Raw genomic sequence first — 57,671 nt, 5'->3', positions numbered from 1 at the left:
CCGTGCTCGACCTTGAAGGCGACCTCGATGTTGCGGGCGTCGATGATGGGCTGGTCCTGGCGCCCGTCATGGTCATGACGAACGATGGGTGCGAAGGACTCGGCGAGTACGACGGTCATCCCAGCCACCTCAGTACGGATCGACGGCATCGCGCAGGCCGTCGCCCAGCGCGTTGAAAGCAAAGACGGTGGCGAGCACGAAACCGACCGGCGACAGGATCCAGGGATAGGTGCCGATGACGGAATAGGTCGCGGTGTCCTGCAGCATCAGGCCCCAGGAGATCAGCGGCGGCTTGACCGCGAAGCCGAGGAAGCCGAGGAAGCATTCGAGCAGCACCACCGTCGGGATCGCCAGGGTGACGGCGACGATCACGTGGCTCATCACATTGGGCAAGATGTGCTGCAGGATGATGCGCCGGTCGGTGGCGCCGACCGCCATGGCGGCGCGCACATATTCGATGCGCGCCAGCGCCAACGTCTTGCCGCGCACCTCGCGCGACATCTGCGCCCAGCCCAGCGCCGACATGACGATGATGACGAAGGCGAGGAAGACATTGGTCGGCGCGGTGACGGGGATCAGCGTCGTCAGCGCCAGATAGAGCGGCAGCTGCGGGAAGGCGAGCACCAGTTCGACGAAGCGCTGCGTCCAGATATCGAACCGGCCGCCGAAATAGCCGGAAACCATGCCGACGGTGGTGCCGATGACGGTGATGATGAAGACGACCGTCAGCGCGATCATCAGCGAGACCCGTGAGCCATGTATGGCGCGCGACAGCACATCACGGCCGAATTTGTCGGTGCCCAGGAAATGCACCGGCTGGCCGTCCATCGAGGCGAAGAAATGCCGGTTCGCCGGGATCAGCCCGAAGAGCTTGTAGGGCGCGCCCTCGGTAAAGAAGCCGAGCAGCCTTGGATGGTCGTAGTCGGGCCCGACAATGGGCTGGAAGGTGACCGGATCGAGGTCGGCCGAATCGGCCAGCGCATAGACCCGCGGCCGCGCGACGAAATTGCCGTCCCTATCATGGAAGGAGGGCAGTTGCGGCGGCGCGAAGCCGACATCGGTCGCCTTCGGGTCCATCGGCGCCAGGAATTCGGCGAACACGGCCATCACCAGCAGCAGCACGACGAGCCAAAGCCCGGCCATGCCGGTCCAGGAGCGCTTCAGCCGGCGCCAGACGAGCGCGATGTAGCTTTCATTGCCGCGGGCCGGTTTGGCGACGATGGGCCCTTCGGCGGGCAGCGGCGGCGGTGATGGATCGCGGGCCAGCATCTAGCTCTCTCCGTATTGGCGGATGCGCGGGTCGAGCAGGACGAGCAGCATGTCGGCGATGATGTTGCCAACAATCAGCGTCGCCGCCAGCACCATCATGAAGGTGGCGGTGACATAAACATCGCCGACCGCCATCGAACCGACAACCGCCGGGCCGACGGTCGGCAGCGCGAAGATGATTGCCGTCTCGATCTCGCCGGTGAGCATATAGGGCAACACCACGCCCTGGTACATGACGAGCGGATGCAGCGCATTGGGCACCGCGTGGCGCATGACGACGGCGCTGCCGGTCAGACCCTTTGCCCTCGCCGTCTCGACATATTGGGCGTTGAGCGTATCGAGCAGATTGCCGCGCATGACACGCATATTGTAGGCGAGGCCGCCGAAAGTGGCGATCGCGACCACCGGCCAGACATGCTTGACCAGGTCGACGAACTTCGCCCACGACCATGGCGCACCGCCAAATTGTGGCGAGAAGAACGACCCGATCTCCGACACGTTGAACTGAAAGACCAGCAGATAGACGATGATCAGCGCCATCAGGAAGCGCGGCACCGTCATGCCGAGGAAGGCGATGGCCGAAAGCGTCGAGTCGATCCAGGTGTATTGCCTTGTCGCCGCCCATATGCCGAAGGTGATGCCCAGCACCGAGGCGAGCAGATGGCAGACCAGCGCCAGGAGCAGCGTGCGCGGCAGGCGCTCGCCCACCACATCGGCGACCGGCTTGTTGTAGTAGAGGCTGTAGCCGAAATCGCCGCGAGTAATGATGCCGCCGATCCAGTTGAGGTACTGAACGGGCAGCGGCTTATCGAGGCCGTGTTCGACGCGGTAGGCCTGGGCCTGCGCATCGGCCTCGGCGAAGGAGGCCCCGCCCTGGTTGATCAGCTGCGAACGGATGTAGTCGGCATAGTCACCAGGTGGCGCCTGGATGATGGCGAAGGTGACGAGGCTCAGGATTGCGAGGACCGGTATTGCCGACGCTATGCGCATAGCCAGAAATCGCAGCATGGACGGTCGGTTTCCTCATTTCGCCGGACGCTCCCGTTGAGGGTCGTTCGGAGGGTTGGTTTGCCCCGGCCGCGCCAGCGGCGCGGCCGGGTCTCTTTTGGTCAGGGGAGGTAAATTTACATCGGACCCTTGTCTCCGGGCTTGCCGGGGAGCTCCTGCGGGAACAATTCGTATTTCGCCTGCTTGTCGGCCGCGACGAAGACGCGTTCGCGGACGATCGAATCCTCGGCCCAGTTGAACATGAAGATCGGCGTGCCCTGCGGAATGTTCGAGAAGCGCTTGTTGACGATCAGCGCGCCGGGATATTCCGTCAGGCCGACATTGTAGACGTGTTCGGTCGAGATCTTCTGGAACTCTTTCATCAGGCTGGCGCGTTTGTCATTGTCTTCCGACGCGACAAACTTGTTGACGATGTCGACCAGGTCTTTTTCGAAAGGCATCAGGTCGACCTCGCCGCTTTCCGGCGCGCGGTGGTTCCAACTGGTCTTCGGACCGACAGGCGCGAGCTGCTCGGTGTTCTGCACGACCGAGGTCAGTTCCTGGTCGTTGCGCCGGATCAGCCAGTCGAAGCGGCCGGAGTATTGCGAGGCATCGCGCTGGGTGCCGTTGAGACCGTTGAGCACGACCCTCAAGCCCAGCTTTTCCATCTGGGCGACAACACCTTCGGCGAGGCTTTTGTCGGTGCCGTAGTCGTTGTTGACCAGCATCACGATCTCGACGTTCTTGCCGCCGGCGGTGCCGGCCGGGAAGTTCACGAAACCGTCGCCGTCGGTATCCTTGAGGCCGGCCTTGGCGAGTTCGGCCTTGGCGCCAGCAAGGTCGAACGGATAGTAGACGGTCGACTTGCGGTCATAGAAGCTGGTGCCCGAGGAGAAGCCGCCGGGATAGATGGCGGTGAACGGCCCCTTGACCAGGGAGTCGCCCAGCGCCTTGCGGTCGAGCGCCATGGTGACGGCCTTGCGGAAATCCTCGTTGCGGTTCAGCTCGCGAACCGCCTGGCTGCGTTCGTCAGGATTGCCCCAGCCATTGGCCGAAAAATTCATGCGCAGATTGTAGCCAATGAGGCGTGGACCGAAGGCGAGCCGCGCCGGCGCGTTCGCTTCAGCGGCGCGCTTCAACGAGGCGACAAAGTTCTCCGGCTGCTCGAGGTTGGAGAAGTCGCCCGAACCGGCGACCGCCTGGACGTCGCGGTCGGCCCAGGTCGACAGCTTGTACTGCAGCTCGTTGAGGTAGGGCAGCTGGTTGCCTTTCTCGTCGACCTTCCAATAATAGGGGTTGCGGCGCATGACGATGATGTCGTCCGGCCGGTATTCGACCGGAACCCACGCGCCCATCACCGGCATGTTCATATATTCCGGCGGAAAGGCGTTCTTGAACTGGTCGTAGGTGTTCTTCGAATATTTCGGATGCTGCGGTTTCAATATGTGCGCCGGGCCGGGGCAGAACGTGCCGTAGGCCATGGCGTAGAGATACTGTTTCGGGAAAGCGTCCTTGAAGGTCCACTCGACGGTGTAGTCGTCGATCTTCTTCAGCGTCGTGCCGACGCCGAAGGTTTCCGGCGTCGCGCCATTGAGCGGCGAGACGTTCGGGTCGACCACCTCGTCATCCCAATAGAACATGACGTCGTCGGCGTTGAAGGCAACGCCATCGGACCATTTGGCGCCCTCGATCAGATGCATGGTCAGCTTGTGGCCGTCCTTCGACCAGTCCCAGCTTTTGGCGAGGTTCGGCAGCGGCTCGGTGTCCTTGGCTTCGACCTGGAACAGCGGCGCCGTGCGCGTCAGGCATTCGGAAAGACCGATATCGATACCGCCCCAGCCTTGCGTCTGGCCGGCGCCGTAGTTCCAGCCTTCCGGCCGGCCGCCGATGACATGGCGCATGGTGTCACCATAGACGCCGATTCCGTTGGGCATGTTGGCCGTCTTGAAGACCAGCGGCTCCTTCGGCAGCCTGTCCTTCACCGGCGGCAGTTTGCCGGTCTTGACGTATTTTTCGGTCACCCAATCCGGCTCGTGATATTCCGGCAGGGCCTTGAACTCCAGGATGGAGTCGCGCGCGACGTATTTGATCTTGCCCTCGGCCGGAAAGGTCGCCGGCACCGGTGGGACTGTTGGCTCTGAAGCGTATGCGTTGAGTGCCGGAACCGAGACGCTCAGCGCCAGTCCGGCGGCAATGCCAATGCTGCGTAGGTTTCTCATAGTCTCCTCCCTCATGTTCAGACGTTTTCTGCTGCTCATCTCAGCCTGGGCGGCTCAATGCGATGGACCTGCCTCCCAAGGTCCGTCGCAGCGCCCGGGGTTTCAGCCGGCCTGTTTGAGCGCGGCTTTCTCCGCGCGCAATTCCTCGATCGAGCGCACGTTTCGCCGCGCAGCACCCGCCCATTCGCGGGTCTTGACCGCGGATTTCGACAGCCGCTCCTTGGCGGCCGGCACCGCATGCGCATATTGCGGCAGCCATTGAGCCTGGGCGACGACCATTTCGTCCACCATCTGCCAGACTTCCTCCGGCGTCGATACCGCGCCGACCAGCGGGTCGTGCAGCACGGCGAGCTTCAGGAGATCGATGTCGCCTGATATCGCGGCGTGGACCGACATGCGCTGGACGTTGATCGAGGACATGCAGGTGGCCGCACAGGCTTCCGGCAATGTGATGCCGGCGGCCATGTTGATGCCGAAACGGTCGACGAAGCCGGGCGACTCGACGATGGCATCCTGCGGCAGATTGGTGATCACGCCATTGTTCTTGACATTGAAATGGCCGCGATAGACGCGATTGGTCTCCAGCGCCTCCAATATGTGGCTGGCGTGTTCGTTGGAGCGCTTGGCCGGATCGATCGGCTTCGACGCCGCTTCGAGGAATTGCGGATACTCCGTCTCGAACCAGTTGCGGGTTTCGGTGGAGTAGCGGAGATAGCCGCCGGTCTCGCCATGGATCCAGTCCGACATATCGATCCAGCGGGTGATCTCGTCGGGCCGCTTGCGGTACCAGGGCAGATATTCGGAGAGATGGCCATTGCTCTCGGTCGAATACACGCCGAAGCGCTTCAGGACATCGATGCGCAGCTTTTCCTGCTGCGAATAGACCGGATGCGCCTCGAAGGCGGCAACCAGCTCATCCTTGCCGATCTTGCGACCGTTCAGCCGCAGATCGATGAACCAGGTCTGGTGATTGATGCCGGAACAGACATAGTCGAGCTCGTGCCTGGACTTCGCGCCCAGCACCTCGGCGATCTGCTCGGCGCCGTGCTGGACGCCGTGGCAGAGGCCGACCGTGTCGACCTTGCCGTACTCGATCGCCGCCCAGGTGTTCATGGCCATTGGATTGGCATAGTTGAGGAATTTGGCGCCTGTCGCGGCGACCTCACGTATGTCCTTGCAGAAGTCGAGGATCACCGGAATGTTGCGCTGGCCATAGAGGATGCCGCCGGCGCAGATGGTGTCGCCGACGCATTGGTCGATGCCATATTTTAACGGAATGCGGATGTCGTCGGCGTAGGCCTCCAGACCACCGACCCGCACGCAGCTGATGATATAGCGCGCGGCTTCGAGCGCCTTGCGGCGATCGGTTGTCGCCGTCACCCTGGTTGGCAACCCGTTCGCCTCGACGACCTTGTCGAGAATAGCCTTGATCATCCCGAGATTGTGTTCGCTGAGGTCGGTCAGCGCGAATTCGATATCCCTGAATTCGGGCACGCACAGGATGTCGGTGAACAGTTTCTTGGTGAATCCGACGCTGCCTGCACCGATGATAGCGATTTTGAAACTCATCAGCCGTACCTTATCCTATTCCAGTGACAGGCCGGGAATGACAGGGGTGGGTCGCAGCCGCATGCCCTGGCATGTGTGCGGGACAAGCCGGATTCCGGCCTGCCAACCTCCCTGTCCGCTCCTCGCCTGCGGATCTCTCTCGCTTTTCGAGGGGGATTATGCCCTTATTCACGAGCGCGACCAGAGAAGGATTATGCTTTCAAGGGTAATTTTGTGCTACGAGATTTGATCGCCAACGGACAGTCGATGCGCACCATCTCGCTGCCGCGCGGCCGGCAGCGCCTGCATGCCATGCCGACAAGCACCGGCTATGAGGTGCGCGAAGACGAGATCTATGACTGGGACGGACGCAAACGCGGCCAGACGCCGTTCACCGTGCTCCAGCACACGATCAGCGGCACCGGCCGGCTGCGCTACGAAAATCGCAACTACCGCCTGCAAGAGAACGACACGCTGCTGGTCCTGGTGCCGCACAACCACCGCTACTGGCTGGCGAGCGACGAGCGCTGGGAATATTTCTGGATCTCGATGAACGGCGAGGAGGCGCTGCGCATCCACAAGTCGATCCTCAGTATCTCCGGTCCAGTGTTCCGCCTTAAGCCAGCGACAATCGATCACCTTGCCGATTGCAGCCTGCGCCTCATCAAGGGGGCTGCGTCAGCGGGTGCCGCGTCCGCTGTCGCCTACGAGGCGGCGATGGCGCTCTATGACGATGTCTTCGGCTCGCATGCCTTCGCCGAAAAACTGAGCGCCATGCAGCCGGTCATCGATCATATCAACGCCCATCTCGACAAACCGCTGCCGGTGGCGGAGCTCGTCCAGATCAGTGGCCTCAGCCGGGCCCATTTCTCACGCTGCTTCGCCGAGAGCGAAGGCCTGCCGCCCGCCGAATTCGTGCTGCAGCAGCGCCTGCAGCGGGCGGCGAAGCTGCTGACCAAGGCCGACTTCCTGCCGGTGAAGGAAGTTGCCATCCTGTGCGGCTTCGAGGATGCGAACTATTTTTCGAAGGTCTTCCGCCGCCTCTACGGCACAACGCCCAGCCAATTCCGCACCACCGGCATGTATGCCAATCTGCGGACGCCGGCCAGGCGCGGCGTCAGGGTGTCGGACGACGAGACCTGACGCCGCTTGAGGCCTGTTCCATCAAGCCGCGTGCAGGCTGCCGCCATCCAGCCACTCGAGATCGGCAGGCGAAAGCGCGATGTCCAGCGCCCGCAGGCTGTCTTCCAGCTCACCCAGCGTGCGCGGCCCGATCAGCGGAACCGACGGGAAAGGCTGGTTGAGCACATAGGCCAGAGCAACATGGATAGGGCTCTTGCGCAGCCGCGCGGCGAGCTCGATGGCGCGGTCGCGGCGGCCGAAATTGCGCTCCGAATACCAGACCCGCACCAGTTCCTCGCTGTCGCGCCTGTCGCGCCCGGCGCGCTCTGTGAAGAAGCCGCGGCCCTGGCTCGACCAGGCGAAATTCGGCATCTGGCTGGATGTCAGCCAGGCCTTCCAGTCGTCGGTGGACGAGGCGACGCAACCCGCCCAGATCGGCTCCAGCATTTCGGCCAGCGAAAAATTGTTGGAGAGCGCGCCGGGCTTCTGCTTGCCGGTGCGCTCGGCATAGGCAATCGCCTCATCCATGCGCTGCATCGTCCAGTTCGAGCCACCGAACGGGCCACGGATGCGACCGGCCTTCACCTCACGGTCCATGGCGTCGACGAACTCGCCGACCGGCACATCCGGATTGTCGCGGTGCATGAAGTAGACATCGACATGATCGGTCTGCAGGCGGTCGAGCGATTGGGCAAGCTGCTTGCCAATCACGTCGGGATAGCAGAGCGGCGAATGCGCCCCCTTGGCGATGATCACCGACTGCTCGCGCACGCCGCGGTTCTGCAACCACTGGCCAAGCAGCGTCTCGGTGTAGCCGCCGCCGTAGACAAAACCGGTGTCGAAGAGATTGCCGCCGGCCTCGAAGAAGGCATCGAGCAGGATCGAGCCCGAGGAGAACGTTCGGAAATCCTCGAAGCCGAGCGCCACCACCGATGCCGGCTTCGCCAGGCCCGGAATGGCGCGCTTGCCGATCGCCGTGCCGCCGGACCGCAAAGGCCTGCCGGAGATGGTGTTGGTGCGCAGCGGGGGCTTTTCGATCTCGTACTCCAGTCCGACCGCAGCGCGCCATCTGTCGAGCACGCGCAAGGTGCCGAGACTGTCGGCCCAATCCATGCCCGGCCAGGCGAACTCCTGCCGCCCGGCAAGGATGGCCCCGCCGGCGCCGTCGACCTCGAAGGAATAGACATGGCGCTTTTCATCGACGCTGATCGTCTCTCGCGAGCCGTCGGCGCCGATCACGTCGATCCGGCCGAGGCCGACATCGCGATTTCCCCCGGCGAACCAGAAGTCCGGCACTTCGATGCGGCCCTTGGTGCCGAGGATACGCAGCACATTGTCCTGGTTCAGCGAAATGCTGCAGGAAACCTCGGCGACGATGCCGCCGGGAAAATGCAGCAGCGCCGAGGCCCATTCGTCGACGCCGGACTGGCCAAGATGGGCGGTGCCAACCACCTTGTCGGGCTCGGCAAAGGGGAGACCGCTCGCAGCCCCGGCAATCAGCCGGGCCATCGAGACGGTATAGCCGCCGACGTCCAGTATGCCGCCGCCGGCGGAATCATTGGCGTAGAGCCGATGCTGCGGCATGAAGCCCGGCATGGCGAAGCCGAAGCTCGACTTGATCATCCTGATCTCACCGATGACGCCCGACTTGATCAATTCCACCAGTCTCAGCGTCTGCGGGTGCAGCCGGTACATGAAGGCTTCGCCGAGAAAGGTGCCGGCCTTGCGCGCGGCATGGAACATGGCGTCGGCCTCGAAGGCGGTCAGCGCCAGCGGCTTTTCGCACAGCACATGCTTGCCCGCTTCCGCCGCCCGGATCGCCCATTGCGCATGGCCAGGATGCGGAACCGCGATGTAGATGGCATCGATGTCGGGATCGGCAAGCAACGGTTCGTAGCCGTCGACGATGCGGGCGCCGGGAAAATTCCCAGCAAGGCCCGGCTTGCCCGGATTACGCGCGCCGATGGCGACCAGTTTTCCGGTGCGCGAAGCGGCCACGCCGCCGGCGAAGGCCTGCGCGATGCTGCCCGGGCCGAGAATGCCCCAGCGAATGGGCGTGGTTACGGTCATTGTCATTCTCCTTGAAGGCTGGAAGGGGGCGGCCGGTCAGCGCAACCGCAGCCCATTTTCGTCGAACAGGTAGGATTTGCGGATGGAAACGGTGACCTCGGAGATGGTGGGAACTTTCGCGGCGTCGCGCTGGATCACCACGTCTTCGCCATGGGCCGTTCGGGCGTAGAGAAAGCTCGTGCCGCCGAGATGCTCGACCACGTCGATGGCGACGACAAGGTCGGTGTCGCCCTCGCCGGCGCTGCCGAAATGTTCGGGCCGCACGCCGACGATGACCTTGCTGCCCACTTCTGGCGCGGCGCCGGCCAGTGGCTGGGTGATACGGGTTTTCTCCTGGCCCGCCAGCTCGACCACGACCCCACGCGCATCCTGCCCGACGATTTGCGCCTTGATGAAGTTCATCTTCGGCGAGCCGACAAAACCGGCCACGAACAGATTGTCGGGATCGTCATAGAGATCGAGCGGCCGGCCGATCTGTTCGATATGGCCGGCGCGCAGCACGACGATCCGGTCGGCGAGCGTCATCGCCTCGGTCTGGTCGTGTGTGACGTAGATCATCGTGGCGCCGAGTTCCTTGTGCAGGCGCGAGATCTCGACCCGCATCTGGACGCGCAGTTCGGCGTCGAGATTGGAGAGCGGCTCGTCAAACAGGAACACTTGCGGCTCGCGCACGATGGCGCGGCCGATGGCGACGCGCTGGCGCTGGCCGCCGGAGAGTTTCCTCGGGCGCCGGTCCATCAATTCGCTGATGCGCAGGATCTCGGCCGCGCGCTTCACCCGCCGGTCGGTGTCGGCCTTGGGGTTGCCGGTCATGCGCAGCCCGAAGGAGAGGTTTTGCTCGACGCTCATATGCGGATAGAGAGCATAGGACTGGAAGACCATGGCGATGCCACGATCGGCCGGCTCGACATCGTTGACCCGTTTGCCGCCGATGGCAATCTCACCGCCGCTGATGTCCTCGAGCCCTGCGATCATCCTGAGCAGGGTCGACTTGCCGCAGCCGGATGGACCGACGAAGACGACGAACTCGCCGTGCTTGATGTCGATGTTGGCGCCATGGACAACTTCGAAGACGCCGAAGCGCTTGACCACATTGCTCAGCGTAACGGTTGCCATGCTGCCTCTTACTTGACTGCGCCGGCGGCGATGCCGGCGATAAAATGGCGCTGCAGGAGCACGAAGACGATCAGCATCGGCACGGTGAGCATCACGGCGCCCGCCATGATACCGCCCCACGACACTTTGGTGAGGCCGATCAGCGTGCCAAGCGCCACCGGCGCCGTCATCGAACCGGGCTGACTGTTGATCAAAAGCGGCCAGAGGTAATTGTTCCAGGAGGCGAGGAACAGGATGATGGCGAGTGCGGCCAGCATCGGCCGCGCCAGCGGCAGCGCGACAAAGAGGAAAATGCGCCACTCCTTCACACCTTCGACGCGGGCGGCGTCGAACAGGTCGTCCGGCATCATGGAGAAGCTCTGGCGCATGAACAGCACGCCGAGCGAATTGAACAGCGGCGGCACGATCAGCGCCACCCAGGTGTTGGCGAGTTGGAAGTCGCGCGCCACCATGATGAATTGCGGGATCAGCACCACCGCATAGGGCAGCGTGATGGTGCCGAAGATGATGCCGACAACCACACCTTTGCCGAAGAACTGGTAGCGCGCCAGCGCCCAGCCGGCCATCGACGTCAACAGCACCGACAGGAAGGTGTAGGTCACCGCCACCGAAACGGAGATGCCGATGGCGCCGACGAAATTTGTGTCGCGCTGCAGATTGTTGAAATTGTCGACGAAATTGCCGTGCGGCAAGAGCTCGATGCCGGGGCTGAAGATGCCGTTGTCGGGCATGGTCGAGAACACGATCATCATCCACAGCGGGAACAGCCAGATCAGCGCCAGCGGGGTGAGGAAAAGATGCAGCGCGATGCTGCGCCTCAGGCGGGCGGAGGAGAGCGAACTCATTGCTTTTCCCTCGTCAGCCACAGCTGCACCAGCGTGATTGCGATTGCCAGCGCCGCCATGGTGTAGGCGACGGCCGAGGCATAGCCGAAATTGAGCGACCGAAACCCCTGGCGGTAGAGCAGCAGGCCGAGTGTCTCGGTGCCGCCACCCGGGCCGCCGCGCTCGGTGATCAGGAAGGGCTCGGTGAACAATTGCATAGTGCCGATGATCGACAGCACCAGGCAGAACACGATGACCGGCTTCAGGAGCGGCAAGGTGATGTGGAAGAACTGCTTCAGCTTGCTGACGCGGTCAAGCGTCGCCGCCTCATAGACATCCTCGGGGATGGATTGCATGCCGGCCAGAAGGATGATGGCGTTGTAGCCGGCCCAGCGCCAGGTGACCGCGATCATGATCAGCGCCATGGCCGGCGTGACATTGGAGAACCAGTCGATCTTGGGCAGCCCGACGCTGTTCAGGAGCTTGTTGACGATGCCGAAATCGAGGCTGAACATCAGCCGGAACACCGCCGAATAAGCGACCTCGCCGACGACGACCGGAGCGAAGAAGGCGAAGCGGTAGAGGCCCCTCGCCTTCAGCAGCGGCGAATTCAAAAGTACGGCCATCACCATGGCCAGCGCGATCATCACCGGCACCTGGATGACGAGGATGAGCAGCGTGTTCTTCAGCGCGTTGAAAAAGGCCGGATCGCCAATCAGCCGGCCCCAGTTGAAGCCCGGCGCAAAGCGCCAGGGCACGGTGCGTGTCGCCTGGAAGGAGATCATGAACGACGAGATGATCGGCCACACCCAGAAGACGGAGAAGATCAGCAGATACGGCGCCAGGAAACGATAGGCCGTGGCATTGCGGTTGCGCATCCTGCTCCTCCCCTCATATCCGGTGTTTCAGACAAGCTCGCAGGCGGAGGGTCCGGGAGGCAAGAGCCGTCCCGGACCCCGTCCCTGGGAGGTTATGATTTGACCGGCAATCCGGTCGCCGCCGCGATCTGTTTTGCGGCGTCGTCGAGTGCTGCCTTGGCATCAGGATAGCCGCCGGCCAGATATTTGGTCTGCACGGCGCGGACGATGATTTCGGCATCGCTCTGGAACTGCGTGCCGCGGCTGGGGACGACCTTGGGCAAGGTGCCCAGAATATCCTTCCACACCGGCTGGCCACCCCAATAGGGCAGGCCTTGGCCGACATAGGGGTCATTCAGCGCCGAGACCAGCGAGGGGACGAGGCCGAACTCCTTCAACATGGTGATCTGGCCTTCATTGGTTCCGAGCGTGTATTTCAGGTACTCGTAGGCCGCCTCCTTGTTCTTCGAGGCCGAGGTGATGGCCAGCGACGACCCCCCGAGATTGGCGGCTCGCGGACCGTCTGATGTGAGGCTCGGCATCAGATAGACGCCCCATTTGCCGTTTTCGCCGGCCGATTCGGTGCGGATGGTGCCTTCATACCAGCCGCCATAGACCTGGGTGGCGACTGTGCCTGCCGTGTTGTTGGTGATCTTGGTGCCCCAGTCGGCGGACGAGACGATGCCGGCGTCCTTCATCTCCTTGACCTTGGTCAAGGCGTCGACGCATTTGGGTTCGCTGACCGTAATCGACTGACCATCCTCGGCGAAATAGGCGCAGCCCTGCTCGTTGGAGATCATGCGGAAGAATTCGGTGTCGCCGTTGAAATCGGCGTTGGTCATCGACACACCCGGATTGGCCGCCTGGATCTTCTTGCCGGCGGCGATGAAGTCGTCCCAGGTCTTGATCGATGCCGGATCGACACCGGCCTTTTCATAGAAGTCGCGGCGATAGAAGGCGGCGACCGGGCCGGAATCCCACGGCATGGCATAGGCCTTGTCGCCGACCTCGAGTTCGGTGCGCTTGAAATCGGGGAATTTCTTCTGGTCTTCCGCCGTATAGCCCAGCGTGTGCAAGTCGACGAAGCAGTCGGGGAACTGGCTCCAGTAATTCTCGGCCTCGCCGTTCTCGATGGTGACGATGTCGGGCAGGCCGACGCCGCCGGCCGCACAGCCGGCGATCGACTTGTCATAGGTCGGCTGGTTGCCGAGATCCTGAACCGTGACCTTGATGTCGGGATGCAGCTTGTTGAAGCCGGCAACCGTGGCCTTCAGCGACGAAGCAGCGACATTCCAGCTCCAGATGGTGATCTCGCCGGACTGCGCAAAGGCCGGGGCTGAGCCCAGGACAAGCGCGAGCGCGGCGCAAGACAGTGTGATGCGCATTGAAATCCTCCCATTTCATTTGCTCTCTCTGCGAGCGTGGCTACACTATTCGGCGCGGAAGGCTTGTCGCCGACAAAGGGAATACGGAATTGGCGGAAAGTAAGATGCCGGAACGGCCGTTCTACCAGCCGGGCGCCAGCAGCGTGGAAGGCCTGCCGCTGCTGCTGCAGATGTTTCACACCGCTCCGCTGGTGATGCTCAAGCCGCACTGGCATGCCCAGGTCGAGGTGAATTTCATCGTGCGCGGCAGCGTGCACTACCGCATGAACGAGCACGAAATCTCGCTGTCGGCGGGCGAGATGTGCTTCTTCTGGGGCGGCCTCCCGCACCAGATGGACGATCTCAGCGACGACGCCATCTATGCCGGCGCGCATCTGCCGCTGGTGCATTTCTTCCGGCTGCATCTGCCGGCTGACGTGCGCCACCGGCTGATGACGGGCGCGACGCTGGTGACCAGCGCCACCGACCAATCCGACAACGATAATTTCGCCCGCTGGAACCGCTACGCCCGCTCGGGCGATCCGGCCAAGGCCGAGCACGCCGTCAACGAATTGTTGCTGCGGCTGGAGCGGGTGCGGTTCGAACCCTACCGGCTGGTGCCCGAGACGGCGGCCGGGCAGGAAGCCGGCAGTGCCTTCGACCAGCAATCGTCGCGCAATGTCGGGCGCATGTGCGATTTCATCGCCGAGAATTTCCTCTACGACATCGATTGCATGAACATAGCGGCCGCAGCCGATATCCATCCCAAATACGCTATGAGCCTGTTCAAGAAATCGACCGGCATGACGCTCAACGAATATGTCAACCTGTTGCGGCTGAGCTACGCGCAGGCGCTCTTGATGCATCAGGATGCCAACGTGCTGCGCGTCGCCATGGACTCCGGCTTCGGCTCGCTCAGCGCCTTCAACAAATCCTTCCGCAAGCTGGCCGGCATGACGCCCTCCGATTTTCGCAGGAGCGTGACCGGCGCCAGGTAGAAGCGACGGTCGGTTGCTCGTTGAGGCGAATGCACTGGCGTCTCGATCGTTGGCTAAGGACGTATCCCGGCAATTGCAGCGCGCCATGGCGGCGCCGGGACGGAGGCCTTAGGGCCGAAAGAGGCCAGCCACGCGCCATTGTGGTGATGAAAGCGCCTGATGAAGGCGGCCTTTCCACAGCCTCGCTTTTCCGGGCGGAAATCGCCACCTAGGCGCTGGACAGGCTAAATTCCCGTGCTATAACCCACGCGCTTTCAAGGGGCGCCCCACGGCGCCTTCATGAAAACCGGTTCACGCATTTTCGTTTGCCGGAACAGGCCCAGATAGCTCAGTTGGTAGAGCAGCGGACTGAAAATCCGCGTGTCGGTGGTTCGAATCCGCCTCTGGGCACCATCCCTTTATCAAGAAAAATCAAGAACTTGACCCGTGATGGGTGAGCATCCTTACCCGATTTCATGTCGCGTCATGTTGCAAACTGCTACCATTGATTACCAAGGATTTCCTGCGACTGTCGGCAAATCCACGCGACATGGACGCGACACAGGCCGGCCGTCCTGAGAAACCGGTTCCGGCTGCTCAGGCTCGCCCTTCAACCCGGCACCGGGCGAAGCAATCTGCTAGCCCCGCTTCTCAACAATGAAAAAGCCCGCCACCGTGAGGCAGCGGGCGCTAGTTCGGGAGGAGTCACGAGAAACCCCATTCGCTCGTGGATAGTCAAACGGTACGCCTCGCTTGGCTGGATAATAAGCTCGCTCCGGTTGAAGGCTCTGCATATTCAAGCTGCGTGACTTTTCTGCCACAAGATACAGGAAGCCCGCCACCAGCGGCAGCGGGCCGAAACGAATCGGCGAGACGACTGCGGTCGACAATCGGCTGTGGCTTTCGCCATGCGATCGCGACCGCACGAGCGCCGCAGATCCGACGTTGACGCCGAGAGGCGCACTTGTGCTCAAATGCCTGGGCGCTGGTGCGCGCGAGCCATGTGACGACGTCAGGCGTGGCGGATCTCGGTTCCCAGAACCTTCAAGCATTCGCGGATGAACGCGGCAAGCGCCGTCCAGCCCTTGGCGGAAACCATCGTCCCGTCGACATAGGCATCGGTGGGAGACAGGTCGATGTAGGTGCCGCCGGCAAGCGTCACCTCCGGCTCGCAAGCCGCGAGAGCCCCAACCTTCTTGCCACGGACGACGCCATCGACCGCGATCAGAATCTGGACGCCGTGGCAGATCGTGAAGATCGGCTTTTTGGTTTCGTGGAAATGGCGCACGATCGCCTGCACGCGCTTGTCGGTACGAATGTATTCCGGCCCGCGGCCGCCGGCGCAGTAGACCGCATGATACTGGTCGAGCTGTCTTTCGGCTTCCGAGAACGTCTTGTTGATCAGCGCGTAGTGGCCGAGCTTTTCAGTGTAGGTCTGGTCGCCCTCGAAGTCGTGCAGCGAGGTCTTGATCAGGTCGCCGGCGTTCTTATCGGGGCATACCACGTGAACCGTGTGGCCCACGGCCTCCATCGCCTGCTGATAGACGAAGATCTCGTATTCCTCAGTGAACTCACCGGTCAGCATCAGTATTTTCTTGCCTGGCATGGCTCTTCCTCCTGTTGGGGCTGGGCGAGGCGCGGATCGCGCCTCGCCTGTCTTCGAAATCGGATCGGATCAGAATGGCGAAATCCGGGAAATAGGTGCTCGGCGCGCAGCACCGGTTCGACGGCGCCCGACACGCAACCAAAGGCAACGTGCTTCCTCCCTCTCCAGCGATGTTCGCGGCAATGGACATCGGTTCCGACCTCAATCGAAGGCCGGAAGCAAGCGATCGCGCGAATGCTCGATGTGGATGCGCATCGCCTTTTGGGCGGCATCAGGATCGGCCGCGCCGAACGCGGAGAGGATCGCCTCGTGTTCGTCGAGCGCTTCCTCGGTCACGCGGGCATGATACATCAGGCGGAAGATATGGAAGTGGGTGTGCTGGTGGCTCAGCGTCTGCCGAATGAGTTCGTTTTGCGAAAACTCCATGATCTTGTCGTGGAAGATCGCGTCCTGCCGGGCGAAATTCGAATAACGCAGGCGATCGTCCTTGCCTTCGCGCCGTGACATCACGCCGGCCGCTTCCAGCAAAATGTTGAGCTTGGCTTCATCCATCAAAGCGGCGGCTTTCGCCGCGGCATGCGGTTCAAGCAGAAGGCGCATCTCGTACAATTCGTCGAAGCGGCGCCGTGTGATTTGCGGCGCCGCGCGATAGCCGATCAGATGCGTTTTGAGCACCAGGCCTTCGCCTTCGAGGCGGCCGAGCGCCTCGCGGATCGGCGTATGAGACACGTTGAATTCCTTGACCAGGCTGTCGACGGTGATGCGCGAACCCGGCGCGATCTTCAGCGCCATCAATTGCGCGAAGATCGCTTCGTAGACATCCTCGACCAGGCTGTTGGAGCGCTGGATGCGACCGCCGCCGGCGGTCGTTTCGATCGTGTCGGCTGAGTTCGCGGCCTGCATCTTTTTACCTCTTGACAGTGCGGACTGCTAACACGATGCTCCAGCGGATACAATCCTATATCCTATACGATTTTAAAGCGAATATGTTTTTCGGCCCGTCAAATGGGTGCTGCAGGGTGTCCAGGCGCCGTTGCGGACAGATGGCGGATCCGTCGCGACAACCTTCCTAGAGGACAAAGATCATCATGAGCCTCTTCGCAGCCCTCCGGCTTCCATGTGAAATCCTTTTCGGGAAAGGCCAGCGCCATGCGCTGCCGACAGTCGCCGGCAGGTTCGGCCGGCGCGCCCTGGTCTGTACCGACGAGCGTTTCGCCGGCACGGCGGTGTTCGCGGAAGTCGTCAAATCACTCAAGGCCGCGTCGATCGAGGTGCTGGTGCATGACCGCGTGCTTCCCGACGTGCCACGCGACAGCGTCAGCATTTGCGTCGACGAGGCTAGGAAATTCCAACCCGAGATGGTGATCGGCATCGGCGGCGGCAGCTGCCTCGATTTCGCCAAATGCGCCGGCTTGCTGCTCAGCCATGGCGGCAAGCTCCAGGACTACTATGGGGAGCTCAAGGTGCCCGGCCCGACGCTGCCGCTGATCGCCGTGCCCACCACAGCGGGCACCGGCTCCGAAGTGACGCCCGTCGCGGTGATCTCCGATCCGCACCGGACGCTCAAGGTCGGCATATCGAGCCCCTATCTGATCGCAGCGGTTGCCTTGTGCGACCCCGAACTGACGATGACCTGCCCCGCTGCCCTGACCGCGATAGCCGGCGCCGATGCCTTGACCCATGCGATCGAGGCCTTCACCGCGAAGCGGCGCGGCGAGGACCCTAGCCTGCCGCAACAGCATGTCTTCATCGGCAAGACCGCGCTGACCGACCATTTCGCCCTGCTGGCCATAAAGCTGCTGGGCCGCAGCCTGGAGAAAGCCTGCACCGATGGCACCGATGCCGATGCGCGTGCCGATGTGATGATGGGCGCGCTGGCGGCGGGCTGCGCATTCGGCACCGCCGGAACGGCGGCGGCGCATGCCGTGCAATATCCCGCGGGCGCGCTTACCCACACCGCGCATGGATTGGGTGTCGCGACGATGATGCCCTACGTCATGACCTACAACAGCCGCGTGGTCGCCGCCGAAATGGCCGAGATCGGCGGAGCGCTTGGCCTTGAGACCAAGGGGCGGAGCGCCGAGGAGATGGCGGACGCCACCATCACGGAAATCCGACGGCTATTCACGGCGATCGGCATCACGCCGACGCTGGCCGATCTCGGCCTTCCCGCCGACAAGCTCGACTGGACCGCCGATCAGGCGCTCGGCATCGACCGCCTGATCAAGAACAACCCGCGCCCCTTCGATCTGACCGCCATGCGACGCGTGGTCCAGGCCGCCCATGACGGCGACCTCGCAGCCTGCGCCATGTAATCCACGGAACAAGACCATGAACCTTCCTCCGAATGCGGTGTGGATCGACCAGGACGACTATGATGTTCGCGGCTTTTCGCACGGACTCTACATCGATGGCAGATGGCGACCATCTTCCGATGGCCGGGTCATCGAGGTCGTCGATCCCTCGTCGGGGTCCGTCATTGCAGCGGTCCCCGATGCGACGCTCGAGGATGCCTTGGCCGCGGTCGATGCGGCGGCCAAGGCTGCGACGGGATGGCGGGAGACGGCGCCACGCAAGCGCTCGGAAATCCTCAGGCGCTGTTTCGAACTCATGGTCGAGCGGTCGGAAACGCTCGCCATGCTGATCTCGCTGGAGAACGGCAAGGCTCTGCGCGACGCGCGCGGCGAGGTTGCGTACGCCGCCGAGTTCTTCCGTTGGAACGCGGAAGAAGCGGTTCGCATCACCGGCGAGTTCGGCACCGCGCCGTCCGGCACCAATCGCATCGTGGTCGACTATGAGCCGATCGGCATCTGCGTGCTGATCACGCCCTGGAATTTTCCTGCCGCGATGGCGACACGAAAGATCGCGCCTGCTTTGGCGGCCGGTTGCACGGTGATCCTGAAGCCGGCCAGCGAAACGCCGCTGACGGCCTATGCGCTGGCCGCGCTCTACAGCGAGGCCGGCGTGCCAGCCGGCGTCGTCAACGTGCTCACCACGACCAGTCCCGGTCCGCTGACATCGGCCATGCTGGCCGATCCGCGCGTCAGGAAGCTTTCTTTCACCGGTTCGACGGGCGTCGGACGAACCTTGCTTGGCGAAGCCGCCAAGCAAGTGGTCTCCTGCTCGATGGAACTCGGCGGCAATGCACCCTTCGTCGTTTTCGACGATGCCGACCTCAATGCCGCGCTCGACGGCGCCATGATCGCAAAGATGCGCAATGCCGGCGAGGCCTGTACAGCCGCCAACCGCATCTATGTCCAGTCGGGCATCCATGACGCGTTCGCCGACGGCCTTCGCAGGCGCATGGCAGCGCTCAAGGTCGGACCAGGCATGAGTGCGGACACCGAGTGCGGGCCGATGATCACCAGAAAGGCGGTCGACAAGATCGACCGCCTGGTCAAGGACGCCGTGGGCCGGGGAGCCAAGGTGCTTTGCGGCGGCTTGATCCCGGAAGAGGAAGGCTTCTTTTATCCGCCGACGGTCCTGTCGCAGGTTCCGCCCGACGCCGACATGGCGCATGAGGAGATCTTCGGGCCGGTAGCGCCCATCACGCGATTCGAGACCGAGGCCGAAGCCATCATGCACGCCAACAACACGGAATACGGCCTTGCCGCCTACATCTATACGCGCGATGTAGGCCGGGGATTGCGGGTGGCATCGAGGATCGAGGCCGGCATGATCGGCCTCAATCGGGGGCTGATGTCGGACCCTGCGGCGCCCTTCGGCGGCGTCAAGCAGAGCGGCCTGGGCCGTGAGGGTGGCCAGCACCACGGCATCGCCGAGTTCATGGAGGCGAAGTATATCGCCGTTACCTTCTGATCGGGCATTCATGGAGAAAGACCCCTTCCGCACCCGCGACCACGTTGCCGACTTTGATAACATCGTGGCCGATATCGTGGAGCGCAGCACTGCTACCCGGGCGACTCTGCCGATGGTGGCTGATGTCGCCTATGGCAACGGCGCGGCCGAGAGACTCGACCTGTTCTTTCCGCGGGGCGGGCGCAACAATCTTCCGGTTCATATTTTCATCCACGGCGGCTACTGGCGCATGTTTTCGAGGAGCGACTATTCCTATGTGGCGAACACAGTTACCAAAGCCGGTGCGATCGCCGTCATCGTCGACTATGCGCTGATGCCCGAGTTCAGAATGGCGGCGATCGTGGAACAGGTCCGGCGCGCCAAACAATGGGTGCTGGACAAAATCGTCGATCATGGCGGCGATCCCGGCCGGATAAGCGTCAGCGGCCATTCGGCCGGCGCGCACCTGGCCACATTCCTGTTCGAGAAGACGCCAGTGCCGTCACGCATCCGTGCAGCGCTGCTGCTGGGCGGCCTCTACGACCTGAAGCCTCTGCAGAGATCCTTCCTCGAGCCATTGATCGGGATCACCGACGAGGAGGCAGCCGCCTTCACGCCAATGACGCGGTGGCATGACCCGAAGACGGCGGTGACCATTCTCGTCGGGGACCAGGAAACGCCACCCTTCCACCGGCAAGCGGCCGACTTCGGAACGCTTTTGCGCGCGCAGGGGCACGGTGTCCGCGACCTCTGCCTGAATGACCGGAACCACATGAACAGCGTACGGGATCTCGGCATCATCGGCACGCAAGCCGGCGACTGCCTGATGCAGACGATTGAAACGACCCTCGTTTAACGAGGCAATGCAGCAACGCTCGATCTGATCGAACCCAATTTGCCTAAGGCAATGCCGAGCCCACCCAATCGAGGAGGTCGCATTGTGGAGGTGCTCACCGACCTTGGTGATGAGGACAGTGATCGAAGGGCGCATCCATCATGACCCGCGTAGCATCGCTTCGCTCGAACGAATGGCCCCCGCCAGATTCCCCACCGTTCTGAGGCCCTCATGGCGCTGGTCGCCTACAACGCCATGCAGTTCGGATTGATCCGCCTGCTCGGCGGTATCGCTGCCGGCGTCTTCGGCGAACTCGGACCGTAATCGCGCTGCCATCAGTTACGCACCCGACTGCAGAGCCTAGCCCCATCGCGCGACCAGGGGACTCGCCGAGCGAAACAGCTTTGCTCTCATCGGCCATTCAGCGGATTCGATTTGCTTGGTGATCCACCGCCCTTAGGGCAAACTCCCTGCCGGGGCTGCAGGAGGTGAAATGAGAGCACGCGCAGCAACGCTCGGGGATCTCGAGAATGTCTTTCATGGCCTGTCCAAGCGGATGTCGGAGGAGTACGCGGCGGCCGGCAAGGACAGCAAGATCGCCTACGACAATCTGATGATGAACCTGAAGGAAGGGCGGGCGCACGCGCTGGTCGAGGGCGAGAAGGCTGTGGCGATCATCGCCTGGCATGAGAACAGCGACGCCGCCGATACGCTGTTTGCCGCGCAAGAGGACTTCTTCCGCGCCTCGACCGTGCGCTTCTGCAAGCGGCATATCAGGCACATCCAGGCGCTCGCCGGCAACCTTCCCATCCACTCGCGCAGCTGGCTGCAGGGGCCTGACGTGGCCCGATGGTTCGGCATTATCGGCTATGTCGAGCGCGGTCAGCAGAATGGCGCCAACCTGTTTGAGCTGCCGCCGGCCCGCGCCAGCTAAGGAACCCTGGCTGGCGGCAGGTGTTCCTCCTTGCCGCAAACGCCGAGGTAATACCTCGCCATCGCCCGCGCAAATTCGTCGAGCGGGTCACCTCTTCGGCTCCAAGCGCTCGGTGGCCTTGCGTATTGCACACGAGGCCGCCTTGGACTGCCTCAGCGAGCGGCTTGCACAGGGCGACGATTGGCGGGATGTTACTGGGGGCAACCGGAGCCAAACCGGCAGGCCGAGATCGATATGGCTGCTGGAAGATGTCGCGAGCTTGCTTTGCCTTTCTTACCTTTGTTGTCTTGCTGACGCCGGTAGAGGCAAGCGAGCGCATGTCTCATCTGCTTGACCGCTCCAACCTGCCGATCTCCTATCTTCGCGAATCGGATCTTGTGACCGCATATACGACTGCAATGGCGCGCTTCCGTCTGCAGTTCGCAGGACATGCCGGCGAAACCAATCTTGCGGTCTCTCTCGAACCATTGCTTTTGCGGGCGGAATTCCGTGCGCGGACCTGGCGCTCGGCGGACGGCAGCTTGTTGCAAGGCTTCGCCGGCAAGGGCGGCTTCCGATTGACGATCGGTAACTGCCTGGCGCGTATCTGCGCTGCCAGCGAATGCAGCGATGCCGGTTGGCCGGTTTACGCCTGCAGCGACGGACGCAAGCGCAAGATGTCCGTCACGGATTTCGTGACGGCAAGCTTCGATGGCGTCCCCTATCGTCGATTGAGCGCCTCCCCTTCACCGAAATGAGGGCGCGAGGCGCCCATCATCCTACCGAAGCAGGCGTTCAGCAGGGGCGGTATTCCTTTCCCGCACCGCGAACGCCGCCTGCACGGCGCGGTTGACCGTTCCCGGCATGATCGACATGTGGTTTTCGCCGGGTGCAATTCGAAGCTTGCAAGCACGCCTTCTCGGCCTGCCGCCGCTACGTTCCAATTGGCGTGCCTGTCTGCCGGCCTCCCTTGGCCAATGCCGGTTGACTGTGAAGCATGCTTCCCAATCAACCTTAAAGATGCCACCAAGAGTCAACAATTGCGCTGCGACTCCCCGCCGCAGTCGCCCAGAGCGTTGCGGCGCTGAAATTGATCGGTTTCATCATCTTTTCCCCGCGAATACGGTCCAAATGGAATAGGATGGTGGCGTGCCATTCGAAACGCGGACACGTGTTGCTTTCGAGACAGGCGGCCGGAAAACCGGTGACAAGCGCCGCCGGAACGTGTTGAAGGTGATGGTCGACACAGAGAGGGATGTTCGATCGGGTTGCACTCGGCAAGTGTTGATGGTTTGTTGCCGGTCTGCGGAGAACGAGTGATGCGAGAATCGATCGGTCAAGACGAATATGGGTCGGCGAACCCCTTCGATCCGGACGACCTGCCCAATCTGAACGCGATCGGGCCAGGGATCGGCAACAATGATTTCGAGAAATACGCGGTCGCCGTAATCATCGTGTTCGGTGCCCTGATCATCGGCGGGCTGATGGCCGCGTCGATGACCTTCGGCCATCGCAACGGGTTCCTCTTCGCGCTTGGCGGCGCCACATCGGCCTGGATCTCCGGAAACGCGCTTCTGCTTGACCGGCCGCGCATCTACGCGCTGTTCGTCGGCATCGCCGCCCTGATGCTGATCGCATCGACCATCACACTGGTTACCTGACGGTTCTTGCCGGGCCGCGACCCTGTCCGGGAGTCCACGCCGGCATCAATATCCGAGCGCCTCGCCAGAGGCCGCCCGGCTGTCGATGGCGCCATTGTAGCGCGCGCCGCCGCCTTTCCCGATTTCCGCCAGGCTTTTGCCGCCGACCAGGATGCCGGCCGCCTGGCCCCAGGTCTGGTCGCCGACATCAAGGTGGTAGCCCATGCCGGCCAACAACCTTTCGGTGTCCGGCGACAGGCCGAACGGCTCGACATAGACCTTATCGGGCAGCCATTGATGGTGGATGCGCGGCGCGTCGATCGCCTCCTGGATGTTCATGCCGTGGTCGATGACGTTGACGATCGCTTCCAGCGTGATGGTGATGATGCGCGAGCCGCCGGGGCTGCCGATGACCATGAACGGCTTGCCGTCCCTGGCCACGATGGTCGGGCTCATCGATGACAGCGGCGTCTTCTTCGGCTGGATGGCGTTGGCCTCGCCCTGGACCAGCCCATAGAGGTTGGGCACGCCCGGCTTCTGGGTGAAATCGTCCATTTCGTTGTTGAGCAGGATGCCGGTGCCGTCGGCGACGACGCCAGCGCCGAAGGACCCGTTCAGCGTGTAGGTGACCGCGACGGCGTTGCCGTCCTTGTCGATGATCGAATAGTGCGTCGTCTCCTTCGACTCGCCAAAACCCTTCGGCGTCAGGTCCTGCGACACGCCGGCCCGGAACGGGTCGATCTTGTCTCGGATGTCCTTGGCGTAGCTCTTGTCCAGCAGCTTCGAGACCGGATTGTCGACGAAATCGGGATCGCCGAGCGCGGAGTTGCGGTCGACATAGGCATGGCGCATCGCCTCGACCATGACATGCACCGTCTCGGCCGAGCCGGCGCCGAGATAGGACAGCGGATAGCCTTCCAGCACGTTGAGGATTTCGCAGATGATGACGCCACCGGAACTTGGCGGCGGCGAGGACGTGATTTCGTAGCCGCGATAGGTGCAGGTGACCGGCTTCAGTTCGCGCACCGCATATTGCTCGAAATCCTGCTTGGCCAGGATGCCACCCTTGGCGCCACTGGCCTTGACGATGGCGTCGGCGATCGCGCCCTTGTAGAAGGCGTCGGGACCCTTCTCGGATATCGCCGAAAGCGAGGCGGCAAGGTCCGGTTGGGTGAGCCGCTCGCCGATGCCATAGGGCTTGCCACCGGCCTTCAGGAAGGCGGCAGCCGCCGCCGGGTCCTTCGCCAGCCGATCAGCGCTACCAGCAAAAGAAGCGGCATCGCCCTGATTGAGGATGAAACCGTCCTTGGCATAGGCGATCGCCGGCGCCATCAGGTCTTGTCTTGAGAGTGTGCCGTATTTTTCGCGCGCTATTTCGAAACCGGCCACCGAGCCCGGGACGCCGACGGCGAGATAGCCGTCGAGGCTTGCGCCCTTTACCGGGTTGCCATCCTTGTCGAGATACATGGTCTTGGTCGCGGCCAGCGGCGCGCGTTCGCGGAAATCGAGGAAGGTCGATTTGCCATCGGCGAAACGGATGGTCATGAAGCCGCCGCCGCCAATGTTGCCGGCATTGGGGTAGACGACGGCCAGCGCGTAGCCAACCGCGACCGCCGCATCGACGGCATTGCCGCCCTTCTTCAGGACCTCGACGCCGACTTCCGACGCCAGGTGCTGGGCCGTCACCACCATGCCGTGCTCGCCCTTGACCGGTGCCGGCGACGCCGCAATGACGCTCGTCAATGGCGCGAGGGCGAAGGTGATGGAAAGGCTGGCGGCGATCAGTGTCCGACGGGTGAGGTGCATGGCGGGTTCTCCTGGCGGGGACGCCTAGAAGAGCCCGTTGCAGCGGCCGAGTCCACCATCAACGGTGGGCCAGACGGATCAATTCAGATGTCAGGTGTGTCAGACAATTCCGCCCGAGCCGCCGGCGACAGCCGGGCGTTCGGCCGCGACCTTGGCGCGGTAGCCCGATGCCCGGTAGGCGGCGACGGGATCGATGGCGCCGCCGGTTTTCAGCCGCGCCATGGCGAGGATCGGCTCGACATCGGTGCGGTAGGCCGCCTTCAGCGTCTGCGTCGCCATCAGGGCATCGTTGCCATCCTGAAAACCTTCGAGCGCCTTACGGTCGACCAGCAGCGCCTGTGCATAGGCGCGCTGCACCTCGACCGCCGACAGCATCAGGCTTTCGATCGGGTCGGTGACGTTGTGGCTCTGGTCGAGCATGTGGGCCGGATCGAAACCTTCGGTGCCGGACAGTTCGGCATCGACCAGTTCGTTGAAGACCAGGAACAGCCGGTAAGGATCGATCGAACCGGCATCGAGGTCGTCATCGCCATATTTCGAATCGTTGAAGTGGAAGCCGCCGAGTTTCTTGAACTGGATCAGCCGCGACACGATCATCTCGATGTTGACGTTGGGCGCATGGTGACCGAGGTCGACGAGGCAGAACGCCTTGTCGCCCAATTCCTTGGAAATAAGGTAGTTGGTGCCCCAGTCCTGCACGACGGTGGAATAGAAGGCCGGCTCGTACATCTTGTGTTCGGTGAACAATTTCCAGTCGGCGGGCAGCCCGGCATAGACCTCCTTCATGGCGTCGAGGTAGCGTTCGAAGGCTTTGGCGAAATTGACCTGGCCCGGAAAATTCGAGCCGTCGCCGATCCACACCGTCAGCGCCTTGGAGCCGAGCGTCTTGCCGATCTCGATGCATTCGAGATTGTGCTCGACCGCTTGCCGGCGGGTGCCGGCGTCGGCGTGCGACAGCGAGCCGAATTTGTAGGAGAGTTTCTGGTCGTGGGCATCGGAAAAGGTGTTGGAGTTCATCGCGTCGAAGCCGAGGCCGAAGCGGGAGGCCGCCTGCTTCAGCCGGTTCGGGTCGGCCTTGTCCCATGGAATGTGCAGCGAGACGGTCGGCGTCGCCTGCGTCAACTGGCTGATGAGGGCGCAATCCTCGATCTTGTCGAAAATATCGCGCGGCTCGCCGGCACCGGGAAAGCGGGCAAAGCGCGTGCCGCCGGTGCCGACGCCCCAGGAGGGGATGGCCACGGCGAATTTCTCGACCTTGTCGAGGATGGCGTCGATGACGATGCCGCGGCGGTCGAGCCGCTCGCCGAGCGAGGCGTAGTCGCGTTCTAGGTCGGGCTTGCGGGCGGCGTTGTGACTGGCGACGAGGTCGGCTGAGATGATGGTTTCGGACAACTACTATTCCTCCCAAATGCAATCCGTCAGCGCTGCCCCTCGTCCGGCCCTTCGGGCCACCTTCTCCCCGTGAACGGGAGAAGGAAGAAGGCCTAACGGGTAAAGCTCTGCGCGTTGCCGGCGTCGACGTTGATGATGTTGCCGGTCGACTTGGCCGACATGTCGGAGGCGAAGAAATAGATCGCTTCGGCGATGTCTTCCGGGAAGACCGAGCGCTTCAGCATCGAGCGCGAGCGGTAATGCTCCTCCAGATCGTCGGTCGACATCTTGTAGGCGGCGGCGCGCTGTTCCTTCCACTCGCCGGTCCAGATCTTCGAGCCGCGCAGCACGGCGTCCGGATTGACCACATTGACCCTGATCTGCGCTTCCGCGCCTTCCAGCGCGAGACAGCGCGCCAGATGGATTTCGGCGGCCTTGGCCGTGCAATAGGCGGCGGCGTTGGGCGAGGCGGCAAGGCCGTTCTTGGAGGCGACGAAGACGACATTGCCGCCGATCTTCTGCACCCTGAACAGCCGGAACGCTTCCCGCGAGACCAGGAAATAGCCGGTCGACAATATGTCCATGTTCTTGTTCCACAGCGCCAGCGTCGTCTCCTCGATCGGCGCCGACGAGGCGAGACCCGCGTTGGAAACCAGAATGTCGATGCCGCCAAACTCGACCGCCGTCTCGGCGAAGCCCGAGATGACCTGGTCTTCCGAGGTGACGTTGATGACCACCGGGCGGACGAAATCCTTGCCATAGGTTTTGGCCAGTTCCTCATTGGCGCTGGCAAGTGCAGCCTCATCGATATCGGCCAACACGACGCAGGCGCCTTCGCGCAGCAGGCGGTTTGCGGTCGCCCGGCCGATGCCGCCAGCGCCGCCGGTGACCAGCGCGATCTGGCCAGCGAGCGACTTCGGCTTCGGCATGCGCTGCAACTTCAGATCCTCAAGCAGCCAGTACTCGATGTCGAAAGCTTCCTGCGCCGGCAGGCCGACATAAGACGAGACGGTCGAGGCACCGCGCATGACGTTGATGGCGTTGACGTAGAACTCGCCGGAGATACGCGCCGTCGCCTTGTCACCGGCGAAGGTGAACATGCCGACGCCGGGCATCAGATAGACGACGGCATTGGGATCGCGGATCGCTGGCGAGTCCGCGTGCTTGCAACTGTCGTAATAGGCCCGATAGCCGACGCGGTATTCGGCGATGTCGTCGGCGAGGCGCGCAATGACCGCATCGACATCGGGTTTTGCCGGATCGAACTCGATGACCAGCGGGCGGATCTTGGTGCGCAGGAAATGGTCCGGACAAGAGGTGCCAAGTGCCGCCAGCGGACGCAAATCCCTGGAGTTGACGAATTCGAGCACGGCGGCGGAATCGTCGAAATGGCCGAGCTTGTGGCTCGTTTCCGAGATCAGGCCGCGGATTTTCGGCATCAGTTTCGCCGCGATGGCGCGACGCTCCCTGGCATCGAGCGACTTGACCACTTCCCCGCCGAAAATGGCGAGACCCTCGGAGCGGCGCTCGAACCACTCGATCGCCTGGTTGATCACCGAAATCGTCGTCTCGTAGCACTCCTTGGGCGTGTCCCCCCAGGTGAACAGGCCGTGGCTTTCGAGGATGACACCCTTGGCGGCTGGGTGTTCGAGGCAGAACTTCTCCAGCCACAGGCCAAGCTCGAAGCCCGGCCGCTTCCATGGCAACCAGCCGATGGCGTCGCCGAAGATTTCTTTCGTCAGCGCCCTGGAATCCTTCGCCGCGGCAATGGCGATGATGGCATCGGGATGCATATGGTCGACGAACGGCTTCGGCACATAGGCATGCAGCGGCGTGTCGATCGAAGCCGCGCGCGGATTGAGGTTAAAGGTGCAGTGGGGCAGATATCCCACCATCTCGTCCTCATACTCGACGCCGCGATAAAGGCCTTTCAGCGCGCGCAATTTGTCCATGTAGAGCGTGGCGAAGCCGTCAAGTTTGATCGAGGCGCTGTCGCCACCCGAGCCCTTGACCCACAGCACTTCGACAGTCTCGCCGCTGAGCGGATCTTTTTGCCATATCTTGGAGGAGGTGTTGCCGCCGCCATAGTTGGTGACGCGCTTGTCGGAACCCAGCGTGTTCGAGCGATAGACCAGAAGCTCGGGGTCGCTCATCCCCTTGGCTTTCGCATCATCCCACAGATTGGCAAGGCGCGAGCCGGAGCGCTTGTCGAGCATAGGTATCCTCCCTGGGACGCAAAAAACCGCGGTCCATTTTGCCCGGAATGTCTACGCAAGCGCCTCGCTTGTCAATCATAAACGATCAAGATCGATCATATTGCACTGCACAATGAAATTATATGATTGGAAATGATTGACACTGCTCGTTTTGAGTGCCTAGATGGCCAGGCAGGGAGGAACCATGCACGAAAAAGAGCGCCACAGGATCATTCTGTCCGCCGTCCAGGAAAAGCCTGTGGTGACGGTGCAGGAGATGGTCGACCTGACGGAGTCGTCCGAGGCGACGATCCGGCGCGATATCGCAGCTCTGCACGTGCAAAAGCGCCTGCGCCGGGTACGCGGTGGCGCCGAGGCGATCTCGCCGCCGCAATTCATCGGCCTGGCCGGCCGGCCCTTTTCCGTCAACGAAACGATCAACGCTTCGCAGAAGCGGGCGATCGCTCGCGAGGCGGTCGAATTGTGCGGGGATGGCGCGCCGATCATAATCAATGGCGGCACCACCACCTTCCAGATGGTGCATTTTCTGACCGGGCGGCGCATGCCGATCTTCACCAATTCGTTCCCGATCGCCGAGCATCTGCTCAAGCACTCGAAGAACACGGTGATGCTGTCGGGCGGCACCATCTATCGCGAGCAGAACATCATCCTGTCGCCCTTCGACAATGACGTGACGCGCAATTTCTATGCGCGCCGCATGTTCATGGGCGCGCAAGGGCTGGGCCCGCTCGGCCTGATGGAAGGCGATCCGCTGCTGATCCAGGCGGAGCAGAAGCTGATCGACCAGGCAGACGAGTTGGTGGTGCTGGTCGATTCCTCGAAATTCCGCAAACGCTCCAGCCTGATCCTATGCGGGCTGTCGCGCATCGCCACCGTCATCACCGATGACGGCATCGAGGATCGCGAAGCCAAGATGTTGGAGACCGCTGGTGTGACGCTGATCGTCGCCCGCAAGACGGCAAAGGAAGAATCTTCACTGCAGGCCTGAGACACCTCACGCCCGCAGCGGCGATGGAATGCAACGCTCAAGGGAGGATATGCGATGAGCTTTTTGAAGAAATTGATGGTGACGGCCGCATTCTCGGCCGCGATGTTCGTGAATGCCGCCTATGCCGAGAACGTCAAGATCGCACTGGTGGTGAAATCGCTCGGCAACGGCTTCTTCGACGCCGCCAACAAGGGCGCCGAAGAGGCGGCCAAGGAACTCGGCGATGTCGACATCATCTATACCGGCCCGACCAAGGCGACCGCCGAAGCGCAGATCGAAGTGGTCAATTCGCTGATCGCGCAGAAGGTCAACGCCATCGCCATTTCGGCCAATGACGCCGACGCACTGGTGCCCGTGCTGAAGAAGGCCATGGAGCGCGGCATCACCGTCATCTCGTGGGATTCGGGCGTTGCCAAGGAAGGCCGCCAGCTTCACCTCAACCCGTCCGACACCGGCCTGATCGGCGAGACCATCATCAAGCTTGCCGCCGACTATCTGCCGGAAGGCGGCGATGTCGCCATCCTCTCGGCCTCCTCGACCGCGACCAACCAGAACGCCTGGATCGACGCGGCCAAGAAGGTGCTGCCGGAGAAGTTCCCCAAGATCAAGCTCGTCGCCACCGTCTATGGCGATGACGATTCAGCCAAGAGCACCGATGAAGCCAAGGGCCTGTTGAAGTCCTATCCGAACCTCAAGGCGATCATCGCGCCGACCACCGTCGGCGTCGTCGCCGCCGCCCAGGTCGTCACCGACGAGAAGCTGATCGGCAAGGTCAATGTCACCGGCCTGGCGCTGCCGTCCGAGTTCAAGAAGTTCATCGACAACGGCGCCAGCCAGGCGGTCGCGCTGTGGAACCCGATCGACCTCGGCTACTCCGCCGTCTACCTCGCCCACGACCTGGCGGTGAAGAAGGAAGAGGCCAAGCCCGGTGCGACGCTGTCGATCGGCCGCGTCGGCAAGGTCACGCTCGACGATACCAACTCGGCTGCGATGGCTCCGCCCTTCCAGTTCGACAAGACCAACATCGAGAAGTTCTCCAAGATCTATTGATCCGGAACCCTCGGCTGCCGCGGCGGGGCTCACGTCCCGCCGCGATTTTAAACGGACCTACTTTCAGGGCTTGATACGACCATGGACACGACAGCCCAGCACGGCACGGTGAAGGAGAGGCCCGCGGCCTCCGCGCCACGCCTGTCGCTGTCCGGCATCTCGAAAAGCTTTCCCGGCGTGCGCGCGCTGCACAATGTCAGCCTGTCGCTCTACCCCGGCCAGGTGACGGCACTGATCGGCGAGAACGGCGCCGGCAAGTCGACGCTGGTCAAAATCATGACCGGCATCTACCAGCCGGATTCGGGCACGATCAGCATTGACGGCCAGGCCGTCACCTTGCCCAGCGCGCATGCCGCCTTCGGCCATGGCGTCACCGCCATCCATCAGGAAACCGTCCTGTTCGACGATCTGAGCGTCGCCGAAAACATCTTTCTCGGCCACGCGCCGCGCACACGGCTAGGCACCATCGACTGGCGCACGATGCGCATGAATGCCCGCGAAGTGCTTGCCACCATGCATGCTGGCCATATCGACGCCGATGCGCGTCTGAAGGACCTCGGCATCGCCAACAAGCACCTGGTCGCGGTGGCGCGCGCCATGTCGATCGACGCGCAGATCGTCATCATGGACGAGCCGACGGCAGCCCTTTCGATGAAGGAGATCGAGGAGCTGTTCCTGCTCATCGAATTCCTCAAGGAGGAAGGCAAGGCGATCCTGTTCATCAGCCACAAGTTCGACGAGATCTACCGGATCGCCGACCGCTACACGGTGTTCCGCGACGGCGAGATGGTCGGCGAAGGCCTGATCAAGGATGCCGGCCAGAGCCAGATCGTGCGCACGATGGTCGGCCGCTCGGTCGATCATATCTTCCCGCAGCGCAAGGCCGAGATCGGCGCGCCGGTGCTGTCGGTCGCCGGCCTGTCGCACCCGACCGAGTTCAACGATGTCCGCTTCGATCTGCACAAGGGCGAAATCCTCGGCTTCTACGGCCTTGTCGGCGCGGGGCGCAGCGAGGTCATGCAGGCGATTTCAGGCATTACCCGTACGTCAGGCGGGACGATCACGCTGGAAGGCAAGGTGATCGCGCCGAAATCGGCGGCGGATTCGATCGAGGCCGGCATCGTCTATGTGCCTGAAGAGCGCGGCAAGCAGGGCGTGGTGATCGGCCTGCCGATCTTCCAGAACGTCTCGCTGCCCTCGCTCAAGCGCACCTCCAAGTCGGGCTTGCTGCGGCTGGCCGAAGAGTTTTCGCTCGCCCGCTCCTACACCGAGCGGCTTGATCTGAGGGCCTCATCGCTCAGTCAGGATGTCGGCACGCTGTCGGGCGGCAATCAGCAGAAGATCGTCATCGCCAAATGGCTGGCGACCGCGCCCAAGGTGATCATCCTGGACGAGCCGACCAAGGGCATCGACATCGGTTCCAAGGCCGCCGTGCACGGCTTCATGGCAGAGCTTGTCGCGCAAGGCCTGTCGGTGATCATGGTGTCATCGGAACTGCCTGAAATTCTCGGCATGTCCGACCGCGTCGTCGTCATGCGCGAGGGGCTCGTCGCGGCGGTCTATGACAATAAGGGGCTGGACGCCGAGACGCTGGTGCGGATGGCGGCGGGGATCGCGGCATGAAGGCCTTGCTCAAATACCGCGAGATCTGGCTGGCCGCGGCCATCATCGTTTTGATCGGCCTGATCTCGACACGCTTCCCGGCCTTTGCCGACCCCGGCAATCTGCGTCAGGTGTTCAACGACACCTCGATCCTGATGATCCTGGCGCTCGGCCAGATGGTGGTCATCCTGACCCGCTCGATCGACCTGTCGATGGCCTCCAATCTCTGCTTCACCGGCATGGTGGTGGCGATGCTGAACGCAGCACACCCGGCGATCCCGATCCCGCTGCTGATCGTCATCGCACTCGCCATCGGGCTGGTGCTCGGCGCTGTCAACGGCCTTCTGGTATGGCGGCTGAACATCCCCTCGATCGTGGTTACTTTGGGCACGCTGACCATCTATCGCGGCGCCACCTTTGTCCTGTCCGGCGGCGCCTGGGTCAATGCCGACAAGATGAGCCCGGAGTTCATCGGCTTCCAGCGCGCCGCCTTCCTCGGCATTCCGGTGCTGTCGTGGATCGCCATACTGGTCATCGCGCTGTTCTTCATCCTGATGACACGCACCGCACTCGGCCGCTCGATCTATGCCATTGGCGTCAACCCGACGGCGTCGGTCTATACCGGCATCGATGTCGGCCGCACGAAATTCATTGTCTTCTGCATCTCCGGCATGATCGGCGGGCTTGCCGGCTACCTCTGGATCTCGCGCTACGTCATCGCCTCGGTCGAAGTCGCCAACGGCTATGAGCTCAACATCATCGCCGCCTGCGTCATTGGCGGCATCTCGATCGCCGGCGGCATCGGCTCGGTCGGCGGCGCGGTGTTGGGCGCGCTGTTCCTCGGCATCATCTCCAACGCGCTGCCGGTCATCAACATCTCACCCTTCTGGCAGATGGCGATTTCAGGCAGCGCCATCATCCTGGCCGTCGTGCTCAACGCGCGCGGCGAACGCCAGCAAGGCCGCATCATCCTGAGAAAGCCGGAGGCGGCATGACCGACATCCCTGCCCCGCGCCACATCCCCGACCGGCTCGACAAGCCGTTTCGCTCGGCGATCTTTTCGTGGGAGGCGCTGCTGGTCGTGGTGGCCGTCGCCATCTTCGCCATCAACAGCTTCGCCTCGCCCTATTTCCTCGATCCCTATTCGCTGTCCGATCTCACCTTTAATTTCACCGAGAAGGGCCTGATCGCCTTCGCCATGGCGTTGCTGATCATTTCGGGCGAGATCGATCTGTCGGTGGCCGCAATAATAGCGCTCGCCTCGACCATGATGGGCATGGCGGTGCAGGCAGGTGCGGGCACGCCGGTGCTGGTGCTGATCGGCATCGTCGTCGGGCTCGGCTGTGGGGCCTTCAACGGGCTGCTGGTGACGCGGCTCGGCCTGCCGTCGATCGTTGTCACCATCGGCACGATGAGCCTGTTTCGCGGCATCGCCTTCATCATCCTCGGCGACCAGGCCTATAAGGGTTATCCCTCGAGCTTCGCCTTCTTCGGCCAGGGCTATCTCTGGTGGGTGGTGTCGTTCGAGCTGGTGCTTTTCCTCATCGCGGCGGTCATCTACTGGTTCCTCCTGCACCGCACGAGCTTCGGCCGCCGCGTCTTCGCCATCGGCAACAATCCGGTCGCGGCGCAGTTTTCCGGCGTGCGCGTCGGGCGTATCAAGTTCATCCTGTTCTGCCTGACCGGGCTGATGTCGGGCATCGCCTCGGTGCTGATCACCTCACGCCTCGGCTCGACACGGCCGTCGATCGCGCAGGGCTATGAGCTGGAAGTCATCACCATGGTGGTGCTCGGCGGCGTCAGCATTCTGGGCGGCGCCGGCAGCATTGTCGGCGTCGTGCTCGCCGCCTTCATCATGGGGCTGGTGACCTTCGGGCTTGGCCTGCTCAACGTGCCCGGCATCGTCATGTCGATCTTCATCGGCCTGCTGTTGATCATCGTTATCGCGCTGCCGATCGTCTGGCGGCGGCTGCGCGGAGGAGGCTGATGCCTGAGAAATACGCGTTCAAGATGAAGCTCAAGCCGGGCATGAAGGCCGAGTACAGGAAGCGCCATGACGAGATCTGGCCGGCGCTGGTCACGCTCTTGAAACAGGCCGGCGTATCCGACTACTCGATCCATCTCGACGAAGAGACCAACATCCTGTTCGGAGTGCTGTGGCGGCGCGACGATCACGGCATGGACGATCTGCCGAAGCATCCAGTGATGCAGCGGTGGTGGGCAGACATGGCCGACATCATGGAAACGAAGCCGGATAATGAGCCGGTGGCCGTGCCGCTGGAAACCGTGTTCCATATGGAATGAGCGCACTTCGCCATATCGCCGTCATCGACATCGGCAAGACCAACGCCAAAGTGGCGCTGGTCGATCTCGCCGCGTTGAGGGAGGTCGCGCTGCGCCGGATGGCCAACGCGCCGGTGCTGCAGGCACCTTACCCGCATCACGATGTCGAGGCGTTGTGGACGTTCATCCTCGACAGCCTTGCCGATCTCAACCGCGAACGCCACATCGATGCCATCTCGATCACCACCCATGGCGCGACGGGTGCGCTGGTCGACGCCGCTGGCGAACTGGTGCTGCCGGTGCTCGACTACGAGTTCGATGGCCCAGACAGGCTGGCGGCGGACTATGACGCGATCCGTCCGCCTTTCGCCGAGACCGGCACGCCGCGCCTGCCGCTAGGCCTCAATCTCGGCGCACAGTTCTTTTGGCAACAGAAGCGCTTTCCGGCAGCGTTCGCGCATGCGGCCGCCATTCTGATGTACCCACAATACTGGGCTTTACGCCTCACTGGGGTTGCCACCAACGAAGTGACGTCGCTTGGTTGTCACACCGATCTGTGGAACCCATGGCATGCTGATTTTTCGTCATTGGTCGATAGCCTGGGTTGGCGCGAGCTGATGGCGCCGGTGCGGCCAGCCAGGGACCGCCTCGGCCCGATCCTGCCAGCGCTTGCCGCCCGACCCCGGCTTGATCCGCAAACGCCGGTGTTCTGCGGCCTGCACGATTCCAACGCCTCGCTGCTGCCGCATCTCCTGTCCGACGCGCCGCCCTTCTCGGTCGTGTCGACCGGGACCTGGGTGGTGTCGATGGCGGTGGGCGGCAGACAGATTGCGCTGGATGCGGCGCGCGATACGCTGGTCAATGTCAATGCGCTGGGCGACCCCGTGCCGTCGGCGCGCTTCATGGGCGGGCGCGAGTTTTCGCTGCTGACTGCGGACAAACCGCAGGATTGTAGCGGCAGCGAAGTGCTCGCGGTGCTGGCGAACAAGACATTGCTTCTGCCTTCGACCCAGCAGGGATCGGGACCCTTCCCGCACCATGCGGCGGCATGGCTTGATGCCGACGGCATCGGCAAGGGAGAGCGGTTCGCCGCCATCTCGTTCTATCTGGCGCTAATGACGGCGACATGCCTCGAGCTGATCGGCGCCGACGGCCCGACCACTGTCGAAGGACCATTCGCCCGCAACCAGCTGTTTGTCGGTATGCTGGCCGCAAGCACAGGCCGCGCCGTCGTCGCCTCCGAAGCCGCCACGGGAACCAGCATCGGCGCGGCGCTGCTGGCGTCCGATCAGGTCACGGCGCATGGCAAAGGCGAGCGAGTGGAACCGCCGACCGACCCGGCCTGGGCAGCCTATGTCAGCGCGTGGCGCGCAGCGGTCGAAGCACGGGGCTGATCACAGGATCCGCTTGCCGAATGCCGACATGACGAAGTTCACGGTGTCAGCGCCGATCCTGGGCTCCATATCCTTAGTCAGGCCCGAAACATCCATCGACAGCAGGCCGCCGGACAGCGCGATCGCCTCCATCGCCTGGTGCGTTTCGCGCACGGTCAGGCCGCCGGAACCGGCCGCCCAGCCGGCGAATTCGGTCGCTGTCGGAGAATAGCTGAGATGAAAGCCTTGCGTGCCCGACGTGGCGATGCGGATCGCCTCATGCATAAGGTCGCGCATGCCCATGGCGTCGATATCGGCCATGGTGAAGGCCGACACGCGTGAACCCTTCAGCACCCGTGCCTCGGCCGGGTCGGCATGGCGCAGGCCGATAATGACGACATTTTCCGGCGACAGTTGCGGCTGCAGCGCGCCGGCCTTGTGATCGAGGCCGAGGGTCCGGGCCAGCACAGAGCCTTCCGGCAGGTCGATGCCCTCTTCGCCTTCCGGCATCAGCGCGGCGATGGAATCGATCCAGATCAGGCCGAAGGAGTGCGTCGCGCGCGCCGTCGCCGTCAGCGCCTTGTGGGCGATGCGGCGATCGGCGCCAGCACTCAGTCGGATCAGCCCGGAGGGCGGCCGCTCAACATCGGCGAGTTCCACGACGTCGAAATTCATCGCCTCCAGCCGGGCACCGGTCCCCTCCTGGGCAAGAATGCCGGCGGCCGCCTGTTCGGCCGAGATCGACACCATCTTGCGGTCGGAAAAATCGGCGACGTCGTGCATCGGGGCCTTTTCGACATATTCCGACGTCATCGCCAGCAGCATGGCGCCGTAGCTCATGCGGAAGGCGACGCGGTCGCCGACGGCGGGGGGCGGGTCGGCGTCCTGCACGTCGAGCAGCAGATGGTCGCTGGAGGCGCCGAGCACCCTGATCCCCTTGGCGATCGGCATCAGCCCTTCGATCAGAACGTCCTCGCGGCCGATATTGGCGATGGCGCGCAGCCTGTCGCCCTCGTCGGGAAAGACCGGCTGGTTGCCGAAAGCGTCGTAGCCGGACTCGCCGATCGGCCGCGACGGCTTCAACTTGACTTCGATGATGTCGCTGGTCAGGCGGCAGGCATCAGGCTCGAGTTCGGCCCATGGCACATCGCGAAAGGTTTCGACGCCGCCTTGCAGGATCGCCTCACCGACCCGGAGATTGTTGATGCCGGTGGGCAGTTTGCCATCGAGGAGCAGCGTCAACGACGACGAGGCGCCGCCGGAGATCCAGTCGAGGCTTTTGCCCGACAGACGCTCGGTCTTGTAGGCGTGGGCGACGAGTTGGCCGAGATTCTCCGGCGTCGGCATGATCGCACCGAAACAGCCGAGATTGGTGCCGATGCCGGCGACGCGCACGCCCTTGAACTCGAGGATCCGCTCGACGGTGGGGATCAGGTCGCTCGGCCAGATGCCTTCGCGTAGGTCCCCGAGATCGATCATCAGCATGATGTCGTGGACGCGGCCCATGCGCTCGGCGATGCGCGAGATCTCGCGGATGGTGCCGAGTTCCGATTGCAGGCTGATGTCGACGGTGCGCACCACCTCCTCAATGCGCGCCATGGGTGGACTGCGTAGCAGCATGATCGGCGCGTTGATGCCGCTGTCGCGCAGCCGGCGGATGTTTTCGAAGCGCGATTCGGCAATGCCGGCGACGCCGCCGCGCAGCATGGCGCGCGCCACTTGCGGCATGCCGCACATGCCCTTGGTGACACCGAACACCTTGATGCCGGACAAAGCGCAGCGCTCGACGATGGTGCGGGCGTTCCGCTCGATACGGCCAAGGTCGATGGCGACTTGCGGGCCGGGCATTTTTTACTCAGAGTGTAGAAGCTGTCATGCGGTCAAACATAGCGTAGTTGGTGTTCCCAATGCAGGAAGCCAGAGCAATTGTATGTGGCCACGTCTTTCGATCGGAGAGACCTGCGACATTGGTCATTCGTCATTCCGACGGCGAGTGGCAACTGACGTGCGGCGAGCATGATCATCCTGCGGACTGTGGAGATTTTGAAGTCGTCGGTCTCAGCCATCTGACCGACAGACAAGACAAATCTGGCGCAGGTTGGCGAACTTGAATGCGGCTGGCTTGCCGAATGGGAACAAGGTGAATGGACCCGGTGCCGACACGACGATTAATTCTCCGTCAATTGGTGTAGACCAACCCTTGCGGATCGATCTCCGGCTTGCGGCCGGCGACGAGGTCGGCCAGGAACTTGCCCGAGCCGCAGGCCATGGTCCAGCCGACATGGCCGTGGCCGGTGTCGAGATAGAGGTTCTTGTAGCGTGCCTGGCCTATGACCGGCACGGAGCCCGGCATCATTGGCCTGAGGCCCGCCCAGAGCTCCGCCTTCTTCTCGTCGAAGGCGCCGGGGAAAAGATCCCTGGCGGTCCTGAACATGGTGGCAAAGTCGCTTGGCTTATGGGTTCGGTCGAAGCCGGTGAATTCGGCGGTCGAAGCCAGCCGCAACCGGTTGCCTAGCCTCGAATAGGCCATCAGCTGGTCCTCGTCGGCGCCGCCCATGGTCGGCCCCTTGCTCTCGTCTTCCAGCGGAATGGTCGCGGTATAGCCCTTCACCGGATAGACGGGCAGGTCGATGCCGTAGCGGCGGCCGAGCAGGCCGCTTTCCGGCCCCATCGAGATGACGACGGCGTCACCCGTCACCGGTCCGGCCGAGGTCATCACCGCCCGCACGCGGTCGCCTTCTATGTCGAGACCCTCGACCGTCGTGCCGTAGAGGAATTTCACGCCAAGGTTTTCGGCGGCATGGGCGGCGAGCTTTTCCACGAACTGCCGGGAATCGCCGGTCTGGTCGATCGGCGAATAGACGCCGCCGGCGATCTTTTCCTTCACCCCGGCAAGGCCCGGCTCGAGCTCGACCAGCCGGTCGCGGCCGACAATCTCGATCGGCAGGCCGTGTTCGGCCAGATAGCGGTAATTGTCGGTGCCGGTGTCGAGACTGTGGTGCGAGCGGAAGAAATAGAGGATGCCTTTCTTGCGCTCGTCATAGTGGATGCCGGTGTCGGCCGAGACGGCGTTGATGCAGTCGCGCGAATAGAGCGCCAGGCGCAGCTTGACCTGGCTGTTGGCGCGCAGGCGGGCCACCGTGCATTGGCGCAGGAAACGCAGACTCCAGGCGAGGAAATAGGGATCGAAGCGCAGCCTGACCTTGATCCCGAGATCATGATTGTAGAGCCCGCGCAAAAACGTCTTCAGCGCCGCCGGCGAGGCCCAGGCGGTGGCGTCGCCTGGAGAAACCAGGCCGGCGTTGGACTGGCTGGTGCCGCGCGCGGGCGCAGCATGGCGCTCGATCACGGTGACCTCGTGGCCGTCAGCGGCCAGGTAATAGGCCGCAGCCGTACCGACAACGCCGGCGCCGAGCACCGTTATCTTCATGCCATCCCCCAAAGGTCTTCGCGACGCAGCGCCTCCACGCCGGGTCGCGACTGCTTCCATAGCGCGTCACCGCGCGCCTTGCGAGCCCTGAGGGTTGGCTCAGCCGCGGGCGGAGTTCTTGCTGGTCAGGATGCGTTCCCAGGCGAGCGCGTCGGCAACGATCTGGTCGAGATCGTCGCGCTGCGGCGTCCAGCCGAGTTCCGCCCGGGCAAGGTCCGAATTGGCAACCACCGCAGCGGCATCGCCAGGACGCCGGTCGCCCATCTTCACCTCGAAATCGCGGCCAAAGGCGCGCCGAACGCTCTCAATAACCTCAAGCACCGAATAACCATGGCTGTAGCCGCAATTGGCGACGAGGCTCTGTCCCCCGGCGCGCAGCCGCTGCAGGGCAAGACGATGCGCGGCTGCCAGGTCGCTGACATGGATATAGTCGCGCATGCAGGTGCCGTCCGGCGTCGGGTAATCGGTGCCGAACACCTGCATGAAAGGCCGCTTGCCGAGCGCGGTCTCGCAGGCGACCTTGATGAGATGCGTGGCGCCCGGCGTCGACTGGCCGGTGCGGCCTTTGGGATCGGCACCGGCGACGTTGAAATAGCGCAGCGCCGTGTAGCGGATGTCGTGCGCGAGGCCGGCATCGCGCAACATCCACTCGCTCATCAGCTTGGACAGGCCATAGGGCGATTCCGGCGCCAGGCGGGCATCCTCGCGCACCGGCTCCAGCCCCGCGCCGCCATAGACGGCGGCGGTCGAGGAAAAGATGAAATGTGGTACACCCTCGCGGACCGCGGTTTCGATCAGCGTGCGGGTCTTTGAGGTGTTGTTCTCGTAGTAGGCGAGCGGGTCGGCGACCGATTCGGGGACGACGATGGAACCGGCGAAATGGATGATCGCGTCGACGTGATCGTCTCTGATGATCGAACCGACCAATTCCTTGTCGGCGACATCACCGACGACGAGCTTTGCCTCCGGCGCCACCGCCCATTCGAAACCGGTGGAAAGGCGGTCGAGCACCACCACGCTTTCGCCCGCATCCAGCAATTCCCAGACCATGTGGCTGCCGATATAGCCGGCACCGCCTGTCACCAAAACCGTCATCCGCATCCTCGCATCTCAAGATTTATCGGAAACTGTCTCAAACACCGCCTTACTGGAAAGCCTGCCGCATGGCCATTAGAACCCTTGGTAACCGGCGTTCACCAAATGTGGCATCGTGCTGAAACAAAAGTGATCCACAGTGTGTGTCGTGGAGTGGGAATAGGCCACGATCCGCCATCGTTAGGAACAGGTGCGGGGCGTGGCATTTTGACCAAAACGGCCCGGTGGACGACCAATAGGCCAATGATTATGATCCCGCGCAAAATTGGGAAGACGATATGAACTACCAGCGGTTCTTCGAAGAAGCGATCGACCAGCTCCACGCGGAGCGTCGCTATCGTGTCTTCGCCGACCTCGAGCGCATCGCGGGCAAGTTTCCGCGCGCCATATGGCGCTCTAATGGCCGCGCCGAGGAAATTACCGTCTGGTGCTCCAACGACTATCTCGGCATGGGCCAGCACCCGGACGTTATCGCCGCGTTCCAGGATGCGGCCGGCAAGATGGGCTCGGGCGCCGGCGGCACCCGCAACATTTCCGGCACCTCCAACCCGCTGGTCGAGCTCGAGCATGAACTGGCCGACCTGCACGGCAAGGACGCGGCCCTGGTCTTCACCTCCGGCTTCGTCTCCAACGAAGCCTCGATCTCGACGATCGCGCGGCTTTTGCCCAACTGCCTGATCATCTCGGACGAACTGAACCACGCCTCGATGATCGAAGGCGTGCGGCGCTCCGGCGCCGAGAAGAAGATCTTCCGCCACAATGACGTCGCGCATCTGGAAAGCCTGCTTCAGGCGGCGGGGCGCGAACGCGCCAAGCTGATCGTCTTCGAAAGCGTCTATTCGATGGATGGCGACATCGCGCCGATCCGGGAGATCGTCGAACTCGCCGAGCGCTACAATGCCATGACCTATATCGACGAGGTCCATGCTGTCGGCATGTACGGTCCGCGCGGCGGCGGCATCACCGAGCGCGAGGGCCTGGCCGACCGCATCGACATCATCGAAGGCACGCTCGCCAAGGCGTTCGGCACGCTGGGCGGCTACATCACCGGCACCAGTGCGGTGATCGACGCGGTGCGCTCCTATGCGCCGGGCTTCATCTTCACCACGGCGCTGCCGCCGGCGATCGCCGCCGCGGCCACCACCTCGATCCGCCATCTCAAGCACTCGCAGGCCGAGCGTGACGCCCAGCAGCGGCAGGCAGCGCGGACCAAGCAGATCCTGTCGGCGGCCGGCCTGCCGGTGATGGACTCGCCAACTCATATCGTGCCGGTCCTGGTCGGCGATCCGGAGCTCTGCAAGATGGCCAGCGACCGCCTGCTCGGCGTGCACGGCATCTACATCCAGCCGATCAACTACCCGACCGTGCCGCGCGGCACCGAGCGGCTGCGCATCACGCCGACGCCGTTCCATTCCGATGCGCTGATCGCTGGACTACAGGACGCGCTGGTCGAGACATGGGACGCCCTCGGCATCCCCTATGGCGCGGCAGGACGACCCGCCGTGGCCAAGAGCGACCGGATCGTTCCGCTGCTGGTACCCAAGTCAGGCGGCTGAAACGCGGCTCGACTGCCAGTCGACGCGGGCTGGCTAAATAGTTTTCATCCATTTCGCCAGCCGGTGCGCGGCTTCCTCGACCTGGTCGAGGCGGCGGTGGAAGCATAGCCGTAGGAAGGCTTCGCCGCCGGGACCGAAGGCGGTGCCGGGCGCCAGGCCGACATTGGCCTTGTCGACGATGTCGAAGGCGGCGGTGCGGGAATCGGTGATGCCGTCGACAGTGAAGAACAGGTAGAACGCGCCCTGCGGCACGGTAAAGCCAGCGCGGCCGGTGGCGCCGAGAATGCCGCAGACCAGGTCGCGCGCCTTCCTCGCCCGCTCGACCTGCTCGGCGACGAAACCATCGCCCTCGTCAAGGGCCGCGACCGCGCCGCGCTGCATGAACTGGGCAACGCCGGAATTCGAGTATTGGATCAGGTTCTCGAACACCTGCTGCAGGCTCGGATGCGTCTTGATCCAGCCGACGCGCCAGCCGGTCATCGCCCAGTTCTTGGAAAAGGAGTTGACGAACAGAATGCGGTCTTCCTCCGTCGCGATGTCGAGGAAGGACGGCGCGCGGCCGTGGCCATAGTGGAACAGCGAATAGATCTCGTCGGCGATGATCCAGACGTTCCTGGCGCGCGCGAGGTCGAGGATCGCTTGCAAGGTCTCGTGATCGGCGGTCCAGCCGGTCGGGTTCGACGGCGTGTTGATGAACAGCGCCTTGGTGCGCGGCGTGATCGCCGCGGCGATCTTCTCGACGTCGCAAGACCAGCCATTGCCGGAATGATCGAGCGTGACCGGCACCGGAACGGCTCCCGACAGGGCGGCGGCAGCGTCGAAATTCGGCCAGGCGGGCGACAGATAGATCACCTCGTCGCCGGCGCCGGCGAGCGCGGTAAGCGACATCTGGATGGCATGCATGCCGGATCCGGTGACGATGAATTGTTCCTCCGGGAAGGTCTTGCCGAAGTGCCTGGCGTAGTAGCGTGCCAGCGCCTGCCTTAGATCGGGGATGCCCCTCTGCCAGGTGTAGAACGTCTCGCCGCCGGCCAGCGCCTTCGACGCGGCATCGGTGATGAAGGCGGGTGTCGGCAGGTCGCCCTCGCCGGCCCAGAGCGGGATCAAGCCCTCGCGCAGGCGGCCGTAGTTGACGACGGCGACAATGCCACTTTCCGGTGCGGCGCGGGCTTCAGCGCGAAAGCTATCGATCAGACTCATGGACAGATCCGTTTTCCTTTAGAGCAGTTCACCGTTTCACGGAAACGGCAAACCGCTCTAACTCTTTGTTTTAACGCAATTCCGGACGGAAAACCGTTTCACACTTTTCCTGGAATTGCTCTAGGCTTGCCGCTCTTTAGCAGATACGAAAACAGAAAACCCCAGCCGCGAACGACCGGGGTTTTGGTCCAGCAATGGCTGGCTGAATTACCGCTTGGCGAGCAGATCGCGGATTTCGGTGAGCAGCGCGACATCGGCGGGCGGCGGCGCAGCGGGTGCCGCCGGCTTTTCTGCCTCAAGCCGCTTGCGCAAATTGTTCACCGCCTTGACCATCAGGAAAATGATGAAGGCGAGGATGAGAAAGTTCAGCACCGCGGTGATGAAGCTGCCATAGGCAAAAACAGCGCCTTGTTTCTTGGCCTCGGCGAGGGAGGTGGCGTTGACGGCCGAGGACAGTCCTACGTAATAGTTATTGAAGTCCAGTCCGCCGAAGATCGCACCGACGATCGGCATGATGACGTCGTCGACGAGCGAAGTGACGATCTTGCCGAAGGCAGCGCCGATGATGACGCCGACGGCCAAGTCCATCACATTGCCCTTGGAAATGAATTCCTGGAATTCTTTCAGCATTCCACCCTCCGTGTCATGACCGGCCGCGCTGCCGTTCCGTCCTTGCGGCATCGACCCGGCGACAACATAACAAAAACCTGAAGTTGCAACATGGGCAAAAAGGAGAAAGCAACCGCTTTCTCCCTCCCTTGCGTTAACCTGCAGAAATCATGCGCTTCATGCGCCCAAAGCCGCAATGGACTCCGGCGCCAAGCTGTGATTGCGTTCGGACAAGCCGGATAAAAAGACGGCAAAGGAGGAAATTCCAGGCGTGCAGGGCTTGTTCATCGTCATCATCGCGATCGCCTATGTGACGCTGCTGTTCGCCATCGCCAGCCTGGGCGACCGCCGCTCGGCCGTCTCCGGGCCGGGCCGGGCACGGCCGTTCATCTACGCGCTGAGCCTGGCCATCTACTGCACCTCGTGGACCTTCTTCGGCTCGGTCGGGCTCTCCTCCGAGCGCGGCCTCGAATTCCTCGGCATCTATACCGGCCCGGTGCTGGTGTTCGTGTTCGGCTTTCCGCTGCTCAACCGCATCGTGCGGCTGGCCAAGACCGAGAAGATCACCTCGATCGCCGACTTCCTCGGCGCGCGCTACGGCAAGAGCTTCACCGTCGCGGCGATCGCCACGCTGATCGCCACCATCGGGGCGGTGCCCTATATCGCGCTGCAGCTGAAGGCGATTTCCGGCTCGGTCAGCCTGATGGTCGAGCACTATACGGGATCGCCGCCCTCCTTCGATCCGTTCGTCAGTGATATCTCGCTGGTCGTCGCCATGCTGCTAGCGCTGTTTGCCGTGCTGTTCGGCACCCGCCATGCCGACGCCACCGAGCACCAGGACGGTCTGGTGCTGGCGGTGGCGGTCGAAACCGTGGTCAAGCTCGCCGCCTTCCTGGCGATCGGCCTGATGGTCACCTTCCTGATCTTCGGCGGCCCGGGCGACATGTTCGCCAAGCTGGCGCAGAACGCACAAGTGCGCCAGGCGATGGGCTACAACACCTCGCTAGCCACCTGGCTGGTGCTGACCAGCTTGAGCGGCTTTGCCATCGTCATGCTGCCGCGGCAGTTCTACGTCACCATCGTCGAGAACCGCGGCGAGGCCGAACTGCGCACCGCGACCTGGGTGTTTCCGCTCTATCTGGTGGCGATCAACCTGTTCGTGCTGCCGATCGCCTTTGCCGGCTTGTCGCTGGTCGGCACCGGCACCAGCAGCGATCTCTACGTGCTGTCGCTGCCCCTGTTCAGCGGCCATGATGTGCTGGCCATGGCGGCCTTCATCGGCGGGCTTTCGGCGGCAACGGCCATGGTGATCGTCGAAAGCGTGGCGCTGTCGATCATGATCTCCAACGACCTCGTCATTCCGCTGTTCGTGCGCCGCCTGCTCAAGACCTCGACCTCCGAGAACGAGGACTGGTCGACGCTCATTCTCAATGTGCGACGCGGGGCGATCTTCATCCTGTTGTTTATCGCGTTCCTCTACTATCGCGAGAGCACCAACTCAGCGCGGCTGTCGTCGATCGGGCTGATGTCCTTCGCGGCCATCGCGCAGTTCGCGCCGGCGCTGATCGGCGGGCTGATCTGGCGCGGCGCCAATGGCAGGGGTGCCGCGCTCGGCATGGTCGCTGGCATCATCGTCTGGGGCTACACACTGCTCCTGCCCTCGCTTGTCGCGCCCGACACTGACATCGTCGTGCACGGGCTCTTCGGCTTCGAGGCGCTGCGCCCGCAAGCCCTGTTCGGTACGGTGGCCGAGCCGCTGAACCACGGCGTGTTGTGGAGCCTGTCGATCAACACGCTGTTCTTCGTGCTTGGCTCGCTGTCGCGCGCGTCGGTGCCGCTGGAGCGCATCCAGGCATCGATCTTCGTGCCAAGGGATGCCGGCCCGATGCCGAGCCTGCGCCGCTTCCGCACGGCCATCACCGTCAACGACCTCAAGGACACGATCGCGCGCTACCTCGGCGTCGAGCGCACCGAGCGCTCCTTCCAGTCGTTCGAGAAGACCAATGGCGCCTCGCTGCACGGCAAGGAGCAGGCGAGCATGGACGTCATCCGCTTCTCCGAGCAGCTTTTGGCCAGCGCCGTCGGCTCCTCCTCGGCGCGGCTGATCCTGTCGCTGCTGTTCCGGCGCCATGACCGCGAATCCCGGGATGCCTTCCGTCTGCTCGACGACGCCACCGAGGCGCTGCAGCACAACCGCGACCTGTTGCAGATCGCGCTCGACCAGATGGAGCAAGGCATCACCGTCTTCGACCGCGATTTCCGGCTGATCTGCTGGAACCGCCAGTACCGGGCGCTGTTCGACCTGCCCGACGAGATGGGCCAGGTCGGCGTCTCGCTCGATCAGATCCTGCGTCATCTCGCCGAGCGCGGCGACATCCCCGCCGACCAGCGGGTGACGATGCTCAACCGGCTGACCAGCTTCGTCAGCCCCTGGCAGATGGAGCTGAAGACCAGCGGCCGCATCCTGGAACTGCGCTCCAATGAGATGCCGGATGGCGGCATCGTCGCCACTTATGCCGACATTTCCGGACGCGTAGAGCAGGATCTGGCGCTGAAGCGCGCCAATGAATCGCTGGAGCAGCGCGTGAAAACCCGCACCATCGAGCTGACTGGGGTCAACGAGGAGTTGACCCGGGTCAATGAGGAACTGGCGCAGGCGCAGATGCTGGCCGAGGAGGCCAATCTCGGCAAGACGCGCTTCCTCGCCGCCGCCGGCCACGACATCCTGCAGCCGCTGAACGCCGCCCGGCTCTATTGCTCGTCGCTGATCGAGAAGGCCGGCAAGGGACCGGCCGGCAAGGCGGCGGTCAATATCGAATCCTCGCTGGAATCGGTCGAGACGATTCTCGGCGCCGTGCTTGACATTTCGCGCCTCGATGCCGGCGCGATGAAGCCGGACGATACCGCCTTCAACCTCGACGGGCTGCTGCGTCAGATCGGCAATGACTTCCGGCCCATGGCGGCAGAGAAAAAGCTCGGCCTGACGATCATGCCGTCTTCATTGACGGTGGTGACCGATCGCAATCTGTTGCGCCGGCTGATCCAGAACCTCGTTTCCAACGCCATCAAATACACGCGCAGGGGCCGCATCCTGGTCGGCGTGCGGCGGCGCGGCGACCTGGCGGAGATCCAGGTGATCGATACCGGCATCGGCATTGCCGGCGAGAAGCTGAATACGGTCTTCCATGAGTTCACCCGGCTCGATGAAGGCGCGCGCGAAGCCGAAGGTCTCGGCCTTGGCCTCTCCATCGTCGACCGCATCGCCCGGGTGCTGCGCCTGGAAATCCGCATCTTCTCCAATCCGGGCAAGGGCACGCGCTTTTCCGTCATCCTGCCGGTCGCGGCGGTGCAGGAGCCGCGACGCGAGGTCGAAACCAAGGCTCCCGCGCGTGCCGCGGCTTCGCTCGCCGGGCTGCATGTGCTCTGTATCGACAATGATGCCCGCATCCTCGAGGGCATGCAGCTGTTGCTCGAAGGCTGGGGATGCAAGGTCGACACAGTGTCCGGCTCACGGGATCTAGAGAACGCCGCGCCACACCGCCCTGATATCGTGCTTGCCGACTATCATCTCGACGGCGAAACCGGCCTGGACATCATCGCCCGACTGCGTGCGACCCATGGCGACGACCTGGCCGCCGTGCTGGTCACCGCCGACCGGTCCAACGAGGTGCGGGCGGCGGCAGCCGGGCTCGACATTGCGGTGATCAACAAGCCGCTGAAACCGGCGGTGCTGCGCTCGATGATGGCCAGGGTCAGGCCGCTGGCATCGGCGGCAGAATGACGCCAACAGGGCGGCCGGCTGGCGATCTCAGGCCCTGTGCCCCAGGCTCCTGAGGTAGGCGCTGAACATATCGGCTATCGCGTCGGAATAGGTCTCGATCTCCGCCGGCGTTCGCGGACTTGCCGAAAAATCCCGTCCCGCCGCACTGAGCATCGTCATGACCAGTTCGCCGGCCAGGGCTCGGGTGGCATCCGCGGCCTCGGGCAGTGTCTCCTGCATGAATATCTCGACCGTGCGCTCCGCCGAAGCCCTCGCCTCTTGTGCCTCGGGCGCGTCTCGATAAAGCGGCGCCGCGTCGTCGAGCGCGCCACGCACTGCCGCTTCTTCACATTCCGAGCGGACAAAGGCATGCACCAGGATGCGCAGCCGTTCGAGAGGCGGCTTCTCGACCTCCTGGAGAATACGGCACAGCAGGTCGGTCGTTTGCTGCCATTCGTCGCTCTGCAGGCGGAACAGAAGTGCCGCCTTATTGGGGAAATACTGATAGAGCGAGCCGACGCTCACCCCGGCCTTTTCCGCCACGCGCGTGGTGGTGAAACGCTGCGCGCCTTCTTTCTCCAAAACCTGAACAGCGGCTTGCAAAATCGCCGCGACAAGGTCCGTGGCGCGAGCCTGTTTGGGCTGTTTTCGTGAGGAAATCAAAGGGCTTGAGCGTCCAGTCATGTCTCGGCTCGGCAATGCGAATTGGAAACCTGAAGGATTATTCGTATTTTTCGGCACAACACAAGGACGCAGCCATTTCGACCGGAGACTTCCATGACGACGCTGACCGATGCCCCGCTGGCTTCCCTGCTCGCCCGCCTGTACGAAGAAGCCAATGCCGCGACCAGTCCGGCGGTGGCCGCACTCTCGCATGAGGAGCGGGCGCGCCTGCTCAACAGCAAGACCGAATATGTCGATTTCTATGGACGGCTGAAGGACCTCTGGCTGGCGATCTCGCCGGAGACCGGCACGCTGCTCTACATGCTGGCGCGCAGCAGCGGCGCGCGCATCATCATCGAGTTCGGCACCTCGTTCGGCATCTCGAGCTCTATCTTGCGGCAGCGCTGCGCGACAATGGCGGCGGCCGCCTGATCACCACCGAATTCGAGCCGTCCAAGGTGATGCGGGCCAAGGCCAATCTGACCGAGGGCGGCCTCATCGATCTGGTGGAGATCCGGGAGGGCGACGCGCTTGAAACGCTGAGCGCCGATCTGCCCGAGACCATCGACCTTTTGCTGCTCGACGGCGCCAAGGCGATCTATCCGGAGATCCTCAGCCTGGTCGAGAGCCGGCTCAGGCCAGGCGCGCTGGTCATCGCCGACAATGCCGATTTCTCGCCCGAATATCTGGAACGGGTGCGCTCACCGGCATCGGGCTACATGTCCACGCGGTTCGGTGAGGACGTCGAACTGTCCGTGCGGCTCGGCTGAACAGTCCCATCGCCGCAGGGCGTTCAACCACGCGGCTCAAACCTCCATGTCGCTCCGGGCGACCGTAGGCGTTTACGTCAACCAACGCGCAAACCCCGGGCCGTCGACGGTAGTCGGGCCTTCATGCGCAGGTGACGCCATGATCAACACGCTTCCTTCCTCCTGGCGCGCGGCCCCGCGCCCAGCCCTTTTGGGGCTTCTGCTCTTCTTCTGCGCGGGTTTCGCCGATGGCGCGCTGATGCCTTTCTTTCCGCTCTGGGCGAGCAGCGAGGCGGGCATTCCCGTTGGCGCGATCGGCCTGCTGTTCGGCTGCTATGCCGGCGGCGAGCTGCTGGCGGCGCCGCTGATCGGCGGCATCGCCGACCGGATCGGCCGGCGGCCGGTGCTGATCGCCTCGTCCCTTGGCGTCGGGGCGGGCTTCCTGGCCCTGTTCTTCGTGCATGGCGTCGCTGCTACCGCGATCGTCCTGCTTGCGACCGGCATGTGCGAATCGGTGCTTCATCCGACGATTTTGACCGCGATCGCCGACGTGACCCCGCCATCCGCCCATCCGCGCTGGTTCAGCCTGGCGCGCGTGAGTTCATGCGCCGGGCAGATTCTCGGGCCGGCCTGTGGCGCCCTGCTGGCGCTCGTGTCGCTGCACAGCGTGTTTCTCGCCGGCGGCACGATGCTTGTGCTGGGCGGCATCGTGATGCTCTTCGCCCTGAACGAGACGAGCGGCATTGGCCGCGTCACGGGCGACGATCATCCCGACTGCGAGGACGATGAAGAGGAGGGCCTGTCCGCGCTGCTGCCAGCGTTCCGCGACGGCCGGCTGGCGAAGCTGCTGCTTTGGGTCGTTCTGTTCGAGGTCGCCGGCAACTGGATCGAGGCGGTGATCCCGCTCTACGCGCAAGATGCCGGGACGCTGACGCCATCCGGCGTCGGCGCGCTGTTCGCCTATGCCGCCGCCCTGACGGTCGGCCTGCAGATGCTGGTCAGCCGCGTGGTCGAGTCACGATCGGCGCTGTGGCTGACGGTCGGTGCCGGCCTGGCGACGATCCTCGCCTTTGCGCTGCTGGCCGCCTCGCCGGCGATGGTGACACTGATCGGAGCCGTCAGCCTGTGCTCGATCGCGCAGATGCTGGTCGGGCCGCTGGTACCGACCGCCGTCAACGCGCTGGCGCCGCCCGCACGGCGCGCCGCCTACATGGCGGCCTCATCGGTGGCGGTCGACCTCAAGGACTCGCTGGGGCCTTCGATCGGCACCGCGCTCTACGCGCTGGCGCCGCGCCTGCCCTGGATCGCCGGCATTCCGCTGGTGGTGATCGCATCGCTCGGCCTTGGTACCGCTATCGGCCGGGCGCGGCGCCCTTCGCGGCCGACCGAGGATGATGCCGCGTCGCAACTGGGCGCAGCCGTCGAAAACTATCGCTGAGATATTTCGTCCGGCGTCATCGCGCAGATGGTCGGCAGCCTCAGACGGGGTTGTCGACCATCTGCGAATTACGGAACCGGGGCTTCGCGCCGTTGGCCGCCGGCAACGGACGATGCTCGCGAAACGCCATGGCAAGGGTGCGCAACGCATCGCGCGATTGAGCGTCCGAGAGCGTGGACAAGAGCATGATCTCCGACGCCGGCAGCGGCGGCAGGCCGAATTTGCGGCTGACCTCGATGGTGCCGGGTGGAACCAGGCGAGAGGAGAAGGCCCCGGCGGCGAGGCCGGCGGAAACGGCTTCGGCAACGGCGAAGGAACCGCAGCCGAGGAAAACCTGCGTCCACGGTATTCCAACCGCATCGAGCGTGCCGGTGATGACGTCGCGGATGCTGCACGATGGCGCGGAGGCGGCCAGCCGTAGCGGCTCGCCGGCGCGGTAGACGAAATCCGGCGTGGCGTACCAGCCGAAATGTTCGGGCGCCAGTACCTCGCCGTCGCGGCGGTCGTCCTCGCGCCGGACAATCGCGGCATCGAGGTCGCCACGATCGAACGCAGCGATCAACTCGCGCGTATCGTCGAGCCGCACCTCGATGGTCAAGGCCGGATCATGCGCATTGAGGCGCGCCAGCAAGGTCGGCACTTCGGCACCGCCGACATGTGTGGCAATGCCCAGCCGAAAGTGGCGGCGAACAGCGGCGAGACTGGCGACGGCACGGTCGTGCGCGGCAAGCAGTTCGCGCGCCGGTTCGAGGAACACCGCACCCCGCGCTGAAAGGCGCACCAATCGCGGCGTCCGCTCGATCAGCTTCTGCCCCACCCGATCCTCCAGCCGCTTCAGCTTGACGCTGATCGCCCCTTGCGTGCTGCCAAGCGCCTCGGCCGCGCGTGTAAAACTGCGCAACTCGGCGACGGCGACGAAAGCTTTCACCGCATCTACGTCCAGCGTCATGTCAGTTATCTCGTTTTGTTGTCTCTGAAATATCCAACCATGCAATTCTAAAATGATCAAGCCTGCCCTAGCTTGGGTTGGGCGCGACGACCGTCATACCGGGTCGTCCTGCCTGAGAAGTCGAAAGGTTTGATCATGCCCACTGCCCTGACCCGTCGAGGTATCGTCGTTCTATCCGCCGCCTGCCTGGCGTGCCTGATGTTCGGACTGGAGATTTCAAGCATTCCCACCATCCTGCCGACATTGGAGCAAGAGCTGCATGCCGACTTCAGGCAATTGCAATGGGTGATGAACGCTTACACGATCGCGGTCACCACCGTGCTGATGGCGGTCGGCACCATCGCGGACCGCTATGGACGCAAGCGCGTCTTCCTGGTCTCCATCGCCGCCTTCGGCCTGACTTCGCTGATCTGCGGCCTGGCGGACGACGTCTCGACCTTGATCGTCGCCAGGTTCCTGCAGGGTTTGAGCGGCGGCGCGATGCTGATCTGCCAGCTCGCAGTCCTGTCGCACGAATTCAGGGAAGGGCGCGAGCGCGCCGTCGCCTGGGGCTGGTGGGGCGTCATCTTCGGTATCGGCCTCGGCTTCGGACCCATCATCGGCGGTGGCATCGTCGCGGCATCGAGCTGGGAATGGGTGTTCCTCATCCACGTGCCGGCAGCGGCCTTGGCGTTCGTGCTGGCCTGGACCGGCGTCCACGAATCGAAGGATCCGCAGGCGGGCAAGCTCGACCTGGCTGGCATCGTGACACTGTCGCCGACGGTCTTCTGCCTGGTCTTCTACATCACGCAGGGATCGGACCTCGGTTTCGCCAGCCCGGCCGCGCTGACGATCCTCGGCATCTCGGTCGCGAGCTTCGTCGCCTTCCTCATCGCCGAACGGATCAGCAAGCGGCCAATGTTCGATTTCTCGGTCTTCCGGATCCGGCCGTTTTCGGGCGCCATCGTCGGCTCGGCCGCAATGAACTTCTCCTACTGGCCGTTCATGATCTATCTGCCGATCTGGTTCCATGCCGGGCTCGGTTATGACAGCGTCTCCACAGGTCTTGCCTTGCTTGCCTACACGCTGCCGACGCTCGTCATGCCGCCCCTGGCGGAGCGGCTGTCGCTGCGCTACCAGCCCGGCATCATCATTCCGGCCGGGCTTGCCATCATCGGCGTCGGTTTCATCCTGATGAAATTCGGCAGCGCCGCCGCGCGGCCGGATTGGCTGACGATGTTGCCCGGCTGCCTGATCGCCGGAGCCGGTCTTGGCATCACCAACACACCCGTCACCAACACGACGACGGGCTCCGTTTCGAGCGACCGGGCAGGCATGGCGTCGGGCATCGACATGAGCGCACGCATGGTTTCGCTGGCGGTGAACATAGCGGTGATGGGCTTCATCCTGGCAAGCGGCGTGCTGGCGCATCTAAGCACGACGCTGCCCGACCTCGACGCCAGCCAGCTGCTTCTGTTCGCCGACGGGATCGCGGCCGGAAATCCCAACCCCGGTCTTGCTGATTCCGTTGTCCACGATGCGCTGCGCAACGGCTTTGGCCGGGTGATGCTCTATGGCGGCGTCGGCGTCTGGATCATGGCCGCCATCAGCTTCCTAAGCTTCAACGCCCGGCCGGTGCGGACACAGGTTCAGTGTCCCGATTGAACGGGCGGCGCAGAAACTCAGCTGGTCTGCAACGGGTCAGTGCCGATCTTGGACAAAAGGATCACCGCCTGGGTGCGGCTGTCGACGCCGAGCTTCTGCAGGATGGCCGAGACATGCGCCTTGATGGTCGCCTCGGAAACGCCGAGCTCATAGGCGATCTGCTTGTTGAGCAAGCCTTCGGCCAGCATGCCGAGCACGCGTGTCTGCTGCGGCGTCAGCGCCTGCAGCCGCTTGATCAGGTCCGATATTTCGGGATCGCGCTCGACACCGAGATCGACGCCGACGGGCGCCGCGATGTCGCCGGCCAGCACCGATTGCACGGCGTTGCGGATTTCCTCCATGCTGGCCGATTTGGAGATGAAGCCGGATGCGCCGAGATCGAGCGCGCGCCGGATGGTCGCCGGATCGTCATGCGCCGAGACCACGATCAGCGGCACCGCCGGATGAATGCCGCGCAGCGAAATCAGGCCGGAGAGGCCGCTGGCGCCCGGCATCGACAGATCGAGCAGCACCAGATCGACATCCTCATTGGCCACGACCAGCGCCTTGGCGCTTTCGAAATCGCCGGCCTCGTGGATGGCGGCGACATTGCCGATGCCGGCAAGTGCCTCGCGCAGCGCACCGCGAAACAGCGGGTGATCGTCGGCGATGACGAAAGAATAGCCTGACGGCAAATGTTCCTCCCCGAATCCCGTCGATGATTTTTAAACTTTTCGGGACCAGCCGGACGATTATGAGAGGCCGCGCGCTGTTTTCAAGCGGCAAAACCAGCGCGCCGCGTTTTCCCTACTTCACAAGATCAGGTCTTCTGCGAATTGAGCTGGGCGCCGCCGCCACTGTCCTTGTCCATATCCTTGACGATACCCATGAAGCCCTTCAGGAAGCGCTCCATATAGCTCATCGTCTTGTTGAAATCCTCCTCACTCGGCAGTTTCGATTCGAGGCGGGCGGAGAGCGAATTCTCCAGCCTGGTGACGCGCTCGTCCATTGCCTTCATCGAGGTCTGCAGGCGGTCGATTTCGTCCTCGAAAGCGGCGCGTTCGTCGGCCGCCACCTTGCAGACGAGCTGGCCCGAGCGTTCCTCGCAGATCGACATCGCGCCGGTCTGCGTGTCCATGCGGACATAGCCGTTGGCGGATTTTTCCAGCCGGTAGCGATCGGTTTCTTCCGAATAAGCTGATACCGCGACCAGTGAAACCAGCGCGGCGGGGATCAAGATGTGTTGCAGACGCATGTTGTCCTCCATGGCCAAGGCCTGAAATATCGCATGTTTGCGCCGGAAATGGGGAAGACCCTTGGCGTGGCCTTCCCCGCACGACTGGTTCGGACTATAGCGCAACCATGTCTCAGTTTATCTACAAGATAACCCCGCAAGCGCTTTGGCGCGAGGCCGAAGCCAGTGGCCGCTTCACCGGCGCGCCGATCGACGTCGCCGACGGCTTCATCCATTTCTCCACGGCAGCGCAGGTTCGGGAAACCGCGGCAAAGCATTTTTCCGGCCAGGCAGATCTTCTGCTGGTCGCCATCGACGACGCCAGCCTGGGCGAGGCGCTGAAATACGAGGTCTCGCGCGGCGACGCGCTGTTTCCGCATCTTTACGGGGTGCTGGAGCTGAATGCCGTAAAATGGGTGCGGCCGCTGCCTCTTGGTGCCGATGGCGCACATCAGTTCCCGCCGCTGGAGGGGCAATGAGCGTGCTCGACCGGCTCGGCCAGAAGCTGCTGTTCACCTTCGATCCGGAAACCGCGCACGGCCTGTCGATCGCGGCACTGCGCTGCGGCCTGCCAGCCGGCGCGCGAACGGTGCGCGACGTCAGGCTGAAGGTCAGCCTCTGCGGTCTCGATTTCCCCAACCCGCTCGGCATGGCGGCCGGCTACGACAAGAATGCCGAGGTGCCGGACGCGCTGCTCGGCCTCGGCTTCGGCTTTGCCGAGGTCGGCACCGTCACGCCGCTGCCGCAGGCCGGCAACCCGAAGCCGCGCATCTTCCGGCTGACGGCCGACGAAGCGGTGATCAACCGGCTGGGCTTCAACAATGAAGGCCATGCCGCGGCCGAAAAACGCCTTGCCGCGCGCAAGGGGCGCCCCGGCATTGTCGGCGTCAATATCGGGGCCAACAAGGACAGCACCGATCGCATCGGCGACTATGAGCGCGGCATTGGCCGGTTCGCGCGCTACGCCAGCTATTTGACCGTGAACATCTCCTCCCCCAACACGCCTGGCTTGCGCAACATGCAGGCGCGCGAGCAGCTCGGCGAGCTTCTGTCGCGCGTCATGGCCGCGCGTGCGTCAGCCGCAGCCCAGCCGCCCATTTTCCTCAAGATCGCTCCGGATCTGGTCGAGGCCGAGCTGGAAGACATCGCCGCTGAGGTCGTGGAAAAACGGATCGACGGCATCATCGTCTCCAACACCACCATTTCGCGGCCGCCACTGCGCAGCGGCGACGTCGCACGCGAAACCGGCGGGCTTTCGGGAAAACCGCTGTTCGAGCGTTCGACCATCGTGCTGGCGAAAATGCGCAAGCTGCTCGGACCGGGCATCGCCATCATCGGGGTCGGCGGCGTCGATTCCACCGAGACCGCGCTGGAGAAAATCCGTGCGGGTGCGGATCTGGTGCAACTCTACACCGGCATGATCTATGCCGGGCCCGCGCTGCCGGGCCGTATCGTCGCCGGCATGGCACGCTTTTGCGAGACGGAGCGGTTGAAGTCCATTGGCGAATTGCGCGACAGCCGCCTCGATCGGTGGGCGTCCAAGCCGCTCAGCTGAACGCCGTCCGCACCCGCAGCCGCAAAATCGTGAGCAGGCTGAAGCCGCGCGCCAGCAGGAAAACGTGCAGCGCCGCCCACAGGCCATGATTGCCGAAGGCAGGCGCCAGTGTCAGCAGCGCGAGGGTAAAGACCAGGAACGATAGCAACATCATGTTGCGCATGTCGCGTGACCAGGTCGCACCGATGAAGACGCCATCCATCTGGAACGCCAGCACCCCGCTCAGCGCGGTGAACGCCGCCCAGGGCAAATAGATGTCGGCCATGGAGCGCACCTCCGGCGACGTCGTGACGATGGCGACCAGATTGGCGCCGGCCGACAGCAGCGCCAGGGTCGCGCCGCCGGCCAGTCCTAACCCCCAGAACAGGGTCAGCCGCACCGCCTGCCGGAAGGGCTGTTCGGCGCGCGCGCCGACGGCGCGGCCGGCGAGCTGTTCGGCCGCGGTGGCGAATCCGTCGAGGAAATAGCCGGCGACAAGGAAGAAGTTCATCAACACCGCATTGGCAGCCAGCGTCACCGTGCCAAACTGCGCGCCCTGGCGGGTGAACAGCGCGAAGGCGGCAAGCAGCGAGAACGAGCGGATCATGATGTCGCGGTTGAGCGACAGCATGCGCAGGAAGGCGGCCGCGTCGAGCAGCCGATGGCGCGGCAAGGGCGGGGTCGCGCGGAAGCGGCGGACCACGATGGCGAGACCCAGCAGCATGGCCAGGAATTCGCCCGTGACGGTCGCCCAGGCGACGCCGGCAACGCCCCAGCCAAGCTCCAGGCCAAGCAGGAAGCAGAGCGCGATGTTGATGCCGTTGAGCACCAGTTGCAGCACAAGGCCGAGCCCGCCCTCGCCACGCCCCAACACATAGCCGAGAATGGCGTAATTGATCAGCGAGAACGGTGCGGCAAGCAGCCTGATCCTGATGTAGACGCCCATCGCCTCGCTGACGCGCGGTTCGGCGCCCATGAACCACTGGCCGCCGATGGCGATCAGCGGCGAAAGCGCCGCCAGCACGATCCCGGCAACGACCGCGATCAGCACGGCGCGCCAGAACACCGCCTGTTCCTCGAGCGCGTCGCCACGCCCGAAAGCCTGGGCGACGAGGCCGGTGGTGCCCGAACGCAGGAAATTGAAGCTGGTGAAGACGACGTCGAAAACAAGCGCGCCCGCCGCAAGGCCGCCGAGAAGAGCCGCGTCGCCGAACTGGCCGACAACAGCCGTGTCGACCAGGCCGAGCATCGGCGTGGTCAGGTAGGCGAGCGTCATCGGCACCGCTATGGCGAGCACGGAACGGTTGGTGACGACAAAAGATCTGGCGTCGGCTCGAGTTGCGCCCTTGTCCAAGGGATTGCTGCCTTGCTGATTTGCGGCTTGATCGAAGAGCCGATGTGCCCCATTTTCCGGCCACTGCGCAATCATTCTTCCCGCGATGGCCAACCGAAATCCCGGTCTGGCGCGAAGCCGCCGGATTCCGTTCATGCCCCTGCAGATCGTCCACCACCCCGACTACGACGCCGGCTTTGCCGCCAACCATCGCTTCCCGATGAGCAAGTACCCGCTGCTGATGGAGGCTTTGCGCGCACGCGGCCTGGCCAGCCCTGGCGCGCTCAACACCGCGGACCCGGCACCGGCGTCAAGGCTGAGGCTTGCCCATGCGACCGACTATGTCGACCAGGTCATCAGCTGTTCGGTGCCGGAAAAAATCGAACGCGAGATCGGCTTTCCGGTCGGCCCGCGCGTTTCGCTGCGCGCGCAGCTTGCCACCGGCGGCACGATCCTGTCGGCGCGGCTCGCCTTGCGCCATGGCATCGCCTGCAACACCGCCGGCGGCAGCCATCATGCACGGCGCGCGCAAGGTGCCGGCTTCTGCACGTTCAACGACGTCGCCGTCGCCTCGCTGGTGCTGCTCGACGAGGGTGCCGCGCAAAATATCCTGGTCGTCGATCTCGATGTGCATCAGGGCGACGGTACGGCGGACATTCTGAGC

General features: G+C 63.5%; 47 protein-coding genes, 1 tRNA gene and 1 pseudogene (2 of these 49 only partly in view). 24 read left to right on the top strand and 25 right to left on the bottom strand.

Translation table 11 applies throughout. From position 1 onward, the window contains the following. The 5 genes from ACWGS8_RS24525 to melA form a co-directional block, all read right to left on the bottom strand. Window positions 1-119: the 5' portion of an ABC transporter ATP-binding protein gene (locus ACWGS8_RS24525; protein WP_454583317.1), read on the bottom strand. Its footprint begins 1,549 nt before the window's first position; only the first 119 of its 1,668 coding nucleotides appear in the window; it begins with the start codon at window positions 117-119; its stop codon lies beyond the left edge, outside the window. A 10-nt stretch (window positions 120-129) separates the two neighbouring features. Next, window positions 130-1,269 carry an ABC transporter permease gene (locus ACWGS8_RS24520; RefSeq protein ID WP_010914057.1) on the bottom strand — a complete coding sequence of 380 codons (1,140 nt, stop codon included), beginning with the start codon at window positions 1,267-1,269 and terminating at the stop codon, window positions 130-132. Continuing rightward, on the bottom strand, window positions 1,270-2,277 hold the full coding sequence (locus ACWGS8_RS24515; RefSeq protein ID WP_454583316.1) for an ABC transporter permease: 1,008 nt from the start codon (window positions 2,275-2,277) through the stop codon (window positions 1,270-1,272). A gap of 116 nt (window positions 2,278-2,393) precedes the next feature. After that, window positions 2,394-4,475, bottom strand: coding sequence for an ABC transporter substrate-binding protein (locus tag ACWGS8_RS24510; protein ID WP_454583315.1), 2,082 nt, complete (start codon window positions 4,473-4,475; stop codon window positions 2,394-2,396). 102 nt (window positions 4,476-4,577) lie between these two features. Continuing rightward, window positions 4,578-6,044, bottom strand: a complete 1,467-nt coding sequence (gene melA / locus ACWGS8_RS24505) for an alpha-galactosidase (protein WP_454583314.1) — start codon at window positions 6,042-6,044, stop codon at window positions 4,578-4,580. 213 nt (window positions 6,045-6,257) lie between these two features. On the opposite strand from melA, the gene ACWGS8_RS24500 reads away from it, so the two are divergent. Continuing rightward, window positions 6,258-7,166, top strand: a complete 909-nt coding sequence (locus ACWGS8_RS24500) for an AraC family ligand binding domain-containing protein (RefSeq protein WP_454583313.1) — start codon at window positions 6,258-6,260, stop codon at window positions 7,164-7,166. Between the two features lie 21 nt (window positions 7,167-7,187). Here ACWGS8_RS24500 and ACWGS8_RS24495 read toward each other — a convergent pair whose 3' ends face one another. From ACWGS8_RS24495 to ACWGS8_RS24475, 5 genes are all read right to left on the bottom strand, one after another. Continuing rightward, window positions 7,188-9,215: an aldo/keto reductase gene (locus tag ACWGS8_RS24495; RefSeq protein ID WP_454583312.1), complete on the bottom strand. Its 2,028-nt coding sequence runs from the start codon at window positions 9,213-9,215 to the stop codon at window positions 7,188-7,190. 36 nt (window positions 9,216-9,251) lie between these two features. Further along, window positions 9,252-10,331 (bottom strand): ABC transporter ATP-binding protein, encoded by a 1,080-nt coding sequence (locus ACWGS8_RS24490; protein WP_454583311.1) that lies wholly within the window; start codon window positions 10,329-10,331, stop codon window positions 9,252-9,254. An 8-nt stretch (window positions 10,332-10,339) separates the two neighbouring features. Next, window positions 10,340-11,176 (bottom strand): carbohydrate ABC transporter permease, encoded by an 837-nt coding sequence (locus tag ACWGS8_RS24485; RefSeq protein ID WP_454583310.1) that lies wholly within the window; start codon window positions 11,174-11,176, stop codon window positions 10,340-10,342. Next, the gene (locus tag ACWGS8_RS24480) at window positions 11,173-12,033 is read right to left on the bottom strand and encodes a carbohydrate ABC transporter permease (protein WP_183456267.1); all 861 of its coding nucleotides are present in this window, start codon (window positions 12,031-12,033) and stop codon (window positions 11,173-11,175) included. The genes ACWGS8_RS24485 and ACWGS8_RS24480 overlap by 4 nt, the downstream gene beginning before the upstream one ends. Window positions 12,034-12,125: 92 nt before the next feature. Continuing rightward, window positions 12,126-13,397 carry an ABC transporter substrate-binding protein gene (locus ACWGS8_RS24475; RefSeq protein ID WP_454583309.1) on the bottom strand — a complete coding sequence of 424 codons (1,272 nt, stop codon included), beginning with the start codon at window positions 13,395-13,397 and terminating at the stop codon, window positions 12,126-12,128. Between the two features lie 104 nt (window positions 13,398-13,501). On the opposite strand from ACWGS8_RS24475, the gene ACWGS8_RS24470 reads away from it, so the two are divergent. Both ACWGS8_RS24470 and ACWGS8_RS24465 read left to right on the top strand, forming a co-directional pair. After that, window positions 13,502-14,374: a helix-turn-helix domain-containing protein gene (locus ACWGS8_RS24470; protein ID WP_454583308.1), complete on the top strand. Its 873-nt coding sequence runs from the start codon at window positions 13,502-13,504 to the stop codon at window positions 14,372-14,374. 317 nt (window positions 14,375-14,691) lie between these two features. Further along, window positions 14,692-14,767 (top strand) — tRNA-Phe (locus tag ACWGS8_RS24465). A 598-nt stretch (window positions 14,768-15,365) separates the two neighbouring features. Here the strand turns inward: ACWGS8_RS24465 and ACWGS8_RS24460 are convergent. After that, window positions 15,366-15,959 (bottom strand): DJ-1/PfpI family protein, encoded by a 594-nt coding sequence (locus ACWGS8_RS24460; protein ID WP_010913455.1) that lies wholly within the window; start codon window positions 15,957-15,959, stop codon window positions 15,366-15,368. Between the two features lie 201 nt (window positions 15,960-16,160). After that, a complete protein-coding gene (locus ACWGS8_RS24455; RefSeq protein ID WP_454583307.1) occupies window positions 16,161-16,862 on the bottom strand; it encodes a GntR family transcriptional regulator in 702 nt (233 codons plus the stop codon). 185 nt (window positions 16,863-17,047) lie between these two features. On the opposite strand from ACWGS8_RS24455, the gene ACWGS8_RS24450 reads away from it, so the two are divergent. From ACWGS8_RS24450 to ACWGS8_RS24425, 6 genes are all read left to right on the top strand, one after another. Further along, on the top strand, window positions 17,048-18,274 hold the full coding sequence (locus ACWGS8_RS24450) for an iron-containing alcohol dehydrogenase (protein ID WP_454583306.1): 1,227 nt from the start codon (window positions 17,048-17,050) through the stop codon (window positions 18,272-18,274). A 16-nt stretch (window positions 18,275-18,290) separates the two neighbouring features. Continuing rightward, the gene (locus tag ACWGS8_RS24445; RefSeq protein ID WP_454583305.1) at window positions 18,291-19,778 is read left to right on the top strand and encodes an NAD-dependent succinate-semialdehyde dehydrogenase; all 1,488 of its coding nucleotides are present in this window, start codon (window positions 18,291-18,293) and stop codon (window positions 19,776-19,778) included. Window positions 19,779-19,788: 10 nt separating this feature from the next. After that, window positions 19,789-20,613 carry an alpha/beta hydrolase gene (locus ACWGS8_RS24440; protein ID WP_454583343.1) on the top strand — a complete coding sequence of 275 codons (825 nt, stop codon included), beginning with the start codon at window positions 19,789-19,791 and terminating at the stop codon, window positions 20,611-20,613. Window positions 20,614-21,085: 472 nt separating this feature from the next. Continuing rightward, window positions 21,086-21,526, top strand: a complete 441-nt coding sequence (locus ACWGS8_RS24435; protein WP_454583304.1) for a hypothetical protein — start codon at window positions 21,086-21,088, stop codon at window positions 21,524-21,526. Between the two features lie 317 nt (window positions 21,527-21,843). Continuing rightward, on the top strand, window positions 21,844-22,263 hold the full coding sequence (locus ACWGS8_RS24430; protein WP_454583303.1) for a hypothetical protein: 420 nt from the start codon (window positions 21,844-21,846) through the stop codon (window positions 22,261-22,263). Between the two features lie 561 nt (window positions 22,264-22,824). Then, on the top strand, window positions 22,825-23,166 hold the full coding sequence (locus ACWGS8_RS24425; protein WP_080511918.1) for a hypothetical protein: 342 nt from the start codon (window positions 22,825-22,827) through the stop codon (window positions 23,164-23,166). 45 nt (window positions 23,167-23,211) lie between these two features. On the opposite strand, the gene ggt is transcribed toward ACWGS8_RS24425, so the two are convergent. From ggt to ACWGS8_RS24410, 3 genes are all read right to left on the bottom strand, one after another. Then, window positions 23,212-24,951 (bottom strand): gamma-glutamyltransferase, encoded by a 1,740-nt coding sequence (ggt, locus tag ACWGS8_RS24420; protein ID WP_454583302.1) that lies wholly within the window; start codon window positions 24,949-24,951, stop codon window positions 23,212-23,214. Window positions 24,952-25,050: 99 nt separating this feature from the next. Further along, window positions 25,051-26,343 carry an L-rhamnose catabolism isomerase gene (rhaI, locus tag ACWGS8_RS24415; RefSeq protein WP_454583301.1) on the bottom strand — a complete coding sequence of 431 codons (1,293 nt, stop codon included), beginning with the start codon at window positions 26,341-26,343 and terminating at the stop codon, window positions 25,051-25,053. A gap of 92 nt (window positions 26,344-26,435) precedes the next feature. Then, window positions 26,436-28,538: a bifunctional rhamnulose-1-phosphate aldolase/short-chain dehydrogenase gene (locus ACWGS8_RS24410; protein WP_454583300.1), complete on the bottom strand. Its 2,103-nt coding sequence runs from the start codon at window positions 28,536-28,538 to the stop codon at window positions 26,436-26,438. A 184-nt stretch (window positions 28,539-28,722) separates the two neighbouring features. Here ACWGS8_RS24410 and ACWGS8_RS24405 point away from each other — a divergent pair, with 184 nt between their 5' ends. From ACWGS8_RS24405 to ACWGS8_RS24375, 7 genes are all read left to right on the top strand, one after another. After that, window positions 28,723-29,526 (top strand): DeoR/GlpR family DNA-binding transcription regulator, encoded by an 804-nt coding sequence (locus ACWGS8_RS24405; protein ID WP_454583299.1) that lies wholly within the window; start codon window positions 28,723-28,725, stop codon window positions 29,524-29,526. Window positions 29,527-29,580: 54 nt separating this feature from the next. After that, window positions 29,581-30,576 (top strand): rhamnose ABC transporter substrate-binding protein, encoded by a 996-nt coding sequence (gene rhaS, locus ACWGS8_RS24400; RefSeq protein ID WP_095775218.1) that lies wholly within the window; start codon window positions 29,581-29,583, stop codon window positions 30,574-30,576. Between the two features lie 81 nt (window positions 30,577-30,657). Further along, on the top strand, window positions 30,658-32,199 hold the full coding sequence (locus ACWGS8_RS24395; RefSeq protein WP_454583298.1) for a sugar ABC transporter ATP-binding protein: 1,542 nt from the start codon (window positions 30,658-30,660) through the stop codon (window positions 32,197-32,199). After that, the gene (locus ACWGS8_RS24390) at window positions 32,196-33,173 is read left to right on the top strand and encodes an ABC transporter permease (RefSeq protein ID WP_454583297.1); all 978 of its coding nucleotides are present in this window, start codon (window positions 32,196-32,198) and stop codon (window positions 33,171-33,173) included. Before ACWGS8_RS24395 ends, ACWGS8_RS24390 begins: the two co-directional genes overlap by 4 nt. After that, a complete protein-coding gene (locus tag ACWGS8_RS24385; protein ID WP_454583296.1) occupies window positions 33,170-34,165 on the top strand; it encodes an ABC transporter permease in 996 nt (331 codons plus the stop codon). Before ACWGS8_RS24390 ends, ACWGS8_RS24385 begins: the two co-directional genes overlap by 4 nt. Further along, window positions 34,165-34,482, top strand: coding sequence for an L-rhamnose mutarotase (rhaM, locus tag ACWGS8_RS24380; protein WP_454583295.1), 318 nt, complete (start codon window positions 34,165-34,167; stop codon window positions 34,480-34,482). The genes ACWGS8_RS24385 and rhaM overlap by 1 nt, the downstream gene beginning before the upstream one ends. Further along, window positions 34,479-35,855: an FGGY-family carbohydrate kinase gene (locus tag ACWGS8_RS24375; protein ID WP_454583294.1), complete on the top strand. Its 1,377-nt coding sequence runs from the start codon at window positions 34,479-34,481 to the stop codon at window positions 35,853-35,855. The genes rhaM and ACWGS8_RS24375 overlap by 4 nt, the downstream gene beginning before the upstream one ends. Here the strand turns inward: ACWGS8_RS24375 and ACWGS8_RS24370 are convergent, their stop codons facing one another. From ACWGS8_RS24370 to galE, 3 genes are all read right to left on the bottom strand, one after another. Next, window positions 35,856-37,682 (bottom strand): alanine racemase, encoded by a 1,827-nt coding sequence (locus ACWGS8_RS24370; RefSeq protein ID WP_454583293.1) that lies wholly within the window; start codon window positions 37,680-37,682, stop codon window positions 35,856-35,858. It abuts the gene before it with no gap. A gap of 331 nt (window positions 37,683-38,013) precedes the next feature. Continuing rightward, complete coding sequence (locus ACWGS8_RS24365) at window positions 38,014-39,264, bottom strand: D-amino acid dehydrogenase (protein WP_454583292.1); 1,251 nt, start codon at window positions 39,262-39,264, stop codon at window positions 38,014-38,016. Window positions 39,265-39,363: 99 nt separating this feature from the next. After that, a complete protein-coding gene (galE, locus tag ACWGS8_RS24360) occupies window positions 39,364-40,359 on the bottom strand; it encodes a UDP-glucose 4-epimerase GalE (RefSeq protein ID WP_454583291.1) in 996 nt (331 codons plus the stop codon). A 278-nt stretch (window positions 40,360-40,637) separates the two neighbouring features. Between galE and hemA the strand changes: the two genes are divergently transcribed. Next, window positions 40,638-41,915, top strand: a complete 1,278-nt coding sequence (gene hemA / locus ACWGS8_RS24355) for a 5-aminolevulinate synthase (RefSeq protein WP_454583290.1) — start codon at window positions 40,638-40,640, stop codon at window positions 41,913-41,915. Between the two features lie 33 nt (window positions 41,916-41,948). Here the strand turns inward: hemA and ACWGS8_RS24350 are convergent, their stop codons facing one another. Continuing rightward, window positions 41,949-43,115, bottom strand: coding sequence for a pyridoxal phosphate-dependent aminotransferase (locus ACWGS8_RS24350; RefSeq protein WP_454583289.1), 1,167 nt, complete (start codon window positions 43,113-43,115; stop codon window positions 41,949-41,951). A gap of 207 nt (window positions 43,116-43,322) precedes the next feature. Continuing rightward, window positions 43,323-43,745, bottom strand: coding sequence for a large conductance mechanosensitive channel protein MscL (gene mscL / locus ACWGS8_RS24345; protein ID WP_454583288.1), 423 nt, complete (start codon window positions 43,743-43,745; stop codon window positions 43,323-43,325). A 250-nt stretch (window positions 43,746-43,995) separates the two neighbouring features. On the opposite strand from mscL, the gene ACWGS8_RS24340 reads away from it, so the two are divergent. Continuing rightward, window positions 43,996-47,505, top strand: coding sequence for a PAS domain-containing hybrid sensor histidine kinase/response regulator (locus ACWGS8_RS24340; protein ID WP_454583287.1), 3,510 nt, complete (start codon window positions 43,996-43,998; stop codon window positions 47,503-47,505). A gap of 27 nt (window positions 47,506-47,532) precedes the next feature. Here the strand turns inward: ACWGS8_RS24340 and ACWGS8_RS24335 are convergent, their stop codons facing one another. After that, on the bottom strand, window positions 47,533-48,168 hold the full coding sequence (locus ACWGS8_RS24335) for a TetR family transcriptional regulator (RefSeq protein ID WP_454583342.1): 636 nt from the start codon (window positions 48,166-48,168) through the stop codon (window positions 47,533-47,535). Window positions 48,169-48,261: 93 nt separating this feature from the next. Here ACWGS8_RS24335 and ACWGS8_RS24330 point away from each other — a divergent pair. Both ACWGS8_RS24330 and ACWGS8_RS24325 read left to right on the top strand, forming a co-directional pair. Then, window positions 48,262-48,917 (top strand): annotated as a pseudogene (locus ACWGS8_RS24330) (O-methyltransferase). Between the two features lie 139 nt (window positions 48,918-49,056). Beyond that, on the top strand, window positions 49,057-50,334 hold the full coding sequence (locus ACWGS8_RS24325) for an MDR family MFS transporter (RefSeq protein WP_454583286.1): 1,278 nt from the start codon (window positions 49,057-49,059) through the stop codon (window positions 50,332-50,334). Window positions 50,335-50,374: 40 nt separating this feature from the next. Here ACWGS8_RS24325 and ACWGS8_RS24320 read toward each other — a convergent pair whose 3' ends face one another. Then, on the bottom strand, window positions 50,375-51,283 hold the full coding sequence (locus ACWGS8_RS24320) for a LysR family transcriptional regulator (RefSeq protein WP_454583285.1): 909 nt from the start codon (window positions 51,281-51,283) through the stop codon (window positions 50,375-50,377). 135 nt (window positions 51,284-51,418) lie between these two features. Here ACWGS8_RS24320 and ACWGS8_RS24315 point away from each other — a divergent pair, with 135 nt between their 5' ends. Next, the gene (locus tag ACWGS8_RS24315) at window positions 51,419-52,927 is read left to right on the top strand and encodes an MFS transporter (protein ID WP_454583284.1); all 1,509 of its coding nucleotides are present in this window, start codon (window positions 51,419-51,421) and stop codon (window positions 52,925-52,927) included. Between the two features lie 17 nt (window positions 52,928-52,944). Here the strand turns inward: ACWGS8_RS24315 and ACWGS8_RS24310 are convergent, their stop codons facing one another. Further along, window positions 52,945-53,601, bottom strand: coding sequence for a response regulator transcription factor (locus ACWGS8_RS24310; protein ID WP_454583283.1), 657 nt, complete (start codon window positions 53,599-53,601; stop codon window positions 52,945-52,947). Between the two features lie 125 nt (window positions 53,602-53,726). Beyond that, window positions 53,727-54,161 carry a hypothetical protein gene (locus ACWGS8_RS24305; protein ID WP_454583282.1) on the bottom strand — a complete coding sequence of 145 codons (435 nt, stop codon included), beginning with the start codon at window positions 54,159-54,161 and terminating at the stop codon, window positions 53,727-53,729. 107 nt (window positions 54,162-54,268) lie between these two features. Here ACWGS8_RS24305 and ACWGS8_RS24300 point away from each other — a divergent pair, with 107 nt between their 5' ends. Continuing rightward, window positions 54,269-54,619, top strand: a complete 351-nt coding sequence (locus ACWGS8_RS24300) for a DUF952 domain-containing protein (RefSeq protein ID WP_454583281.1) — start codon at window positions 54,269-54,271, stop codon at window positions 54,617-54,619. Then, on the top strand, window positions 54,616-55,695 hold the full coding sequence (locus tag ACWGS8_RS24295) for a quinone-dependent dihydroorotate dehydrogenase (RefSeq protein WP_454583280.1): 1,080 nt from the start codon (window positions 54,616-54,618) through the stop codon (window positions 55,693-55,695). The genes ACWGS8_RS24300 and ACWGS8_RS24295 overlap by 4 nt, the downstream gene beginning before the upstream one ends. On the opposite strand, the gene ACWGS8_RS24290 is transcribed toward ACWGS8_RS24295, so the two are convergent. After that, a complete protein-coding gene (locus ACWGS8_RS24290; protein WP_454583279.1) occupies window positions 55,688-57,028 on the bottom strand; it encodes an MATE family efflux transporter in 1,341 nt (446 codons plus the stop codon). The two genes, ACWGS8_RS24295 and ACWGS8_RS24290, sit on opposite strands and share 8 nt — an antisense overlap. A 133-nt stretch (window positions 57,029-57,161) precedes the next feature. On the opposite strand from ACWGS8_RS24290, the gene ACWGS8_RS24285 reads away from it, so the two are divergent. Beyond that, window positions 57,162-57,671, top strand: partial view of a histone deacetylase family protein gene (locus ACWGS8_RS24285; protein ID WP_454583278.1) — the 5' portion only. 393 nt of this gene lie beyond the right edge of the window; 510 of the gene's 903 nt are visible here — the first part of the coding sequence; its start codon is at window positions 57,162-57,164; its stop codon lies beyond the right edge, outside the window.

It is taken from the genome of Mesorhizobium sp. 43Arga (genome assembly GCF_053714255.1).
Note: the sequence above shows the minus strand (reverse complement) of the source record. Positions and strands in the feature narration are given on the sequence as shown.

Bases quoted from the DNA above. Each gene is read 5' to 3' on its own strand.
- ACWGS8_RS24395 (WP_454583298.1), top strand. From the start codon at position 30,658: ATGGACACGACAGCCCAGCACGGCACGGTGAAGGAGAGGCCCGCGGCC.
- ACWGS8_RS24350 (WP_454583289.1), bottom strand. From the start codon at position 43,115: ATGAGTCTGATCGATAGCTTTCGCGCTGAAGCCCGCGCCGCACCGGAA.
- ACWGS8_RS24475 (WP_454583309.1), bottom strand. From the start codon at position 13,397: ATGCGCATCACACTGTCTTGCGCCGCGCTCGCGCTTGTCCTGGGCTCA.
- ACWGS8_RS24320 (WP_454583285.1), bottom strand. From the start codon at position 51,283: ATGACGCTGGACGTAGATGCGGTGAAAGCTTTCGTCGCCGTCGCCGAG.
- ACWGS8_RS24410 (WP_454583300.1), bottom strand. From the start codon at position 28,538: ATGCTCGACAAGCGCTCCGGCTCGCGCCTTGCCAATCTGTGGGATGAT.
- ACWGS8_RS24390 (WP_454583297.1), top strand. From the start codon at position 32,196: ATGAAGGCCTTGCTCAAATACCGCGAGATCTGGCTGGCCGCGGCCATC.
- ACWGS8_RS24300 (WP_454583281.1), top strand. From the start codon at position 54,269: ATGTCTCAGTTTATCTACAAGATAACCCCGCAAGCGCTTTGGCGCGAG.
- ACWGS8_RS24455 (WP_454583307.1), bottom strand. From the start codon at position 16,862: ATGCAGGCCGCGAACTCAGCCGACACGATCGAAACGACCGCCGGCGGC.
- ACWGS8_RS24335 (WP_454583342.1), bottom strand. From the start codon at position 48,168: ATGACTGGACGCTCAAGCCCTTTGATTTCCTCACGAAAACAGCCCAAA.
- ACWGS8_RS24295 (WP_454583280.1), top strand. From the start codon at position 54,616: ATGAGCGTGCTCGACCGGCTCGGCCAGAAGCTGCTGTTCACCTTCGAT.
- ACWGS8_RS24450 (WP_454583306.1), top strand. From the start codon at position 17,048: ATGAGCCTCTTCGCAGCCCTCCGGCTTCCATGTGAAATCCTTTTCGGG.
- melA (WP_454583314.1), bottom strand. From the start codon at position 6,044: ATGAGTTTCAAAATCGCTATCATCGGTGCAGGCAGCGTCGGATTCACC.
- ACWGS8_RS24520 (WP_010914057.1), bottom strand. From the start codon at position 1,269: ATGCTGGCCCGCGATCCATCACCGCCGCCGCTGCCCGCCGAAGGGCCC.
- ACWGS8_RS24490 (WP_454583311.1), bottom strand. From the start codon at position 10,331: ATGGCAACCGTTACGCTGAGCAATGTGGTCAAGCGCTTCGGCGTCTTC.
- rhaM (WP_454583295.1), top strand. From the start codon at position 34,165: ATGCCTGAGAAATACGCGTTCAAGATGAAGCTCAAGCCGGGCATGAAG.
- rhaS (WP_095775218.1), top strand. From the start codon at position 29,581: ATGAGCTTTTTGAAGAAATTGATGGTGACGGCCGCATTCTCGGCCGCG.
- ACWGS8_RS24315 (WP_454583284.1), top strand. From the start codon at position 51,419: ATGCCCACTGCCCTGACCCGTCGAGGTATCGTCGTTCTATCCGCCGCC.
- galE (WP_454583291.1), bottom strand. From the start codon at position 40,359: ATGACGGTTTTGGTGACAGGCGGTGCCGGCTATATCGGCAGCCACATG.
- ACWGS8_RS24495 (WP_454583312.1), bottom strand. From the start codon at position 9,215: ATGACCGTAACCACGCCCATTCGCTGGGGCATTCTCGGCCCGGGCAGC.
- ACWGS8_RS24445 (WP_454583305.1), top strand. From the start codon at position 18,291: ATGAACCTTCCTCCGAATGCGGTGTGGATCGACCAGGACGACTATGAT.
- ACWGS8_RS24385 (WP_454583296.1), top strand. From the start codon at position 33,170: ATGACCGACATCCCTGCCCCGCGCCACATCCCCGACCGGCTCGACAAG.
- ACWGS8_RS24515 (WP_454583316.1), bottom strand. From the start codon at position 2,277: ATGCTGCGATTTCTGGCTATGCGCATAGCGTCGGCAATACCGGTCCTC.
- ACWGS8_RS24435 (WP_454583304.1), top strand. From the start codon at position 21,086: ATGAGAGCACGCGCAGCAACGCTCGGGGATCTCGAGAATGTCTTTCAT.
- ACWGS8_RS24480 (WP_183456267.1), bottom strand. From the start codon at position 12,033: ATGCGCAACCGCAATGCCACGGCCTATCGTTTCCTGGCGCCGTATCTG.
- ACWGS8_RS24470 (WP_454583308.1), top strand. From the start codon at position 13,502: ATGCCGGAACGGCCGTTCTACCAGCCGGGCGCCAGCAGCGTGGAAGGC.
- ggt (WP_454583302.1), bottom strand. From the start codon at position 24,951: ATGCACCTCACCCGTCGGACACTGATCGCCGCCAGCCTTTCCATCACC.
- ACWGS8_RS24485 (WP_454583310.1), bottom strand. From the start codon at position 11,176: ATGAGTTCGCTCTCCTCCGCCCGCCTGAGGCGCAGCATCGCGCTGCAT.
- ACWGS8_RS24425 (WP_080511918.1), top strand. From the start codon at position 22,825: ATGCGAGAATCGATCGGTCAAGACGAATATGGGTCGGCGAACCCCTTC.
- ACWGS8_RS24460 (WP_010913455.1), bottom strand. From the start codon at position 15,959: ATGCCAGGCAAGAAAATACTGATGCTGACCGGTGAGTTCACTGAGGAA.
- ACWGS8_RS24370 (WP_454583293.1), bottom strand. From the start codon at position 37,682: ATGCCCGGCCCGCAAGTCGCCATCGACCTTGGCCGTATCGAGCGGAAC.
- ACWGS8_RS24510 (WP_454583315.1), bottom strand. From the start codon at position 4,475: ATGAGAAACCTACGCAGCATTGGCATTGCCGCCGGACTGGCGCTGAGC.
- hemA (WP_454583290.1), top strand. From the start codon at position 40,638: ATGAACTACCAGCGGTTCTTCGAAGAAGCGATCGACCAGCTCCACGCG.
- ACWGS8_RS24440 (WP_454583343.1), top strand. From the start codon at position 19,789: ATGGAGAAAGACCCCTTCCGCACCCGCGACCACGTTGCCGACTTTGAT.
- ACWGS8_RS24375 (WP_454583294.1), top strand. From the start codon at position 34,479: ATGAGCGCACTTCGCCATATCGCCGTCATCGACATCGGCAAGACCAAC.
- ACWGS8_RS24365 (WP_454583292.1), bottom strand. From the start codon at position 39,264: ATGAAGATAACGGTGCTCGGCGCCGGCGTTGTCGGTACGGCTGCGGCC.
- ACWGS8_RS24305 (WP_454583282.1), bottom strand. From the start codon at position 54,161: ATGCGTCTGCAACACATCTTGATCCCCGCCGCGCTGGTTTCACTGGTC.
- ACWGS8_RS24325 (WP_454583286.1), top strand. From the start codon at position 49,057: ATGATCAACACGCTTCCTTCCTCCTGGCGCGCGGCCCCGCGCCCAGCC.
- ACWGS8_RS24430 (WP_454583303.1), top strand. From the start codon at position 21,844: ATGTCTCATCTGCTTGACCGCTCCAACCTGCCGATCTCCTATCTTCGC.
- mscL (WP_454583288.1), bottom strand. From the start codon at position 43,745: ATGCTGAAAGAATTCCAGGAATTCATTTCCAAGGGCAATGTGATGGAC.
- ACWGS8_RS24405 (WP_454583299.1), top strand. From the start codon at position 28,723: ATGCACGAAAAAGAGCGCCACAGGATCATTCTGTCCGCCGTCCAGGAA.